This window comes from Flavihumibacter solisilvae, from assembly GCF_000814475.1.
Lineage (GTDB): Bacteria > Bacteroidota > Bacteroidia > Chitinophagales > Chitinophagaceae > Flavihumibacter > Flavihumibacter solisilvae.
Window position 1 is genome coordinate 402582 of sequence record NZ_JSVC01000001.1, and the last position, 48209, is coordinate 450790.

33 protein-coding genes (1 of these 33 only partly in view) are annotated in these 48209 nt (G+C 46.2%); 20 read left to right on the forward strand and 13 right to left on the reverse strand.

The window, feature by feature from the left end; translation table 11 throughout:
• The 3 genes in view from pgl to gndA are tightly spaced (at most 39 nt apart) and all read right to left on the reverse strand, a layout consistent with a single transcriptional unit that may run on beyond the window.
• On the reverse strand, positions 1-554 hold the 5' portion of the coding sequence (gene pgl / locus OI18_RS01765) for a 6-phosphogluconolactonase (protein ID WP_039136476.1). 187 nt of this gene lie to the left of the window's left edge; the window shows 554 of its 741 coding nt (coding positions 1-554); its start codon is at positions 552-554; the stop codon falls past the left edge of the window.
• 5 nt (positions 555-559) lie between these two features.
• On the reverse strand, positions 560-2080 hold the full coding sequence (gene zwf / locus OI18_RS01770) for a glucose-6-phosphate dehydrogenase (RefSeq protein ID WP_039136478.1): 1521 nt from the start codon (positions 2078-2080) through the stop codon (positions 560-562).
• Between the two features lie 39 nt (positions 2081-2119).
• Positions 2120-3541, reverse strand: a complete 1422-nt coding sequence (gene gndA / locus OI18_RS01775; protein WP_039136481.1) for an NADP-dependent phosphogluconate dehydrogenase — start codon at positions 3539-3541, stop codon at positions 2120-2122.
• A gap of 82 nt (positions 3542-3623) precedes the next feature.
• Between gndA and OI18_RS01780 the strand changes: the two genes are divergently transcribed.
• Positions 3624-4853, forward strand: coding sequence for a TCR/Tet family MFS transporter (locus tag OI18_RS01780; protein ID WP_039136484.1), 1230 nt, complete (start codon positions 3624-3626; stop codon positions 4851-4853).
• Positions 4854-5037: 184 nt separating this feature from the next.
• Positions 5038-5352: an RNA recognition motif domain-containing protein gene (locus tag OI18_RS01785; protein WP_039136487.1), complete on the forward strand. Its 315-nt coding sequence runs from the start codon at positions 5038-5040 to the stop codon at positions 5350-5352.
• 93 nt (positions 5353-5445) lie between these two features.
• Here the strand turns inward: OI18_RS01785 and OI18_RS01790 are convergent, their stop codons facing one another.
• A complete protein-coding gene (locus OI18_RS01790; protein ID WP_152616696.1) occupies positions 5446-7845 on the reverse strand; it encodes a hypothetical protein in 2400 nt (799 codons plus the stop codon).
• Between the two features lie 42 nt (positions 7846-7887).
• Complete coding sequence (locus OI18_RS01795) at positions 7888-10032, reverse strand: S9 family peptidase (RefSeq protein ID WP_039136492.1); 2145 nt, start codon at positions 10030-10032, stop codon at positions 7888-7890.
• 72 nt (positions 10033-10104) lie between these two features.
• On the opposite strand from OI18_RS01795, the gene OI18_RS01800 reads away from it, so the two are divergent.
• The gene (locus OI18_RS01800) at positions 10105-10449 is read left to right on the forward strand and encodes a carboxymuconolactone decarboxylase family protein (protein ID WP_039136494.1); all 345 of its coding nucleotides are present in this window, start codon (positions 10105-10107) and stop codon (positions 10447-10449) included.
• Here the strand turns inward: OI18_RS01800 and OI18_RS01805 are convergent.
• Both OI18_RS01805 and OI18_RS01810 read right to left on the reverse strand, forming a co-directional pair.
• Positions 10436-13555 carry a DUF5107 domain-containing protein gene (locus OI18_RS01805; RefSeq protein WP_205409965.1) on the reverse strand — a complete coding sequence of 1040 codons (3120 nt, stop codon included), beginning with the start codon at positions 13553-13555 and terminating at the stop codon, positions 10436-10438. The genes OI18_RS01800 and OI18_RS01805 overlap by 14 nt on opposite strands.
• The gene (locus OI18_RS01810; protein WP_039136495.1) at positions 13552-16551 is read right to left on the reverse strand and encodes a glycoside hydrolase domain-containing protein; all 3000 of its coding nucleotides are present in this window, start codon (positions 16549-16551) and stop codon (positions 13552-13554) included. Before OI18_RS01810 ends, OI18_RS01805 begins: the two co-directional genes overlap by 4 nt.
• Before the next feature lie 243 nt (positions 16552-16794).
• On the opposite strand from OI18_RS01810, the gene OI18_RS01815 reads away from it, so the two are divergent.
• From OI18_RS01815 to OI18_RS01830, 4 genes are all read left to right on the forward strand, one after another.
• Positions 16795-19800: a SusC/RagA family TonB-linked outer membrane protein gene (locus OI18_RS01815; protein ID WP_052272774.1), complete on the forward strand. Its 3006-nt coding sequence runs from the start codon at positions 16795-16797 to the stop codon at positions 19798-19800.
• Positions 19801-19819: 19 nt separating this feature from the next.
• Positions 19820-21337, forward strand: coding sequence for a RagB/SusD family nutrient uptake outer membrane protein (locus OI18_RS01820; protein ID WP_039136502.1), 1518 nt, complete (start codon positions 19820-19822; stop codon positions 21335-21337).
• A 75-nt stretch (positions 21338-21412) separates the two neighbouring features.
• Positions 21413-22840, forward strand: a complete 1428-nt coding sequence (locus OI18_RS01825) for an aryl-sulfate sulfotransferase (protein WP_039136505.1) — start codon at positions 21413-21415, stop codon at positions 22838-22840.
• 20 nt (positions 22841-22860) lie between these two features.
• Positions 22861-23859 carry a c-type cytochrome gene (locus OI18_RS01830; RefSeq protein ID WP_039136507.1) on the forward strand — a complete coding sequence of 333 codons (999 nt, stop codon included), beginning with the start codon at positions 22861-22863 and terminating at the stop codon, positions 23857-23859.
• Between the two features lie 28 nt (positions 23860-23887).
• On the opposite strand, the gene OI18_RS01835 is transcribed toward OI18_RS01830, so the two are convergent.
• Entirely contained in the window at positions 23888-24904 is a 1017-nt protein-coding gene (locus OI18_RS01835; protein ID WP_039136510.1) for a LacI family DNA-binding transcriptional regulator, read from the reverse strand.
• A gap of 239 nt (positions 24905-25143) precedes the next feature.
• Between OI18_RS01835 and OI18_RS01840 the strand changes: the two genes are divergently transcribed.
• Positions 25144-26181 (forward strand): 2-oxoacid:ferredoxin oxidoreductase subunit beta, encoded by a 1038-nt coding sequence (locus tag OI18_RS01840; protein ID WP_039136513.1) that lies wholly within the window; start codon positions 25144-25146, stop codon positions 26179-26181.
• Positions 26182-26804: 623 nt separating this feature from the next.
• Here OI18_RS01840 and OI18_RS01845 read toward each other — a convergent pair.
• Complete coding sequence (locus OI18_RS01845) at positions 26805-27674, reverse strand: cupin-like domain-containing protein (RefSeq protein ID WP_039136516.1); 870 nt, start codon at positions 27672-27674, stop codon at positions 26805-26807.
• 100 nt (positions 27675-27774) lie between these two features.
• Here OI18_RS01845 and OI18_RS01850 point away from each other — a divergent pair, with 100 nt between their 5' ends.
• Positions 27775-28389: an L-threonylcarbamoyladenylate synthase gene (locus OI18_RS01850; protein ID WP_039136519.1), complete on the forward strand. Its 615-nt coding sequence runs from the start codon at positions 27775-27777 to the stop codon at positions 28387-28389.
• Between the two features lie 8 nt (positions 28390-28397).
• A complete protein-coding gene (locus OI18_RS01855; protein ID WP_039136522.1) occupies positions 28398-28991 on the forward strand; it encodes a GNAT family N-acetyltransferase in 594 nt (197 codons plus the stop codon).
• Here the strand turns inward: OI18_RS01855 and OI18_RS01860 are convergent.
• Positions 28988-29560, reverse strand: a complete 573-nt coding sequence (locus tag OI18_RS01860) for a ribonuclease HII (protein WP_240312700.1) — start codon at positions 29558-29560, stop codon at positions 28988-28990. The two genes, OI18_RS01855 and OI18_RS01860, sit on opposite strands and share 4 nt — an antisense overlap.
• Positions 29561-29623: 63 nt before the next feature.
• On the opposite strand from OI18_RS01860, the gene trxA reads away from it, so the two are divergent.
• The 6 genes from trxA to OI18_RS01890 all read left to right on the forward strand — a co-directional run bounded on the left by trxA (position 29624) and on the right by OI18_RS01890 (position 35006).
• On the forward strand, positions 29624-29944 hold the full coding sequence (trxA, locus tag OI18_RS01865) for a thioredoxin (RefSeq protein WP_262493987.1): 321 nt from the start codon (positions 29624-29626) through the stop codon (positions 29942-29944).
• Positions 29945-29968: 24 nt separating this feature from the next.
• A complete protein-coding gene (locus tag OI18_RS01870; protein ID WP_039136531.1) occupies positions 29969-30796 on the forward strand; it encodes a universal stress protein in 828 nt (275 codons plus the stop codon).
• A 30-nt stretch (positions 30797-30826) separates the two neighbouring features.
• Positions 30827-31078 carry a cytochrome ubiquinol oxidase subunit I gene (locus OI18_RS24830; protein ID WP_262493988.1) on the forward strand — a complete coding sequence of 84 codons (252 nt, stop codon included), beginning with the start codon at positions 30827-30829 and terminating at the stop codon, positions 31076-31078.
• Entirely contained in the window at positions 31041-31403 is a 363-nt protein-coding gene (locus tag OI18_RS24835) for a cytochrome ubiquinol oxidase subunit I (RefSeq protein ID WP_039136537.1), read from the forward strand. Before OI18_RS24830 ends, OI18_RS24835 begins: the two co-directional genes overlap by 38 nt.
• A gap of 227 nt (positions 31404-31630) precedes the next feature.
• On the forward strand, positions 31631-32704 hold the full coding sequence (locus OI18_RS01885) for a COX15/CtaA family protein (RefSeq protein ID WP_039136541.1): 1074 nt from the start codon (positions 31631-31633) through the stop codon (positions 32702-32704).
• 43 nt (positions 32705-32747) lie between these two features.
• The gene (locus OI18_RS01890) at positions 32748-35006 is read left to right on the forward strand and encodes a patatin-like phospholipase family protein (RefSeq protein ID WP_039136543.1); all 2259 of its coding nucleotides are present in this window, start codon (positions 32748-32750) and stop codon (positions 35004-35006) included.
• A 16-nt stretch (positions 35007-35022) separates the two neighbouring features.
• On the opposite strand, the gene OI18_RS01895 is transcribed toward OI18_RS01890, so the two are convergent.
• The 3 genes from OI18_RS01895 to OI18_RS01905 form a co-directional block, all read right to left on the reverse strand.
• Positions 35023-35934 carry a diacylglycerol/lipid kinase family protein gene (locus OI18_RS01895; RefSeq protein ID WP_039136545.1) on the reverse strand — a complete coding sequence of 304 codons (912 nt, stop codon included), beginning with the start codon at positions 35932-35934 and terminating at the stop codon, positions 35023-35025.
• Between the two features lie 38 nt (positions 35935-35972).
• Entirely contained in the window at positions 35973-38330 is a 2358-nt protein-coding gene (locus OI18_RS01900) for a glycoside hydrolase family 127 protein (protein ID WP_039136547.1), read from the reverse strand.
• Positions 38331-38432: 102 nt separating this feature from the next.
• Positions 38433-39437 carry a 4-hydroxyproline epimerase gene (locus OI18_RS01905; RefSeq protein ID WP_240312701.1) on the reverse strand — a complete coding sequence of 335 codons (1005 nt, stop codon included), beginning with the start codon at positions 39435-39437 and terminating at the stop codon, positions 38433-38435.
• A gap of 162 nt (positions 39438-39599) precedes the next feature.
• Here OI18_RS01905 and OI18_RS01910 point away from each other — a divergent pair, with 162 nt between their 5' ends.
• From OI18_RS01910 to OI18_RS01925, 4 genes are read left to right on the forward strand one after another with little or no spacing between them, the layout of a single operon-like run.
• A complete protein-coding gene (locus tag OI18_RS01910) occupies positions 39600-42617 on the forward strand; it encodes a SusC/RagA family TonB-linked outer membrane protein (RefSeq protein WP_039136549.1) in 3018 nt (1005 codons plus the stop codon).
• Positions 42618-42643: 26 nt separating this feature from the next.
• A complete protein-coding gene (locus tag OI18_RS01915) occupies positions 42644-44038 on the forward strand; it encodes a SusD/RagB family nutrient-binding outer membrane lipoprotein (RefSeq protein WP_039136551.1) in 1395 nt (464 codons plus the stop codon).
• Positions 44039-44076: 38 nt separating this feature from the next.
• Positions 44077-45834, forward strand: coding sequence for a DUF885 family protein (locus OI18_RS01920; protein WP_039136553.1), 1758 nt, complete (start codon positions 44077-44079; stop codon positions 45832-45834).
• A gap of 10 nt (positions 45835-45844) precedes the next feature.
• Positions 45845-48121 (forward strand): S9 family peptidase, encoded by a 2277-nt coding sequence (locus OI18_RS01925; protein WP_052272775.1) that lies wholly within the window; start codon positions 45845-45847, stop codon positions 48119-48121.
• Positions 48122-48209 lie beyond the last annotated feature (88 nt).

Sequence of the window (48209 nt, forward strand, 5' to 3'; positions counted from 1 at the left end):
TTGGTCAGAGTAATCCTGAACATATCCTGTTGTTCCAGGAAGAATGAGGTGCACCATTTACGCGTTTCATGTACAACTTCGGTTCCTGGAAACAGTGAGAGTGTGTGTCCATCGTCTCCCATCCCCAGCAACAGCAGGTCAAAGCTGTTTTCACTCTTACCGAAATACCTGTGAAGAATTGAATCATACTGTAATGCAGATTCGCCTGGATCAGGTAAATCGGTTTTCATTATATGCACCTGCTCATCAGGAACACTGACATAATTGAGAAGCGTATCATAAGCCATACGGGCATTATTGCGCTCATCATCCAGCGGTACATATCGTTCGTCTCCCCAGAAAATGTGAAGCCGATCCCAATCGATCTGGTCTTTATACGGCGGATGACTAAGCAGGTAGTGAAGCCTCCTGGGTGTGCTGCCACCTGAAAGGGCGATAGTGAATCGTTCCTGCTTTTCCAGTGTTTTTACGATCCGTTCCGTAATAAATGCAGCCGCAGCCACTGCTACTGCTTCGGCATCGGGCTGGATATGTATTTCTGGTGTATTGGACATACAGTTTAATTTTCCTGGTGAGGTGCAGGCAGGGTCACCCAGTTCCTGCCGTCACGTGCAATAAGTGCTTCAGCGTCTTCCGGTCCCCAGGAACCCGGTGCGTAATTCGGGAAATCAACCGGTTCTCGTTGTTGCCAGGCTTCAAGGATCGGCATGATCACTTTCCATGCTGCCGCTACCTGGTCTTCCCGCATGAACAGGGTTGCATTCCCTTCCATTACGTCCAGCAAAAGTGTTTCATATGCCTCTGGCTCCTGTTCAATATAAGCATCTTTATAACTGAAGATCATATCAACAGGACTTAGTGCAACGCCTTGTCCAGGTCGTTTAGCCTGGAAACGAAGTCGTATGTCCATTTCCGGCGCGATGCTGATAGTCAGACGATTTGGTCGCCAGGTTTCCGCAGCCTCAGGAGGGAATGCAAAATTTGGAGCTGTTTTGAACTGGATGGTAATGATCGTTTCCTTATCACTCATTCTTTTACCTGTGCGAACATAAAATGGAACGTCCTGCCAGCGCCAGTTATCTATATAGAACTTAACGGCAGCAAACGTATCTACCGGTGATCCTTTGTCTACATTCTTTTCCTGCCTGTATCCGGCTACTTCCTTCGCTTTCATCCAACCCTGGCTGTATTGTCCACGCACTGCATTGTGGTGTACATCCTCTTTCCGCAGTTTACGGATAGCGTGCAGTACATCTACCTTTTTGTTCCGGATCTCATCGGCGTCAAAACTTACCGGGGCTTCCATGGCTATCATACAAAGCAACTGGAGTATGTGGTTCTGCACCATGTCGCGTAGCGCACCGGAGCTTTCATAAAAATCCCCCCTGCCTTCAACCCCGACAGTTTCAGCAGCTGTAATCTGGATGTGATCGATATAATTGCGGTTCCAAATTGGCTCAAACAATGCATTGGCGAACCGAAGGGCGAGAATGTTCTGAACTGTTTCTTTTCCCAGGTAATGATCGATCCGGTAAATCTGCTTTTCATCAAACATACTTGCGAGCAGCTTATTCAGCTCCAGTGCACTTTCGAGATTGTGCCCAAATGGTTTTTCCACTACAACCCGAGTGCATTTTGTGTCAGCGCAAATATTCAATGGGCCAAGTTTACTCACGATACCGGCAACGAGCTGGGGTGCCACCGCCAGGTAGAAAATAACATTGGGGTGTTCGCCGTACTCAGCCTCTTTCTGCTTGACAATTTCTGCAATCTTTTCATATTCTGCTTCATTCTCTGCATCCATCTGCAGGTAAGAAACATATTTTGAAAAAGTGTCCCAGCGGCCAGGCTGATCATCCTTCCTGCGGCTGAATTCGCCAATACCCTTATACAGATGCTGCCGGTAACTCACATTGTCATAAGGTCTCCGACCTATTCCGACAATGTCGAATTTTTCGGGCATCCAGTTATCTATAAAGAGATTATATAATGCAGGTGATAATTTCCGGTGATTCAGGTCCCCGCTTCCGCCAAAAATAAAAATCAGTGAAGATGGTGGTCTTTTATGGTTGGTTGACATAAGAAGTTTAACGTTTGAAGGTTTGATTGGGTTGAAAGATCAGACCCACTGCGTATGAAATTTCCCTGTTTTATCAATTCTTTCGTAGGTATGTGCGCCGAAATAATCCCGCTGTGCCTGCAGCAGGTTTAAGGGTAGCCTGCCTGTGGAATAAGCATCAAAATAGGTCAGTGCATTCATAAGTCCACCGGCCGGAAAGCCATTCGTTGCCGCAAGTGCTGCAACCTTCCGGAGAGATCCGATATTATCCTTAACCAGGGATGCGATGGTTTCATCGAGTAACAGGTTCGACGTTTGTGGATTATGCTTATAAGCGGAATAAAATGTTTCCAGCAGGGTAGACCTGATGATACATCCCCCTCTCCAGACTTTAACAGCATTGTGCAGCGGAATTTCCATTTCCAGTTCCTGTGATGCGGTGTACAGCATGGCCATGCCCTGAACATAACTGAGAATTATTGCCGTATATAGTGCCTTGCGCGTATCAGTGGTCAGCGAGTTAACTTCACTGGCAAACGGCGCCTGGCTGAATGACCTTGAGCCATAAAGATGCTCCGCCTTCTCCCGCTCCTGCTTCAATGCTGATAGATTTCGCATGGTAACAGCCATGTCTATGGTTGGAATCGCCACTCCCATATCCATTGCGATCTGGCTTGTCCACTTTCCTGTCCCTTTGGAGCCGGCTTTGTCAAGTATACTATCAACAAGGAATCCGTTGCCGATATCATCCTTCTGCCTGAAGATGTCAGCTGTAATTTCGATCAGGTAAGATTTCAGCTCTGCCTCATTCCATGAAGCAAATATTTTGTGAAGTTCGTCATTATTCAGGCCGCCGCCACGATGCAGCAGGTCATAGACCTCACAGATCAATTGCATGATCGCGTACTCGATACCATTATGTACCATCTTCACGAAATGCCCGGCAGCGCCCTTACCCATATAGTCTACACAGGGGTCGCCATTTACTTTCGCAGCAATTGATTCAAGAATCGGGCGAAGGTGTTCCCAGGCTGTCTTATCACCTCCGGGCATCATACTTGGACCTGTCCTGGCTCCTTCTTCGCCGCCGGAAACGCCGATGCCAATAAACTGGATTCCTTTCGGTTGCAGGTACTGGTACCTGCGGAGAGTATCTGTGTAATAAGTATTTCCGCCGTCAATAATGATGTCCCCTTTATCAATTAGTGGAAGCAGGCTTTCAATTACGTCGTCCACAGGCTTTCCTGCCGGAACGAGGATCATTATACGACGCGGTGTGGAAAGTTGATGTACCATTTCCTCAAGGGTATTCACACCCTTCACTGTAGTACCTGCAGTAGCCGCAGTTTCAAATGAGGAAGTTTTCTGTGGATCCTTATCAAATCCGATTGCCTTAAAGCCATGATCGGCAACGTTGAGTAGTAGGTTGCGACCCATTACGCCAAGGCCCACCATGCCAAAATCATACAGTTGATTGTCCATTGCAGTTGGTTGGGTAGGCGGCAAAGGTAGGAGAATTTAACAGAAGGGCTATTTTCGCACCTTAATTCAGCAAACACATTTTATGGCAGGCAACAGGAAGGCGGCGCTGGGATTCATCCTGGTTACTTTATTGATCGATGTTACAGGACTTGGTATAATCATCCCGGTCATTCCTGAATTGATTGCAGGACTCATCCATGGAAACAACAGTGAGGCTTCGAAATACGGAGGATGGCTGACTTTTGCCTATGCCATTATGCAATTCCTTTTTGCCCCGGTATTGGGCAACCTTAGCGACCGCTACGGAAGACGACCTGTATTATTACTGAGTTTGCTCGGATTCGGACTTGATTACCTGGTCGTGGGTTTTGCACCAACCATCTGGTGGCTGTTTGCCGGTCGGATCATAGCCGGAATATTCGGAGCCAGTTTTACCACAGCAACAGCATATATCGCCGACATCAGCACACCTGAGAACAGGGCTCAGAATTTCGGAATGATCGGTGCTGCCTTTGGGATGGGATTCATTATCGGCCCGGTACTCGGCGGGTTGCTGGGAAGCTTTGGAGCAAGGGTTCCGTTTTTTGCGGCTGCTGCATTAAGCCTTTTGAATGCCCTATATGGCTATTTCGTTCTTCCGGAGTCCCTGCCTGCAGAGAACAGGAGAAAATTTGAATGGAAAAGGGCAAATCCGCTTGGTTCATTCAGACATCTAAGAAAACATCCTGCTGTTTCCGGCCTGGTGGCTTCGCTGGTGCTGATTTATATCTCCGCACACGCAGTGCAGAGCACGTGGACCTTCTACAACATTGAAAAGTTTGGATGGAGTAAGCAACTGATCGGTTATTCGCTTGGGTTTGTAGGCCTGATGATCGCGCTGGTACAGGGAGGATTGATCCGCATTGTCATTCCAAGGTGGGGAAATGAAAAAAGTGTTTACACCGGGCTGTTATTTTACAGCGTAGGATTTTTATTATATGGCTTCGCTACAGCCAGCTGGATGATGTTTGCATTTACAGTGATTTACTGCATGGGCGGAATAACCGGCCCCGCGTTGCAGGGAATAATATCATCCGCAGTACCGCCAAATGAACAGGGTGAATTGCAGGGCGCTTTAACAAGCCTGATGAGTGCAACTTCCATAATCGGTCCCCCTGTCATGACCAATTTGTTCGCCGTGTTTACACGCCCAGGAGCTGCTGTGTATTTTCCCGGTGCGCCTTTCCTGATGGCAGCGTTATTGGTTATGCTGAGTTCGCTGCTTGCCTACAGATCGTTGAAGCACGCCCCGGGCTTCCTTCACAAACGATAACAGTTTTTTAAGGACGGAAATCTTCAAATTGTTTGCGACTGACTAATAAGGTTGTATATTTGCGCCGTTAACTGAGTTAATGATCCCGGCATTGGATCGAATTATACTGCTACGCATTTTCTGCTACTGATAATCTCCGCCCGTATCGTACCGCTCATTATTTATTATTTTTTTTATTTCTAGTATGAACATTTACGTTTCAAATCTGAGCTTCAATGTTGAAGACGAAGACCTGAGAGAATTTTTCACCGAGTATGGTGAAGTAACTTCTGCCCGTGTTATCATGGACAAATTCACAAACAAAAGCCGTGGATTCGGTTTTGTTGAAATGCCTGATGATGCAGCTGCCCAGAAAGCGATCGCTGAACTGGATGGTGGAATGGTAGAAGGTCGTGCAATCCGTGTATCAGTTGCCAAGCCTCGCGAAGAGCGCAGCAACAACGGTGGTGGTGGTGGAAACAACCGTCGTTCCTTCAGCAACAGCGGCAGCCGCTGGTAATTAAAGCTGATCCGATATTAAAAAGAGAGACCATCCTTCCGGATGGCCTCTCTTTTATTTTTGAACAATGAAATGTGGTTAACAGGCAATCTGTCAGTAAACCCTTTCCATCCTGGTAAGTTTCCCCTCTGCATTTATACCTTCAATTACTACCCTTATCTTCCTCGTGATGTCATTGTTGTAAAAGGTAAAGAACTGTCTTCGGTTATTCTTGTCTGTCATAATGAAAGGATTCCAGTAAAGCGTTGTACGCACATCTTCCTGATCATGGTCGGGTGATGGGGTAGAGTAATCCGGGGCGAAGAATTCCCTGTCAGGGGTATAACCCGGGATCTTTGCGAAATCCAGGCCTTTCACATTTTCATTTGATGAGCCACCTTTTTTGGTGTAAACAGCAATCGCACCACCGGCACCACCACCCGATGCCCCGAAGAAGGGCGGACGGAATACTTTGATCATGGCCACATCACTCATTGGGGTATTCTGGATCAACTGAACGTCGCTCTGCATTTCATTTACAAATAATGTTGGCGAGCCCCCTCTCCATGCAAGCTTTGCATTGGAGCCAAAAACACTAATCTGCAAGCCGGGCACTTTTCCCTGAAGGTAGGTAAGCACTGTCATCGCACCATTGGCAGTAGGATCTCCTTCTGTAATGAAGGTGTATCCATTTCCCCCGCGGAACATTCCGGATGAATATTCCTCATCCATCTTTTCCTCCCGGGATTTTTGCTTTGCTTTTACTACGACTCCTTCGAGTGTCTGTACCTTGCGCTGGCTCTCCTTCTGGTCAATATTCTTTTGTGCCGACTGAAGGTTTTTATCAAGTGTCGCCTGGTCCTGCAATGGGAATATCAATGGCGGTTGCTCATCCTTACTGAAATCCGGCCCTTTTTTCAGGAAGTTATTTTTCATATCGATAACTGCCTTACTGGTCAGCACCTTATTTTTATCATTGGTGAACTGGTAAAAGACCCTTGCGGTGTCATAATAGAATAGTCCGGGTAAAGTGAAGTGTCCATCACGCCCTACCGGGATAATCAGCGCCTGCTGTCCGCCATTTTTTAAAGACAGGATCCCGCTGAGTTCCCTGTCTATCAGTTCTGTCTTGGAAAGACCTGCTATGGTTCCTTCAAGAGTCAGGTAGTCTTCGGGTTGGTTTCTTATAACAGGGAAACGGCCGGCAAGAACGTCTTCCCACCTGAACCTCCGCCATCCATTTGTAAGCATGACAAGATCAAGGTGTTCTTTAACAGAATCGGCTTCGCTGGAAAAATAGTAACCGGGATCATGAACGTATCCTTTAATATCACTTGTCAGCAGTATTTGAGAGTATATATCGTTCTCGCCCCGGGTAACAGGATTTACACCTGCGTCAGTTATGGCTATAGACAGATTACAAATGATCGAATCCGGAACATCCATCTGGATTACATTCTTTGCCCTCTTCTCCGTGCCTTTCACCTGCACATTCAGGTCCGTTATGAAATAATAGTCCTGTTTGTTGATGAACATGATCCGCTCAGCCAGAGGTTGTTGCTGCTCGTTAAAAATAGTCATCTGCACAATGCCGGTGGGCAGGTTCTCAGTCGGTATTACCGCAGTTACAGTCGCTGATTTGGAAAGATTTACTTTGGCCATATAAACCAGTTGCTGTTGCATCTGCGCCACCACGTAATATAGTCCTGCCTGGTCAGCCGCATCCTCTCTGCGTTTCAGCCCATATTGGATTCCATCCGGGCGATGGATGGCATCGAGGATTATGCCTTTATCCCTGGGAGCTGGCAATTGCTTCTTTTGTTGCTTTCCATAATGGTCCTGCCAGACGGCAGTATATTGCTCACCCGGCTGAGGCTTTAACAGGAAAGTTCCCATCCCGTCATGCCTGCTTGAAAAAGAAAGAAGCTTATCACCTTTACTGTTCAGGATGTTTCCTGAAGTCTTGACAGGCAATCCGCGCGGATCTGTGGCCTTGAAAGCTATGGTTGATTCCAACCCTGTTATCATATCACCACCTTCAGGAAAAAAACTGATGATGTCGGGTTGAATTGTTGCCTGTTTTTTGTTGCCGGCCTTTTTGCCGGTTAGAATGGGGATTGACTGTACATACAAAAACGCAGAATCAAAGTTCAGCATCCAGCGGGTATAGGCACGCAGAAACAATACCGAATCCTGGAGCGTGGTAGGCAGTTCGAATGATGCGGCTGCTCCACTTACAACCACGGGAGTAACCTTTCGCTGCACAATTTCCCCCTTCTCATTAATCAGTTCCGTATATATGTTTTTGCTGATATTCGAAAGTGTGTATGCCGACAACAGGTAGGCTTTCAGCCAGATAGTTTCCCCTGCATTGTAGGCTGCCTTGTCAAGCTGCACATGTATTTTTTCCTGCGGGTACTGGCTATCGAGCTTCTGAAGAATCGAATCAAAGGACTGGGCCTGTGTTGTCACGGAACAGGCGACTGCCAACATGAATAAAAGAATCCTGAACATCCTGATCATTTTCAAATGTAAAAACTAATTTGCTTTCACTCGTCAGCGGAACCGCTCAAAGAATTCCCAGGTGCGAAGCATCTGGTCCATCCGCTGGCGGTTGTTGCCGGTTCGCGTAATCTCGTGTGTTGCACCCGGGTGACGGACATACTCCACAGGCCTGTCAAGAACTTTCAGGCTCTTGTAAAATTGTTCACTCTGGATCACGCCCGTACGCAGGTCATTTTCACCGTGAAAAATTATATATGGAGTTGTAATGTTGCTGACATAGCTGATTGGCGATTCGTGCTCAAGTGTCTGAAGTACATTTGATTCCCAGGGATATCCGCCAAAATAGTTAGGCACAAGACGCCAGGCATTTCCTTCGCCAAAAAATGTTCTGAGGTCATACACACCACGCTGGCTGCACGCTGCAGCAAATCTCTTGTCATGACCAAGTATATAACCCACCAGGTAACCGGCATAAGAGCCACCCGTAACAAACAGGTGAGAAGTGTCGGCCCATCCTTCCGCAATTGTTTTGTCAAGCGAAGTCAGAACATCACTCATGGGTCCGTTACCCCAATCTTTCACATTTGCTTTAAGGAACTCAGCACCATAGCCCCCGGAACCCCGGGGATTACTGTACACAACACCATATCCTTTGGCACACCAGTATTGAAATTCATGCCACATAGAGCTCTCGCCGGGCCCCCACATGGCAGCTGGACCACCATGGATCTGCAGAAGTAATGGGTATTTTCTGCCCTCAACAAAGCCCGCCGGTTTCATCACCCAATATTCAACCGTCAATCCCTTTTCGTTGACGAAGCTGTGCTTTTCAGGCGTTGAGAGGGCCCTGTTGCTTATCCATTCCGAATTGAATTTTGTCAGTGCCACTTCATTTTTTGCATTGGCATCTGCGAGGTAAAGTTCAAATGGATTTGAATATTTTGTTTTTGAATATGCCAGCCTGTTGCCTGCGACTGCGAGGGAGCCCACTCCTTCATCACTGGAACCGAGCGTACGGGCTTTTTTCGTTTTAAGTTCATATTGGAGAATGATTGCGCCGCCATTGCTCTGCGCAACGGCATAGAGAACATCGTCACCTTTCCAGGTAACACTGCCTTTGCTTCTGTCAATTGGAATGTCAAGAATGTCTTTTGCTGACCCTCCAACCGGCATGATGGCAAGGGTGGGAATGGAAACTGCTCCTGATGGACCATGCTGGAGGGCTATCCATTTACCTCCCGGTGATACAACAGCGCCGGAATAATTATAGTCGTCCCTCACCAGAAAGCTGCTTAAACCTGATCCATCAACGTTCACTTTGTAAAGTCCACGGGAAAGATTCCGGTCGGGATGCACGGTCTCATCAGCTTCTCCTTCCACCAGCAATTGTTCGTTATTTACAAACTGGGGATTTCCGAAAGAATTATATCCTTGCGTCAATTGTTTAGATACTGAACCGGGAGTTGCGTTAATCACAAAAACATGTGAGAAACTGAGTTCGCCATTTGTCGAAGCTTCTTCCTGGAACTGCAACCGGGTGATTACCTTGGCTTTTTTGTCGGTTTCATTCTGCCGCAGCCAGGCCCTTGCTTCCTCAACTGATCCGTCTGGGTCAGCTTTTGCTGCCGGTTCCACCAGGTAAGCAGCATTCCTGAATCCTGGTTTTTCGGTTGACCATTTCGGTAAGTTCCGACCGGGATTCAGAGTAGTGTCATTGGCAAATTCTTTCCAGGGAATGCTTGAAGTAAATGCGATCCGTTTGCCATCAGGACTCCATCTGGGTGACCCTGCGCCATAGCGGAAGCGCGTTAACTGAACGGCTTCACCGCCCTGGAGGGAGAGCAGGAAAAGTTGCTGCCTGCCATCTATCGAACGTACAAAGACCAGTTGCTGGCCATCCGGGCTTAAGGACGGTTGGGAAGAATTTTCACGGGAGGTTGTTAGCTGGCGTGGTTGGGATACACCGTCAGTTCTCACTGACCAGATCTGCGTATTATACTGGTATTCCCATTTCTTTTCGCCGTCCGGCTCAATACCGGTAAGCGTAAAATACACCGTTGAGCCGTCTGGAGAAAGCTGAACGCCTCCAGGCTGGCGAATCTTCAGCATATCAGTCAGTTTTACGGAAGACCTATTTGTTTGGGCAACGGAGGTCACTGCAGCCATCCACAAAGCCAGGAAAATTATCAGTCTCATTCAGTCGTGTTTGCTCTAAAGTACGAAGCGGTGTAGCAGTTGCCTAAATTTGCTCAGTTAAAATATTCTGATATGAGCAATTTAGTTAAGGAGTTTAATGATTACCGCGAGAAAATGAATGAGGTTATCCTGTCAAAAAACAACCTCGTCATGAAAAGGTTGTGGAATCTTGACACTAATACTTACGAAGAAGGCGCGTTGGATAAGAAGACCAAGGAGATGCTGGGACTTGTTGCAAGTATGGTCTTAAGGTGTGATGACTGTATTAAATACCACCTTGGCAAATGCCATGAACTTGGCATCACTACCGAAGAAATGTATGAAATATTTGCCGTTGCAAACATTGTCGGAGGTACAATTGTGGTACCCCACACCCGCAGGGCTGCTGAATATTGGGAAGCGCTTATGGGTTCATAAGCGCCTCCAATATACGTTGGTTGGGTTCTTTTTCAGATTCTGATAACGACATGAGATTCTGCTTAAAGAATACCGACCTCGCCCATGCGACCAGTTTATTTTCTGGAAAGGCGAGTAGTTGTTGCTGTAGCCATTCGCGGCCTTTGTCAGCTTCATTTAATTCATTATATGCCCACGCTGTTACCAGTGTGTTGGAAGCCTGGAAATTCCGTACTGTATTGTCAACGCGGGGATGGAAGCCGGTAATTTGCCTGAGTAGAGCGGCGTTTCCGGAGCTGTCGTGCATTTTATTCTTGCATTGGTAAGTAAGCCAGCTTTCAAGCCGCAGGTCTATTTCAGAATCATATGGCTTACCAGCTCCGAGGTTTTCAGGCCATTTTTTTGCTTCCTCAATGAATTGCAATGCCTTTTTATATTTTTTTGCCTGCATCTGTGCTATTGCCTGCATCAGCTTGGCCTCCCTGTAAAGCTCCCTTCCCTCTGTTGCTCCTTCAAAAGGAATGATCCGGAGTTTCGACAACACGGCATCAGTTTCACTGTACTTTCGGTTAATCAGCAATGTCTTGGCCCGGAGCATGCCCATTATATAGTTTTCAGGGTGTTCACGGCAAAATCCGGTTATTAATGACAATGCTTCTGCCCGCCTTCCCGTACTGTTATAATATTCAGTTAATAGTTTTGAATACCGCCAGTCTTTATCAAGTTTAGCGGCATGTTCCAGGTCTTCTCCATAAGACGTGTCATTCATTTGCTTTTTTAGTCCGCTCCTTACAATGTAAAACGGTGCAAAATCCGGCTCGTCTGAGCATGACTGTAACAGTTCCAGCGCTTCCTTCAGTCGGTTGCGATCTTTAAAAATTAAAGCGAGGTGATATTTTAACTGCCAGTGACTTTCTTTCTTCAACAACTTCTCCAGGACTTCGGCTGTTTCTGAACGGAAAGGAAAGGAAAGAAACGGCTGGAAAGCAGTTGCATGAAGTTTACTGTTATTCAAATATGCCTGCCAGTACTTTTTTTCAGGGGTATCAGGACTCATATCAAGCACTTTAGCAGCTTCAACATTACGACCTGCAGAATTATACCAGATTGCACATTCGAGAAAAGACTCGTGCGGCATCTCATTCCTGATAATTCCGGCGATATTCGCCTTGTTTTCCCCGGAGGGGTTTGCAAAGTATTTTTCAAACGCCGCCAGGTGATTCAGCGGGTCCATTTCCAGCACCTTTCCAACTGTTTCAAAAGCCTTCTTCATTTCACCTGCAACGCGGAAACTCAATGCCATTAATGATAATGCATTTACATTGTATCCATTGTTTAACATCGCGAGTTGCGCATACTGAATTGCTTTGGACTGATTTTCTTCTTTGATCCAGATACGGCTTAACTGTGTATAGGCGGCGCTTCGGTATTCCGGTGACAATGCCGCCAGCTCAAATCCATCTTTTGCATCGACATTATTTTTGAGCGCCTGGTTAACGAGTCCGTAAATGTAATTTGCTGCACCATCATGAGTATTTATAGCGAGCGCCTTCTTTGCCACTGCCAGTGCTTCCGTGTACCTGAAGTTCCTGTAATACAATTGTGCAAGCTGCACAAGGGCGGGAAAGTAATTCTTTTCCTTTTCCAGAGACTCAAGCAACCTGGACTCAGCCAGCCGGTAATTTTTTTGATCTCCCGCTTCCGTGGCCTGCAGGTATAATCCGTAGGCAGAATTCCAATCAAAATCAGCCGGCGCATCAACAGGCCTGCCCAATATATCGGCTTTCGGGTCAGTTTCAAACCGGAAATCCGACTGCTTGAATGTTACGAGCAGGTCATTGGTTGAATGGGTTTCTTTTATTGAATCAGCAAACGTCTGCATTGGCGACAGCCGAACGGCCTTTTGATATAAGACCTTGCCCGATGATGAGATTGTTAAAGTGTCGGCCAATGATTGAACCGCGCAGAACCTGATCTTGAGCCATCCGTCTTCATTATAGAGATTCAGCGCACCTGCCTGGTCGGCTTTTACCATACCTTTCGTCTGAAGTACGGGGTACCAGTATTCAATCCAGCTATCAGTTGCATAAGGTTGGAATCCCACATGCTTAAAGGGTGTCTGGCTGCTTTTTTCGCTGTTCTGGTTGAATAACCTTCCCGATTGAAGTTCTACATACTGGCCGTTTTTATCGGTCAGTAATTTTTCCCATATCATTCCCTGGTCTGATAAGCCCCAGATCCAGATCTTGGTACCGGCTTTGCCATCGCGCATTCCAAACCTGACTATACCCATTTGATCCTGGTGCCAGTATGCACCTGAGAATTCGGCATGCTTTCCAAATACATGGTATGATTTGTAGCCGCCGAAATTATTCTCTTCGTAGTAAGAGATTTTCTTGCCATTATTGTTGACGGGCCATTCCGCATACTCACCGTCATGACCGAGGTACCGGTTGCCTGGATAAATGAATTCAAGGTTGCCGCTGGCTTTTAGTCCCGCGTTCATCCAATGATAGTATGGTTGTTCAAGTGGCGATGAATTGTGCCAGAATACACGGGTCGTGAAATATGCCCTGTCACGAGGCAGGTTGATTTCCATTCTCCAGTAACTTCTGCTGAGTAATTCGAGTACGCCGATAAAACAACTGACGCTTCCATCTGCATTCGTCCTGGTTATATAATCGACTGGCGTCGCGCAATTCGGTGTGTGACCAATTATTCCGAAATTGGCTTCAAGGCCGCCGCTGGTCCAGGGTCCACGCATGGCGATATCCCTGAATTTCACCACCTCGTTATTATACAGGAATGGACGGTTTGTCGATTTCTCAATTGCAGTCCAGATCTTTCCACCAATTTCCGGTAGTATCCTTAGCTTAATAAAATCGTTCTCCAACTCTACAACCTTCCATTCTTTCTGAACTGGTTTTGTAGTAAACCCATCGTACCTGAAATAGGGATATAGAGCTCCTGAGACAGGTATTGGATTGGGGTCAGAATAAGGATATGTTGTGAATTTTTCATGTAATTCTTTCACAGTAGCTGGTCCGAACTGCGCAGCTGCTTTCCGGTTTGCGGCTGTCGCCAGAACCAGTAATATGGCAGTTCTCATTTTTCTGTACGAGATCATTGACCGTTCTCTTTAATGATTATTATCCAGCCCTTTGCCATTTCTACCGGAATCTGTTCATCCGCTCCGAATGTTTTTGCCGGCTGGAAGTTTTTGATGGCAGGAGCTTCAATGCGGGCCTTCGCCGGGTTTATTCCCAGCCTGGTCCAGTCAATCTGTAAAGTGATTGTTGTATCGGCGGAAGCCCAGCTTGCAAGTGAAATCATTGCCTGGCCCTTTTTCCTGTATACTGTGGCCAGTACCTGTGGATTGCTGGTCCTTACAGGGCAATTCTCACTCCAGTAGCCAATCATTTCTGAACCTTTCATCCCAAAAGCGTCCCATGCTTTCCAGATGTTCCTGGGATCAGCACTATCGCTCCATGGATAACGGTTAGTCATACCATACAGCATTCCCCTCCATGGATTGCCTCCACCTTCCAGCATTTCTCCCATCAGGCCAAAAGGGATGCCGCTGATTTCGGTCAGAAAGAAGTCGGGGCTGTTTTTCTGGTAATCGAAATATTCACCAAACCATAGCCTGTTTAAATAGGGAAAATGTTCGAGATAAAGGTTCCCGCTGTTGTTGAAACCATCACTCTTATTGAACTGATTTGCTGAATGAAGATCGATTATGCCCGAATGGTGATCCTGGGTCAGAGCACGTTTAATTCGCTTCATCGTTATGCGATCAAAGGCTACGTCATCGAGGTAAATACCATCTATACCAACATTGCGTACCAGCCAGTTCATTCCTTCAACATAGTAGTTGTGCCACCTGCTCATACCGCTGTTCACAATCGCAGCGTCTTTCAGTCCCGGAACGAACCATGCGGCAATATAGTCATCATGCACGTGCTCCTGTAGCCAGCTGAAACCGCCTCCTTTACCAGGCGAATAAATTTCGTGACCAAGACTGCGAAGGGGAAAGGTTTCATAAGCTTTGTTCGACAACTCGCGAACGGTATTGTAAATCTTCACTTTTAATCCCGCAGAATGGGCAGAATCAATGAACGACTTCATCTTTTTGTGTTCGATGAAAGGATAGTTAATCCAGGGATTGATGGCATTGGCGTGATGTATATTCACTACCGTTGCGCCACTTGCCTTAATAGTATCTACCGGGCTTGCCTTATGATAAAACCTGTTTTCCCACTGGAAGTCTGTGTCGATTGTATGAAAAGGAGTAATTAATAATGTGAAATTATAGTACAGTGTGTCGCCTTTTTTCATTTGACGTGCACCGCTGTAATTATTAACCAGTGCAGTGTTCCCGGTTTCACGGATAGTTACCCCGCCTTTGTTCTCATTACCCCATGACGTGGGAAGGTTTAAAGGCTTCAGCAGGTAAAAATTCGTATTAAGCGGGCGTACATATTTTTCGTCACGTAATGAATATTGTAACCCGGCATTCACACTGCCTATCCATGCGCCATCCTGATTTTTTGTTGCCACTTCCCATTTCCAGTCATATGAAACTGGCCGGTTTCCACCTTTCTGGCCAAGTCCCATCATGTATCTTGATGCACTTCGTTGGAATGGTATCACCATATTGATATCGCTCAGGTGCACATCCTTTAATGCAGTAATCTTTACAGTATATTGAAGAAACCCGTCAAATTCAAGTGAGCCGTTAACATGCATCTGGATAGCATCACCGGAAGAGAGTGCATTCCATTGTACAGTACCTTCTTCTTTCCTGGTGAAGGTAATGCCGCCGGGAGAAAGTCGATAAGGGTTACCATCATCCGCATTTACCAGTGAAAAGGCAATCGGGGAAGAAAGCAGCTCGTTGGCGGTTTTGGTATAGCCTGTCATTTCCTGGTTGAAGAAAGTTTGAATCCCTGCAGGAAGTCCATCATTATTCAATTTCACTTTCCTGCCAAGAAGCGTAATATTAGTGTTTTCAATTTCGAGTGGAATGTATGGGGCGATGACTTTATTTTCCTGGTATAAAGTGGAGTTCAGCCAGTGAAGCCTTGTTTGTTTCCAGGGCTCGTCAATAGCGCCATCTGGCACAACCTGGCTGTCCACGCCGATTGAAATTCTGACCTTAAGTGGTGCAGTGTTCCTTGCCTTTATTTCAGCAAAGCCAGTGTATTTGCCCGGTTTTAATTCCCGGGGAATGGTAACCAGGCACCACAAGGCCTGCACCTGTCCGGCGTTGACAGTGATGGATTTTACGAACTTCTGTGTCTTGTAATCTGTGCCTGAAGTATTGATGCATGAAAATGCGCTGGCAGGTATTACTAAACCTGATGCTGATTTGAGTGACGAGAATGACACTGTAACATCCTCCAGTTGACGAAGGGCATACAAACCAAGCTGAAAACTATAGAATTCACCCCGGAATGCTTTTCCTTCGAAACCTGCTGCAGTTCCTTTTTTTATCCATCTGGAAGGCAGACGATCATTCATCCTGATTGGATACATTCTGTCCTCGGGGAAAACGATCATATCCTTCCTGCTGTAGTTAGCCAGCAGGGTTTTCACTTCTGATGGTGAAGCCACAACTTCCATTGGGAAGAAGCTATTGAACGCGTCGATTGATTGTATCTCAGTCGCCTTGGCAGAAAGCGGAGTGTTTGTTTTTATCTTATTCAGCCATATTTCTGATGCTGTAACCTCCGGTTTAAGATAAACGCCTTTCGGGTAATTGGAGCGGCCTTCATTTTTTGAAGGCATATAATACATGTAATACGTTCCCGACCCCGATACAGGTTCAAAGAGAATATCGCAACTGAAGGCGTCTATTTTTTCGGTTTTGACGTTATGAACTTTTTTATGCGTTTTGCCATCCTCAATGATTATCCTTTTCAACTCAGGATGGTCATCAGGCCTGCGCCAGGGAATAACAGCCCTTGCTATTTCTTCTGATCCGGAATATGTGATAACGACACGGTGATTGCCAAGGGAATCTGCATCCCACGAATTTTTGCCATCTGTGTATTTCAGTTCCTGGGCATTAACAGCCAGACTTGAAAATGCAACCACAGCCAGATGAAATAATTTTCTCATGTAAAGTGTTATGAAGGCTCTAAATCTAAGAACATACCTCAAGCCAATCTCCTGCAATCGTTTGAGTAAATCCGGTGCGAAAATTTGAGCAAACGTTTGCATTTGATCCGCAATCGTTTGCATGATGGGAATACGTTATCCGAACACCTCAGCCCGGAAACAATGAGCTGGAAAATCCTCTACTTTCAAGTCCGGTTAACAAATAGTTAACTATTGATACAACAACCAAATTGTAATTGCAACATGAAAAAATTGTATTCACTGATGGTTTTTCTTGCCTGTTTGTCGCTGCCAATGGCGCTCAGCGCTCAGCAGGAGGGAAGGGAGATCTCGGGACTGATCACCGATTCAAAAGGTGCAGGGATTCCGAATGTGACCGTTAAGGTAAAAGGAACTTCAGGCGGTGTTACCACGGATAAGGATGGGCGTTATACCATCAAGGTTCCCGGTAACAAGGCAATACTTCAGTTTTCATCTGTAGGATTCGTTGAACAGGAAGTAACAGCTGGCGGACAGTCGGTGGTTTCCCTTTCACTGGAAGCTTCCGCCCGGAAGCTGGATGAAGTGGTAGTGGTTGGTTATGGCACCCAACGCAAAAAGGATCTGACAGGATCTGTCAGTTCCATTTCACGTGATGAGATGAACCTTGGCGGTGTGACTTCAAATATGGCACAGGCGATCCAGGGCCGCGCCGCAGGGGTACAGGTTTCCCAGACAAACTCTGCACCGGGCGGTGAAACCATTATCCGTATCCGCGGTGGTAACTCGATCAAGTCAACCAACGAGCCTTTATATATAGTGGATGGATTTATTTCTTCAACAGGGAAGGATATCAACCCTAATGATATTGAAGACATCCAGATCCTCAAAGATGCATCGGCTACTGCTATTTATGGAGCTCGTGGTGCAAACGGTGTTGTAATGATTACAACCCGTCGCGGTAAAAGCGGCAAGCCCCTTATCCAGTATGATGGGTACTATGGTGCGCAGAACATCTCGCGCAAGCCGAAGCTGATGAACGGTCTGGAATACATGACTGTAACAAATGCGAAAGCTGCTGAACTCGGAAATCCGCCGGAATACACCCCTGCAGAGCTGGCCAGTGGAATCAGTACTGACTGGTTTAAGGAAGGAACACAGACTGCGAATGTCCAGAACCATGACCTCAGTGTCAGCGGTGGAAGTGAGGATTCTCACATTTCGCTGTCGGGGAACTATTTCAAGCAGGATGGCGCACTGAAGGAAACAGATTACAGCCGTTATTCAGGCCGGTTGAATATGGACAAGACTTTTGCCGGTAAATTCAAAATCGGAGCCAACATTTATGGTGCACGGTCTTTCTCCAACTATAAAACGTATGATGGAAATATTGTGCCTTCAAACGTGCTATATGGCCTTCTTTTCACCTCACCGGCAATTCCTGTATACAATGCAGATGGTACCTATGCAACCAGGAAGGGAAAAGACAACCCGATTGCATGGCTGCTTGAACCAACCAATCACAGGTATGTAAACAAACTTACAGCAGGAGTATTTGCAGAATACGAGATCATGAAGGGTCTTTCTGCCCGCGTAAATGCAGGCACGGAGTACTACACAACCAAGGAAGGTTATTATCTGCCTACCACGCTGTTGTCTGGTGCAAAAGTAAAAGGACAGGCAAGTGTAAATGATCTTGCAAATATCAGGAACCTTATTGAAGCTTTCCTGACATATAAAAAGAAGTTCGGTGCTCACTATGTTAACGTCCTCGCGGGAATGTCACGTCAGAAAGACGTAAATGACCGCCACTATACCCAGGTGCAGAAATTCAGTACTGACAAATATCTTTACTATAACCTGGAAGCTGCGACTGAAAGACTTTCATCTGTAAGTTCGCGCATAGAAACAATGCTTGCTTCATTTTACGGTCGTGTAAATTATTCATTCAACGAAAAGTATCTCGCGACTTTCACACTGAGGGCAGATGGATCATCCCGTTTCGGTCCAAGCAACCGCTATGGTTACTTCCCCTCCGGATCTCTGGCGTGGAATATGTCTGACGAATCTTTTGTACAGGATCTGAACGTATTCTCGAACCTTAAACTCCGTGCAGGTTATGGCATTACTGGTAACGACCGTATCGGCGATTATATCTATATGTCAACTTTTGGTCCGACAGGGGTATCACTTTCAGAAACCAGTGCTTTGTATGGAGGTATTGTTCCAACCAGGGCTGCAAATCCTGACCTGAAATGGGAAAGTACAGCACAGCTGAATATTGGATTGGATATGGGCTTCCTGGATAACCGCCTGTCCGCTACAGTTGACTTTTACCGGAAGAAAACAAATGACCTGATTTTTGATATTCCCATTGGGCAATGGTGGGGCTTTACCACGCAGACCGGGAATATGGGTGCGATCGAGAACCATGGTATAGAACTTGCCATCAGCTCTGAAAATATCCGTAGAGGTAAATTGAAGTGGAACACCAGCTTCAACATTGCTTACAATAAGCAGAAAGCAGTTGACCTGGGTGACCGCCCTTATATTATCACTCAGACTGCAAACCCTGATGGTTCTGTACCAACAGCTGATTTCACAAAACTTGAAGTTGGGCGTGAACTCAGTATGCTTTACGGATATGTGTATGAAGGTGTTATTAAGCAGGGTGAGAAATATGATGCACAGCCATTGTCTGTAGCCGGAGATCCTAAATACAAAGACCTTAACAACGACGGCGCGATCACTTCCGCAGACCGTACCTATATCGGCCATGCCAACCCGCATTATGTATTCGGACTTGGAAACGATTTCAGCTACAACGGGATTGAGTTGAGTATCTTCTTCCAGGGTGCTGTCGACTTCGACCTTTATAATATGAACCGACTGCTGATGGAGACTTATACAGGTAAGGATGCATTGAACCGCTGGACTCCTGACAACCAGAATACCGATATTCCGCGTAATGGCTATTTCACTTCTAAATATGGCGGTTATATCAATTCACGTTTTGTCGAAGATGCGTCTTATCTGCGTTGTAAATTGATCAGCCTGGGGTATAATCTTCCTATGGAGAAAATAACCAGTAAGATTAAAAACATCAAGATCTACACTACAGTACAAAACCTGTTCACCGTAACTGGCTATTCGGGAACAGATCCTGAAGTAAATACGCGTGGTGGAGACGCTAACCTCGCAGCCGGTCTCGATTTCAATGCTTACCCTCCATACCGCACATTAACGGTTGGGGCTAAAATTAATTTCTAATAAGTTAATAGAGAACGATATGAAACTTATCAACATAATCTTACCTGCATTCCTGTTAACTGCAGTATCGTGTGAGAAGTGGGTGGAGCCTAAGGTGTACAGCTCTCTGACAGATGCGAACGCCTTCCAGACAAAAGATGATGCAATTGCCGCAGTGAATGCCATCTATTCAAGGCTTAAGCAGCCAAGCGGAAGAAGTGATTCCTGGATGTACTATGCAGGATTCCAGATGACTATTACCGATTTTACCACGGATATTGGTCACTCAAGCGCTGCCGGTGACATCAAGTTGTTGTCTTCCAGCCAGTGGTCTACAAACAATAAGTACCTGAACTTTGCCTGGGAGCACCAATACAAGCTGATTTCCGATGCCAACACTGCATTGCTCAATATTCGCAAAATTGGTGTTCTGAGTGAAGCAGAACTTGCACAATTCACTTCCGAGATCAAGTTTCTTCGCGCACTCGCATATATTGATCTTACAGATGAATTCGGGCCTGTTATCCTGATGACGGAAGAAAACACCGCTAATCCCGATTACAGCTCCAAGCCAACTCCGGCTTCCCTTGAGGAGATCAACAATTTCATCATCAGCGACCTGGAATCAGCAGCGGCGAGTCTGCCTCTGAATTATGTCAGCCATTCCATATACCCGACCAATGATGTCGGCAGGGTTACAAAAGGTGCAGCATTATCACTGCTCTGTAAACTCTATATGCGTGAGCACCAATGGCAGAAAGTGGTGGAAATCACACAGCAGATCAAGGACCTCAATCAGTATGAACTGTTTCCGACATACGAGGGACTGTTTGCTGAAAGCAACAAATGGTGTAAAGAGAATATCTTCAGCTCACTGGCTGACGCACTGAACGATGCTACCGAGCTCATGAACCACTTCGGCCCGATGGTTCACCCGGTTGTTGCTGATCGTTGGCAGTATTACGCGGTGTCATGGTACTTCTGGAACAGCTATGAGCCAAATGACAAACGCCGCGAACTTTATTTCTATGAGTATGACGGATCGGATGGACTGCATTATCAGCAGCCTATTCCGGGCCAGGATAATCCTCCCGCGGGAGTATATTTCCTGCCGGACGTGGCCACAAAAAAATACGCAGACCCAGCCGGCTCAAAAACCTATTATGACGGTCATGGTATTCCCATCCTAAGATATGCAGATATCATTTTATGCAGGGCGGAAGCGCTGAATGAATTGAACGGACCAAATGCAGAAAGCATTGACCTGATCAACCAGGTTAAAGGAAGGGCCCAGGCGACTTTGCTGGGTGCACCGGCCACATTTTCAAAAGAAAGCCTTCGTGATGCCATTGTGCAGGAAAGGGGCTGGGAGTTCTTTTTCGAATGTAAGCGCAGGCAGGACCTGATCCGCACAGGTAAATACCAGGAGATTACCAATAAATACCTGGAAGCAATCGACGAACTGCCATCCATTGACATTAACAAACACAGATATTTCCCGTATCCACAAACCCAGGTGGACCTTAATCCAAACCTGGACAATACCGGAAGGCTGTAAGTCCGGTCAGTTAGAGAGTTACCCTGGTGCGATGACGTGCCGGGGTAACTTTCATTTATTTTTGGAATTATGCAAATGGAACCTACATACACGAGGAAATTAAGATTACTGGTAACCGTTATTGTTACCTTAGTCACCGGCGGTATAACGGGGTGTAGTAATGAATGTTCCAATAAAGTTACCGGCATCAACCTCAGCTCACCGGGCAACAATCCCATCCGGGTAAGGGCAGAGGTTAATACAATATCTCCAGTAGAAATTGCCATCGAATACTGGCCTTCCGACGCACCGGATTCCATTTATACGACATCGTTTGACAGCAGCGGCACCTCGCACTATCCAGTCCTCACCAACCTTCAGCCTAAACGCACTTACAAATACCGGGTTATCAGCCGCAGTAACGACTGCACTTCACGAACCAAAGAGTACGACTTTACTACATCTGCAATGCCTCTTTGGCTGGAAGATCTTTCGCGGGTGATCTGTCCTGATACTTCGGTTTTGCCAATCGAATTCCGTAAGGGATACGTGATGGTTTACAGGCGTGAAACACCGGGATTGATTTCTATTCTTGATGCCGAAGGGAAAACGCGCTGGTACCACCAGGTGAATGGGACTGGCTTCAAGGTTGCCCATTTTACCCAGGCTGGGAACATCCTGGCAATACTGGGAACAGAAGATTATCAGACAAGCTATGGTAACGAGATTCTTGAGCTGTCACTTACAGGCGATACATTATTACATCTGAAAAAAGGAGAAAGTGATTTTCTGCAGACCATTCACCATGAAATATTTTCTGATCCTAAAGATCATATTGTAGTAATCAGTTCCGAGGAGAAAATAATGAACCTGTCTTCGAAAGGCGGAGGAAAAGCTGATACGGTTAAAAGTGATGGCATCCGGGTATTTGACCGGAAGGGGCGACTGGTATGGAATTGGTCGGTTTTTGATGTTCTGGATCCACTTACTGACAAAAATATTGCGAAAGATAAATCTGACTGGATGCATGCAAACAGCCTATGCCAGGACAAGGATGGAAATTACCTTCTTTCTTTTTACAATAATGGCCAGATCTGGAAAATAGACGCTTCCACCGGGAAGCTACTGTGGAAATTTGGCAAAGGGGGAGACTTTGAATTGCCTGCCAACGCAGCATTTGATAATAGTCACGCAATTCATATTACTAGTAATGGCAACCTGATGCTGTTTGATAACGGAACCACGAAGAAGCTTTCACGCACACTTGAATTCAGTCTTGATGAAAAGTTGTATAAGGCAAAACTCGTGAATGAAATATTACTTCCCGTCGACGTGTATAGTGAACGGATGGGCAGTGCTTATTACGTAAATGATACCTCGGTATTGCATACTGCATCGAAACGGAATACTGTTGTGTTGACAAATATGAAAGGAAGGTTTCTCTGGGCGCTGAGAACAGGTACGACACCATATCGTGCAGAGTTTCTTACGGCGAGCCAGCTGTCGCCTTATATCTCAGACTGAAAAATTAAACTGGAAACAAAATGAAAATTGCGAATGTTGTGATGGCTGCAATAGGTGTAACCGGAGCCCTGCTAACGGGCATGGTGTCCTGTCAATCGGTAGCAGAAGAGAAGGCACCTCCTGCTAAAACGGCTCCTGAGGAGGAATTTGTTTTCGTTGATACTACCGCAATTCCCGAAGGCAAATACGGCGACGCTGTAAGATATGGGCGCGAGTTGATGCTGAATACAGCATACTATATCGGACCCGAAGGAAAGAATGGAAAATACCTTGGTAACAAAATGAACTGCACGAACTGTCACCAGGATGCAGGCACAAAACCATTTTCGTTTAACCTTATTGCCACCCATTCCAATTATCCTCAATACCGTGCAAGGGAAGGAAAAGTGCTGACACTGGCAGAAAGGGTGAATAACTGTGTGATGAGGCCGCATAACGGTAAACCTCTACCGCTCGACGGTCGGGAAATGGCCGCATTCCTCTCTTATTTCAGGTGGATCAACAGCTTTGCTCCCAAAGGGCATTTCGCCGGTGAAAAAAGCCTTTCTGTTGAGCTTCCGGACGTGGCTGCAGATCCGAAAAAGGGTGATGCTTTATATGCTTCGCATTGCGCCCGCTGCCACGGTAATAACGGGGAAGGACAAATGCGTTTCGACAATGTAACCTACACATACCCCCCTTTATGGGGCTCATCTGCCTACCAGCCGGGATCCAGCATGCACCGGGTAATTATGCAGGCGAAATGGCTCAAGGCTAATATGCCCTTCGATAAGGCCACCCACGATAAGCCCTTCCTTACAGACCAGGAAGCCCTGGATATTGCGGCTTTCGTGAACAATGATGAAATCCATACGCGACCTGGCGTTACCAAATACGATTATCCAAACAAGGAAGAAAAAGCTATTGATTATGATAAAGCGCCTTTTGCCGATACATTTTCGGTAGCCCAGCACAAATTCGGGCCCTTTAAGCCAATTATTGAAGACTGGAAGCAAAAGGGATTGAAACCCAGCTACTAAGTGTCGGTTACTGAATCTGTACCACTGGTCAGCGTTTGTGAACTATAAGCTCACCCCTGATCAGCACATTTTCATGCACAGGGTCATTGTCGCCTTCATGATTGATTAGGTTAAGCAGGATTTCTGCAGCTTTTGCGCCTTGCTTACCTGGATATTGCTCTATTGAAGCCATTGGTGGACTTTCCAGGTAGTTTGTTATCGGCAGGTTGGCATAGCTGACAAAGAAGATGTCTTTATTGTTTTTCAGCTTGTGGGACCGGGCGTATTGAATCGCATCCAGGGCAACGTAGTCATTAATAGCAAGTATAGCCGTTGGAGGTTGTCGCAGTGTTAGCAGGGATTCCATAGCACTGGCGGTTCCTTCTTTTGTTAAGTCAGAATAGGCAACAAGGGAAAGATCTATCTTCAGCCGCTTCTTCTTCATCACGTTCATATAAGTGTCCGTGCGCTCCCTGGAAGACTTCATCTCCTTCGGTCCGTTTATGATCCCGATTCTCCTGTGTCCTTTTTCCATCAGGTAGGAAATTGCCTCGTGTGTGCCCTGAGGCATGTCAAATGCAACTTTACTGTATTCGCCGGAAGCCGGTACCCTATCGAAGAAAACAACGGGGATCTGGTATTTCTGCAGGCTCGTAAAATGTTCCAGGTTCTTGGTATGCTTTGATAATGAAACGATTATACCATCGACCCGCTGGTTTTTCATAGCAGTTATAATTGCCTTCTCCCTTTCGACATCGTCGTGGGACTGCCCAATCAGCACATTATACTTGTTTTGATTGGCAACATCTTCAATACCGCTGATGGCTCCGGCAAAAAAGTCTTCGATGAGATAAGGCAGAACAACGCCGATAGTGAACGTTTTGCGTTGCTTGAAGAAAATTGCTGTTTGGTTCGGTTCGTAACCCAGCTCGTTTGCAAGCTGTTGTACCCTGGTTTTGGTCCTTAACCCAATACTCGGATGGTCGTGTAAAGCCCTGGAAACTGTAGAAACGGAGATATTGAGCCGATTGGCAATTTCTTTTATCGTTGGTAATTTCTTTTGCATCGTCCCGGGGAAGTCAGTGTTAAAAATAAAGATTTAATACATGGAAAGCAGGTAACTGGCATACTGTAGTCATTCTACAGGAAAGAAAGGTGAATTTAAAAGAAGTATTTGAGGAATTTAACGGGTTGACAGGTTAATACACAAAACCAGCTACCAGGTACTCGAAACCAGCTGGTAAGTACACGAAATAAGAGATTAATCTCAGGTAATCGTACCTTTGCACACACATTTTCGTGAATATGAGTACCATTGAAGCAACGTCCGTTCCGTCACTTACGGCGAAGGACTTTACAACCGACCAGGAAGTGCGCTGGTGTCCTGGGTGCGGCGACTATTCCATTCTTGCCCAGGTGCAGAAAATAATGCCGGGCTTGGGTATACCCCGGGAGAATATCGTAGTTGTATCCGGAATCGGCTGCAGCAGCCGTTTTCCCTATTATATGAATACTTATGGCATGCATTCCATCCATGGACGTGCAACTGCCATTGCCAGTGGTTTGAAGGCGACCCGTCCTGAATTGAGTATCTGGATCGTTACAGGTGATGGTGATGGCCTGAGTATCGGTGGAAATCACACCATCCATCTGCTGCGACGCAATTTTGATGTGAATGTACTTTTGTTCAATAACCAGATCTATGGTTTGACAAAGGGTCAGTATTCCCCCACATCCGAAGAAAACAAGGTTACAAAGAGCACACCGTTTGGCTCTATTGATCATCCTTTCAATCCCCTTGCTCTTGCAATGGGGGCTGATGCAAGTTTCATTGCGCGTAGTATGGACCGTGACCCTAAACACCTGCAGGATATGCTTGTTAGAAGTCACGCACATAAAGGAGCGTCTTTCCTCGAAATTTACCAGAACTGTAATATTTTCAACGATGGCGCTTTCGAAATATTTACAGAAAAGTCCTCAAAGCCGGAACAGGCGCTGTTTTTGGAACAGGGCAAACCCCTTTTATTCGGTGCAGCAAAAGACAAAGGCATTAAGCTCGATGGTCTTCGTCCGGTCATCGCCGATCTGAATGCAGGTGCAAGTGCAGATGACTGCTGGATCCATGACGAGCGTGACTTTTATAAGGCACAAATTCTTGTTAGAATGTTCGATGATCCTACTGTTCAGGGCCATATGCCTCGTCCCTTCGGTATATTTTATGAAACTGAACGGGCATGCTATGAAGATGTTATGGCCATGCAGATCGAAGAAACAATAGCAACAAAAGGCAAAGGCAATCTCGACAAGCTTCTGCGTGGAAACGAAATCTGGACGATAAACTAGGAGGACTCACTAACGAATTTCGACAAGTGAATAAGTGAATAGGTCAATAAGTGGATGGCTCATTTATTGACCTATTGTTTTAATTCACTATGCACAATACACGATTTTCACCTGGGTCACATGTTGCTTACGTGATACCTTATCTACCTGTTGCCTTATGCACTTGTTGACCTGATTCCTATTGTTAATTTTATTGGCGGTTGTGATAGTTTACTGTTTGCTTTATTCACTTATCGCAAATTGTCAGCCCGTCTCCAAATAAAAAGCCAGCGATGGAAATCGCCGGCCTGTGCTTACCTCTGAAACCACAAAAAGAAAGAGGTCGTATATTGGTTTTCACTAATCGAAAATTTCTAAAGATTCCACACCGGGTGGATCAGTAAAGTGATTTTAAAATTCTTCAAAGGGAGTGTACGAACAGGTCAGCTTTTACATGGGTATTGGAGACGTCGGAATGTCAGGATCAGAAATGCCGTTGGATTTTGGCCGGATTCTCTGAGATGTATCAGTGATTGATGCTTAAAATTAAAGCCTGAAAGGCTATTCTGCAACAATTATTTAAAAAAAATAAATGTTTTTTTGTACCCATAAATTGTCGGAAAATACCCGAAAATGAACAGGTTTTAATGTCCCGCTGCCTCAAATGTTTTATCTTTTTTGTAATTATACCACCAGGCGGGTACTGTTTTCTTCATCAGTGTATCAATATTCCGCATTCCTAAAAGGTTCCATACGCCCTGTAATTTCCCCCCGACAGAACTTTGCAGCGCACGCAGGCTCATGGCAAATCCGCTGTCTATGTACTCCATATGATGCCAGTAACCCGCGGGCATAAAGAGTGTGTCACCGTGCCCAAGTGTTACGTCGAATCCCTGGGCTTTTCTGAGGGCAGGATATTGATTGAAATCGAGCTTGCTGTGGTGAGGGTCGTAATACTTCTCAAAGTTCACGAAACTGAGTACTTCCCAGGGCTTGCGGTACAGATTGTGTTGTTCGTCGAACGGAAATAGCAATACCCTTTTCCGCCCGGCAAATTGCGTATGCAGGATATGCGACATATCGATGTCGAAATGCATGTGCGTAACTGAACCTGCTCCACCAACAAACAGCATAGGAAATTTTTTCACGAATCCCTTCATAAGGTGATCCGGCCACGTAAAATCACTCGCCAGCCGGGGTGCATGCGTAAAAAGGTTGAAGAGAAATATCCTGAGCCCGACCGGACCTTTTCTCACAAGATCGAGATAGTCGCCAAATTGCATGTAATCATCTGCCTTGTTTATCGGCGTATGTGCATCGCTTTTTGTGTTGTTGTAAACCCCAACCTCAACTGAACCCAGTGCCTGTTTGAAAAAATCCCAATTCCATTTATTGTATGCAGGCCAGTCGTGCGACAAACGTTTAATAACAACCGGTCGCATTGGTTCATAATACTCCAGCCTGAAAGTTTCTGCTGATAATTGATCTCTGACATCAACCGGCTTCAACTGCATGGTCTGAAAATTTAACGGGCAAAACTAGTATGAATTTAATGTTAAATACGACTCGATAATTGTTAAAGATACAAGCAATCTATTCTTCTTATCTTAGAACATGATTATTCACGTTCATCCGGAAAATCCCCAGCCACGGGCTATCAACACTATTGTGGATACATTGCAAAGGGGAGGAGTGATCATTTATCCCACTGATACAATCTATGGTATCGGTTGCGACATCTTTCAACATAAGGCAATTGAAAAAATCTGCAGGATCAAAAACGCAGAACCAACAAAAACCCATCTTTCCTTCATTTGCTATGATCTCAGTGACCTTAGCAAGTATACGAAAAGTATTTCCACACCTCTATACCGGATGTTGAGGCAGTATCTTCCCGGTCCGTATACTTTTATTCTCCCCGCCAGTAAAGAGGTACCGAAGATGCTTAAAAGCAAAAAAGATACAATAGGGTTACGCGTACCGGATAACAACATAGCCAGGACGATTGTACGTGAATTGGGAAGGCCAATCCTGAGTGCTTCTTTGCCGGGGGAAATGGTTGAAGAATATACAGATCCTGAAATGATCCATGGGAACTTCAACAAACTGGTGGATATTGTGGTTGATGGGGGAATCGGTGCCTGGACACCGTCAACCGTTGTGGATTGCACCCAGGATCCGCCTGTAGTTATACGCCAGGGTGCGGGGGAATGGGAAACCTATGCATAAAATGAATTATGTCTTTTGAACGATTTTTTCCTGCCGATCTCCAGTTGAAAAGCAACCGGGTACTGATGCGTAACCTTCGTCCCTCGGATCTCGAAGGACTGTGGGCTATCTCACAGGAGCCATCATTGTGGACCTGGTTCACCCGTGAACTCAATTATCGCGACCAGCTTGAAGCATTTGTCGCAGAAGCATTCACCCAGCAACAACAACAGATCAGGTATCCTTTTACTGTTATTGACCTGGTAACCGGCTCTATTGCAGGCAGCACCAGCTTCGGAAATATATCCTTTCCGGATAAGCGGGTAGAGATCGGATGGACCTGGTTTGGAAATGATTTCCGCGGTACAGGCATAAACCTTCATTGCAAATATCTCATGCTTGACTATGCGTTCGGGAAATTGGGCTTTGAACGTGTGGAAATAAAAACCGATGCACTTAACGAACGGTCACGGGCGGCTATTCGTAAACTCGGAATGAAGGAGGAGGGGATATTAAGAAGTCATATGTCCATGCCCTATGGAAGGAGAAGGGATTCAGTATACTACAGTATGCTTCTATCCGAGTGGCAGAACGCAAGGGAACGACTGTTAACCCTGCTTTAGTCCGCTAATTCCGGGTCCTCTTCGTAGATTTTGAAGCTTTTGCGGTGGTATCGACTCAGGCCGTACTGACCAATAGCCTCCCGGTGTGCCGCGGTCCCGTATCCTTTATTCTGGTTCCAGCAGTAATGCGGGTATTTTTCGTGGAGGGATTTCATGTAATCATCCCGGTGAGTCTTGGCGAGAATACTGGCTGCAGCAATGGAAGTGTAGGATGCATCCCCTTTAATGATACAGTGGTGCGGGATCCCTCGGTAGGTTTTAAACCTGTTCCCGTCGACCAGGAGCAGACTGGGTAAAGGTGCCAGTTGTTTTACTGCCAGGTGCATCGCTTTCCATGAAGCCTGCAGGATGTTGATTTTGTCAATAATCCGCTCACTCACAGATGCAACTGCCCATGCAACGGCATTCTGCTCAATTACCGTCCTGAGCATGTACCGGTCTTCTTCCTTTACCTGTTTGGAGTCATTAAGAAGCGGATGGTTGAAATCACGAGGTAGAATAACCGCAGCAGCAAATACAGGACCTGCATAACACCCGCGTCCGGCTTCATCGCAGCCGGCTTCTGTCAATATTTCTTGGAAACTGGTAAGCAGCATTTTTGCATGCCAAAAGTAGACGATTCTTTATTGTAAATTTATAATGTTGAAAAATTCAGTATGGCTACATTTAATGAAGTAATCCAGTCTGAGAAGCCGGTACTGGTTGATTTCTCCGCAGAATGGTGCGGTCCATGTAAAATGATGCCGCCGATTCTGAAAGAATTGAAAGACAAATTCGGCGACGCAGTAACCATCATCAAAGTTGATGTGGACAAAAATCCGCAGGCGGCACAGCAATACAATATCCAGGGTGTCCCTACCCTGATAGTATTTCAGAAAGGAGAAGTCAAATGGAGACAGAGTGGAGTGGTTCCGGCAAAGCAACTGGAACAGGTGCTGGGAATGTATCGCTAAAAATTGACCATCCAATAAATCACCATGGCAAACATCCTGGTTCCCTTTGACTTTTCAGTAAATGCTACTACTGCGTTGGACCAGGCATGCCTGGTTGCCGTTAAAAAGCGGCTGTCCATAGAGGTATTACATATTGTCAATTTCAAAACTGCGTCAGAATACCCTGCCGATTGGGGAGTTGATCCCCATAGCCCGGATCTCCATATGATCAGGAAAAAGCTCAATGAGCATGTCGATGAACGAAAGCGCACCTGTAGCGCAGTGGAGGTACCGATTGAAATCAGCGTGAAAGAAAGCGTAATGGTTAACGGAGGAATCATTAATCATATGTTGCATAAGAAGTCCGATCTCATCATGATGGGAACACATGGCACTACCAATGCAATCGAAAGATTCTGGGGAACGAATTCGTCTACCATGATCAATCATTCGCTGTTTCCGGTTATGGTGGTTCCACCGCAGTGGAAGCCGGCAACCTTCAACGAAATGATTGCCGCAGTGGCATTGAAAGAAATTTCTGAATGCCTGCCGCAGGTTACAAAATGGACAGAATGGCTGCATGTCGCCCCTACTCTGGTAACGATGAGCTCCGTTCCGGAGGTGGACAAGCCATTACTGGAGGAGGCTGTTAAAGGATATGAAGGTGTGAAGGCAGTTATGGTGGATAAGAAAAACGATATGCCGCTCTGGAAAAACCTTGTGGCGTTTACTGAAAATCGTAATGACACGCTGCTGGTGATGTTCGTACATGAAAGAACGGTTCTTGAAAAACTGTTTGATTACAGTATTACTTCGAAGGTGGCTGAAAGAATACACATTCCTTTGCTTGCACTCCCTGCCAAACACAAGTAGAACGAAATATGGATCTAGCCGCCACTGAGTATCGGACTCGGCCTCTGTATGGTACTTATGGAAGGTATGTACCTCCGCACCAGGAACCAGTTTTTTGAAGAAATGACACGGTTTTTCACCCGCATTTTTGCGCTCATCTTTGGAGTCGGTGTCGGCGAAGGGCTGAATGCGAGGGCAGAAATCACGGATTTCTGGGCAATGATATTTAATCCGTCTTCCATCGAACGTAAACTTCAGTTCTGGATTGGCGCATTTCTCTATCGCCGCCAGGTATATCCATAAGAAAAAATACCTTGTATTTACCAGGGCCGCCTTCCCGATCGGATTTTTTGTTGCATTCTTTTCCTCGTATGCACAGCTATATATCGGACACCTGAGCGCAAACGTAGTCGCCGAACATCAGACTGCCAAACTTGCGGCGCTTGAAGGTCATTTTCCTGCCAGCGGAAAAGCTGACAGGCACCTTTTTGGATGGGTTGATAAGGAAAAGCTGGAGGTTAAAGGTCTGGCAATACCGGGAGGACTGTGCTTCCTGGTTAATTATAAGTTCTCGGAGCCAATAAAGGGCTTAATGCATTTCCTGAATCTGACAGGCCCGAAAACCTGAACCTCACAGAACGTATTTAAGAAAACAGTACCCTCCACCATTGATCCGGCATACAACCTCACCGTTTCAAATTCTGCCATCAACGCGAATAGCCTGGGATTCATGCTGACTTTCGCTGCCACCGGGATTCCCCTGGTTGCCGCCTACACTAGTTTTGTGTTCTGGGCTTTCAAAGGGAAGGTAAAGCTTGACGAAATGAGCTCCTGATAAAATAACTTTGCAACCCTATGAACTATGTATACCAAGATCGCGGAAAAAAGGCGGTTGCTATCTGGCTGATGATTGGGGTGGGTATGATTATTGTGCAGGTATTGCTGGGAGGGATCACACGGTTGACAGGATCAGGATTGTCAATTACCGAGTGGGATGTAGTAACGGGAACGCTTCCGCCATTGAATGAACAGCAATGGCTGACGGAGTTTCAGAAGTACCGGCAAACTCCACAGTTCAGGTTGCTGAATACTGATTTTACACTGCGTGATTTCAAATTTATTTTCTTTTGGGAGTGGTTCCACCGCGTGTGGGCCCGGCTGATCGGGATTGTGTTTGTGATCGGCTTCATTTTCCTGGTTGCAAGGAAATACCTGAGAAAGGAAATGATCAATCCCCTGCTGATTTTGTTCTTATTAGGAGCATTACAGGGTGCGGTAGGCTGGATAATGGTAGCAAGCGGGCTTACCGGTGATGCCGTGTATGTAAAGCCAACCAGGCTGGCATTACATTTCATCCTTGCTCTGGGATTGTTATGTTATACTTACTGGTTTGCACTTCGTTTACTGGTTCCTGCTTCGGAGAGGATTGTTGCACCGGAGGTGAAAAGACTAACATCAATCATCCTGGTAATCCTTGGAATCCAGCTGATATACGGCGGACTAATGGCTGGTCATAAAGCGGCAACCGTTGCTCCAACCTGGCCTACGATTAATGGCATGTGGGTGCCCGACAACCTCTGGAAAGATCGTCCGGTGTTACTGAACCTGATTGATAACACGATCACCGTTCATTTCATTCACCGGAACCTTGCATACCTGGTCACCATTCTGATCATTATCCTGTATGCTAAGATCCGTAGGGTGCAGGTACCACCCATGATAAAACGATGGCAAAGGCTTCCCCTGATCCTGGTAGTGATACAGGTAATGCTGGGTATTTTTTCAATATTGACCAGTCCGGGTATTATTCCAAACCATTGGGGTAATTTTGAATGGATGGCCCAGCTTCACCAACTTGTTGCGATGTTCCTTTTGCTGTCAATAGTTCAATTGTTATATCTTTTCAGTGGGGGCAGGCAGCAGGCATAATTTGAACCTTGTCTTCACGTTATAGGTATACAGACAGGATGTTATGAAGCAGAAACTGAAATCCATATTTTATTCGTTCCCGATACAGCTCATACTGCTTCACTTTAAGAAGTTTCAGATATTGCTGGTATTCTGGCTTGTGCTTTTCGGTGCCGTAAATGGAAGTTTTATGGCGGCATTCGGAGTAGACTCACTGTACCTGTCACCAGAATATCTTGGACAGGTAAACGCTGTCAGCGCTGGTATCGTGGGTGTTGCGATTGGCATTTTCATCATGAGCTGGAACATCACCACTTTTATCCTTTTCAGCCGCCATTTCCGGTTCCTCGCCACAGCTACCAGGCCGTTCCTGAAATATTGCATCAATAATGCAATCATTCCGCTGGTTTTCCTCGCCTTTTACTTTTTCCGAGCTGTTGATTTCGATATCAACAAAGAATTGATGACGGCAGGGGATGTATTGATGTTATCGGGAGGTTTTCTCGCAGGCCTGGTTCTGATCATACTGATATCATTCGGCTATTTCTTCGGCGCTGATGTACGCATTTCCAGGAATATGATCAGCCTGGATCCTTCACCCATGGCCATGCACCGCGGAGTAAAACCATATATCGTTTTGAATAGTGGGGGAAGCAGGCTGATCAAGGTGACCAATTACCTCAGCGGAAGGGGAAAAGTCAAGGCTGTAAGGGATGTTTCACATTACAGCAAGGATTTCCTCGAACACATTTTTAACCGTCATCATTTTGCAGCCGTTTTATCCATTTTTATTGCATTCGTATTTCTTATGGCAATCGGGTTTTTGCTGGATCGGGAAGTTTTCCAGTTGCCTGCCGCTGCAAGCATCACGCTTTTCTTTTCCATCCTGGTTGCAGTTGTGGGGGCTTTTTCCTATTTCCTCCAAAGTTGGAGTGTTCCTTTTGCTGTCGTGCTTGTAGTAGTACTTAACCTGCTGTACAGGCACGGAATTATCGACCCGACAAACAAGGCATACGGACTTGACTACGGAAAATCGATCAGTCGAGCCGACTATACTCCCGAAAACCTGAACCGACTCAGCGCACCTGAAAAAGTTGCTGCTGATAAAAAGGTAATGCTGGAAGTGCTGGAGAACTGGAAGGCAAGGCAGGATGCGGGAAAACCCTTCCTGTATATTATCTCCGTTAGTGGCGGCGGCACCCGAAGCGCCACGTTCACCATGGGGGTAATGCAGAAACTGGATAGTATTAGCGGTGGCCAGCTGATGCGAAAGACCTTTATGATCACCGGCGCTTCAGGCGGAATGCTTGGGGCAGCATATTTCCGAGCCCTGTCGCACCGGAAGGACGAAGGAAGGCCCGTTAACCTGCAGGATCCGGTATATATTGATGATATTTCCCAGGACCTTCTGAATCCCACTTTCTCCTCATTTGTAGCCCGGGACCTGGCAGCGCCTGCACAAAAATTCAGGGTGGGCGAATATGAATATGTGAAGGATCGTGCATACTCCTTTGAACAGCAGCTTAATAAAAACACCAGGTTATTGCTTGACAAAGAGTTAAGTCAACTCGCAGATGACGAACGCAGTGCGAAGATCCCGGCAATGGTCTTCAATTCAGTCATTACCCGCGATGGCAGGAAAATGCTGATAAGTACGCTTCCTGTAAGCTACCTAATGAGACCCGCGGGAGATACATCGATGCAGAATGGCCGTGATCCCGACGCAATCGATTTTGCTGCCTTGTTTGAGAAGCAGAACCCTATGAACCTTCGTCTGCTCACTGCACTGCGCATGAATGCCACATTTCCGTATGTCCTGCCGAATGTCTGGTTGCCTACAGAACCAAAGATCGATGTAATGGACGCAGGACTCCGTGATAATTTTGGCCTCGAAACCGCCTTACGGTTTACACATGTTTTCCGTGAATGGATAACCAACAATACATCCGGCGTTGTGCTGGTGCAGATAAGGGATCGCCAGGGTGGTGGATGGGAATATCCATTTGAATCGAAAGCCATTTCGGAAGTGGTGACTAAACCAATGTTATTGCTGCAATACAATTGGTATAAAATGCAACAATACAACCAGCAGGATCAGCTGAGCTTTGCTTCTGATATTATGAATGGAAAGCTGAGTAAGCTCACTTTTCAGTATGTTCCCGATAAACTGGATTCCAAAGCTGCACTCAATTTTCACCTGACCAAGAGGGAGAAAATGGATATCATCAAAACATTGGACAACTCACTGAACCGTCAGGCCTTTCTGCAATTCGGAAAGATTATATTGCCTGATACTGTCAGGCAAACACTCTCAGTTCGTTAATCTTCGCAGATCAAGCTTACTGTGGCCGGATCAACCGGAAGCTTTTAGGAATGACTTTTATATTGAAGAGTTCCGCTGTTTCCTTCGGTTCTCCATCAATGTGCAATGGGGCCAGGTCCTTGTTTTTTAATTGAAGCTTCGCAGCCTGGAAATACTGGATGGTGTCCTTTGATTTTTTCGATGTACCGGTAAGTGCTCCACCACTTATCTGCTGGATCAACGCAAATGGTAAAATGGCCTTGCTCATTTTAGGAACCACAACTATGTCTAGCAGCCCGTCATCCAGGCTGGCTTTCGGAGCAATCGTAAATTGATTTCCGAATTGATTGCTGTTGGCAATGCTGATGAAAAATGATTCCGTGTTAATCAGGTGGTTGTCAACCTGCATTTCAAAATGGTATGTACCGGTTGATAGAAAGTTCTTAAATGTTTGCTGTGTATAAGTGAGCAGTCCTCTCGATGGCTGGTTGGCAAAATCATGCGCAACTTTCGCATCAAATCCCACCCCGCAAAGCATGCATGCAAATTGATCGTTTACCATGAATGCATCTGTATAGGCACCTTTGCCAGTGAAAACCAGGTCAACGGCCCTGGAAAAAGTCTTTGGTATTTTTGCAGAAAATGCCAGCCCGTTACCTGATCCCATTGGGATAATACCGAAGTTAACATCATTCTTTCTCAGGCTTCCGATTACCTGGTTCACGGTTCCGTCGCCTCCGCAGATGATTACATCCGTATATCCTTCCTCTTCAATTTTCTGCTGTACAAATTTGTAATTTCCACTAGCGACTGTAGGCAACACTATGGCAGGCACACCAAACGTAAGTGCGGCATCCAGCAGTTTCTTCTGCAGTCCAGATTTTTGGGCGGTGCCGGATATCGGGTTAACCAGGAAAATATATTTTCGGCCGGAAGCGGAAATGCGCATTTAAAGTCAGCTATTGTAAGCGCAAATCTAGTGCTTTCTTATTGGCTTCTTACCGTCCTTACGCCAAAGACACGACCTGCGGTTTTTCCGTAATTAGATTCAACCCGCACCGTGATTTTATTCTTGTTGCGGATGAGGTCCGCGGGAATGGAGTATTCCCTTTCATAAAATTTTCCTGTTGCTGCGCCGGTGAGTTCTTCGGTTTTCACTTTCACCCCTTCAACAAGGATGTCAAATTTCCGGTCTTTATCGTCACCAAGGTAGGTAAGCATAAGGTTATTCCGGGTTTCCTGGTTTACACCGATCTCGAAAGAAAAGAAGCCACCAGCCCTCACTTCCCTGCCATTTACACCAAGTGCGTCACTTACATAACTTTTTTCGCTTGCTTTCAGGTTATGATCGCGTTCCGGCTGCATTTCACCAATGCGGAAATTGTCTATTGTGCGTTCACTGATTTCTTTTTTGCGCTTCTTTTCGGCTTCATATTCCTCCTGCCGCGCAGCCCATTCTGCATTAGTAAAATAATCCCAGTATACGCTGTAATACTCATTATAAACCTGGTAAAAAGGTGTCAGCTGAACATTCTTTGGTTTTGCCACACCATGTATTTCAAATTCAAGCGGCTTTGCTGCCACGGGCCTGATCCAGTTGTTCACCTGCTTGTCATCTGTCAGTAATACCGGTGTGCCAAAAACAGGATCCGGCATTTCACTGCCCAATTTCCCCGCGAGCACCAGCGGCCCATACAGTACTGCAATCCTGTTCGGATTGTCAGGCATACTTTCTGTACGTAATTCGCGTTCGAACGTAATAACTATACGATCATTGTTTTTCCATTTTTTGTTCAGCACCAGGAATCCATCACGATCTGCAGTAACCATTTCGGTTTGCCCGTTAACAGAAACTCTTGTTTCAGTTGCCCAGTAGGGACGCCGTATTTTAACGGAATAATTGGCCGAAGTTTTTTGAGAAATGAGCAGGTGGGTTGTATTACCGGAAGGGAAGTCTGTCTCCTGTACAATGCGGGCATTCCGGCTTTTCCAATTCAGTGTGGATGGGATAAAAAGGTTGACGAAAAGACTTCCATCTGTTCCTTCGTAATAAATTCCTTCTCCATACTTACTATGATTTTCCATGCCACTTCCTACGCAACACGTGAAAGTATTCAGTGAATCGGAGAATTGTTTTTTAGTGCCCATTCGCAGCGGAACGAAATAGCACATCATTCCTGTTTCAGGATTCTGCGATGCCAGGATATGGTTATATAATGCGCGTTCATAATAATCACCTAATTCGGAATTCGGTGCCTGGGTAAACAACTGCCGGGTAAGCTTCAGCATATTGTAGGTATTGCAGGTTTCACTCGTGTTGTCACTAAGCCGGTCGCTGAGTTTGTCGGCCGCGCCGCAATATTCATAGTTGCTGTTTCCCCCGATTACATAACTGTGGTGGTGTACCATTGTCTTCCAGAAGAACGAAGCAATTGTCTGGTCGCTTTTATTACCGGTGTAAGTGTATTGTGTCGCACTGCCTATCGCTTTTGGCACGTTGGTATTGCTGTGTTTCCCGGGCATGGGGTCAATCTGCTGTGAAAGCGGCTTCATAACAAAGTCATCATAAAATTTGTATGACCTTTCAAGATGTTTTTTGTCACCCGTTATGGCATAGAGTGTTGCAAGCGCATCGTTCATTCCGCCGTATTCACATCGCAGCATTTTCTGTAACTGGGTTTCAGTAAGATTCTTCAGTGTGTTGCCGGTCCAGTCGCTGATTCCGTCAGCAATGACAAGTGCTTCCCTGTTTCCCGTATAGAGATAGGCGTCAATTAACCCTGCCATTAACTTATGGACTACATACCACGGCGCCCAAAGACCGTTGAGATCAAAACCGCCGGATCGGATGTCTCCAATGGATACTTTATACCAGGCGCTGTCTTCCCCCGGCATTGCACCCACAAACCCGGTCTTTCTTGCTACCTGGCAACGCCTGATCTCACTAACGATGTAGTTCACTCGCTTCTTATATTCCTCGTCACCCGTAGAGGCATACATCATACTGATGGCCGACAGGTAGTGTCCAAGTGTATGGCCCGAAAGACCTTCAGTTTCCCAGCCGCCATATACTTCAGATTTTACAGGGAGGCCCGCATTTACATAAAATCGGTGAAGCAACCGGTTGGGCTCCAGAAAAAGGAGGTAGCCTGCATCCTTGTCCATTGCATTTTTGAACGGGCTGCCAGGAGCTACCTGAACATCTTTCAGGTCGAATCCATATGCCTTAACTGCAACAGCCGGCTTAATTGCAAACCGTGTATCACCTTTAACCGGTACATACGATTGTGCTTCCGCCAAGCTGCCAATCACCATTGCCGACAAAAGAACCAGGTACTTTTTCATTTTATTTAATTAGCATGCGACCAAAGTCGGATTAATAATGATACAGGTTAATTTACCCGTCGGGAACCACCCGTCGGGAGCCACCCGTCGGGTGAAATAGGGTCAAATCACCTGAAATCCATACGCATACGGATCGTCGTCAGGATCAATGGAGATAGTATTATAACCGTAGATCCGTGCCCACCCTTCAATACCGGGACGAATAGCAGGCATCCCCGCTACCGTGGTTTCTTCTTCGATCGTACCGGTAAAGGTTGAGCCGATAATACTTTCATGAATGAACTTATCACCCTTTTTTAGCAGGCCTTTTGCATACCACTGCGCCATGCGCGCAGAAGTACCGGTGCCGCACGGACTCCGGTCTATTGCCTTATCGCCGTAAAAGACCGCATTCCTTGCAGTGGATCCGGGATCGATCACAGAACCAGTCCACAAAATATGCGAACAGCCTTTGATCGTCTCATTTTCCGGGTGAACGAAACTGTATTGATCGTTGATGCGGTTACGTAACTCTCTAGCCCACGCAATCAGGTTGTCAGCTGGATATTGTTCCAGCCCACCGAAATTCTTTTGTACATCCACAATGGCGTAAAAGTTACCCCCGTAGGAAACGTCGATTGTCAACTCGCCAAGGCCCGGACAGTCAACTGTAAGCGCTGTGGCAGCCAGGTAAGCCGGAACATTGGTGAGTTTTACAGATTTCACTTTTTTGCCTTCCTGCTTATATTCAATAAGGACAAGTCCGGCTGGTGCTTCCATTCGGATGCGGCCCGGAACTTTGGGTGTTATTAATCCTTCTTCCAATGCGATGGTTATAGTGCCGATTGTTCCGTGTCCACACATCGGCAGGCATCCACTTGTTTCAATGAACAGGACAGCAACATCATTGGCAGGGTCGTGCGGCGGATAGAGGATCGATCCGCTCATCATATCATGCCCCCTTGGCTCAAACATGAGTCCTTTCCTGATCCAGTCAAATTCACGCAGGAAGTGTTGCCTTTTTTCACTCATGTTACTTCCATGCAGAACCGGCCCGCCACCGGCTACCAGTCGCACAGGATTTCCGCAGGTATGGGCATCGATACAGAAGAATGTCTTTTTCATCATACTGTGTCGAAGTTAGCTCTCCGTTAGTATTCCCGATCACTGTCGATTAGTGATTTATTTGCAGATTTTAACAGGTTAAATTCTGGTAACCATCAGCTAAATCACATAAATCCGCCTGCAGGCAGTCGTAGTAAGTTTGGAAATACCGAAACCAAACTGCTTATGATGTCCACTGCAAAAACATTGCTGACACTGGCCGCAGCAATCTTCACCAATATTCTTTATAGCCAGACCACGGTCCTGCGTGGCAAAATCCAGGACCAGAAAGGTGTGCCGATTTCAGGTGCAACAATAAAAGTCAGGAATGTGAATGGCGGGTCGTCGACCAATAACGACGGAAGCTTTTCACTCAGCTATCCGCAATCCGGCACCCTCGTTATCAGCGCTGTTGGCTTCCGCGACCAGGAAATCAATCTCAACGGGCAAACGGAAATCAGCATTACTCTTTCTCAAACAAGCGCTCAACTGGAAGAAGTGGTGGTTACAGCCTTAGGCGTAAAGCGCGAGAAAAGAAACCTTACCTACAGTACACAGGAAGTAAAGGGTGATGAATTGCTCAAAACAAAGGAACCAAACGTCGTGAATGCACTCGCCGGAAAAGTGGCAGGAATGCAGATCACAAGTTCATCTGGTACTCCGGGCGCTTCATCCCGCATTGTCATCCGGGGCAATACATCAATATATGGCGACAACCAGGCATTGATCGTTGTAGATGGTATTCCCATTAACAATGATGAAACCGGCAACCTGAATTCCGGTCCCGGCACAAACCGCCTGTCAGATATCGATCCCGGAACTATCGAAACGATCAACGTTCTGAAAGGTGCTGCGGCAACCGCACTCTACGGCTCATCAGGCGCAAGGGGAGTAGTAATGATCACGACAAAAAACGGGCATCTTAACCGCAAACCATCACTCACTTTCAGTTCGGATCTGTCATTTGAAAAGCCACTGTTACCGGAGATCCAAACTAAATATGCCCAGGGAGACCGAGGTGTATTTTTTAATGGTGAAGATCAGAAAACCTCCGCAGTATGGGGACCACTCATGGACACACTGATGATAAATGGCGCAAAAGCACCTAAGTACGACCAGATGGATCTGTTCTTCCGCACTGGTGTTACTTCCAATAATTCAATTAGCGTAAGTGGCGGCGGCGCAGCATCCAGCTACTTTATGTCCTACTCCTATTTTGATCAGAAAGGAACAGTGCCCAATAGCGACTATAAAAGGCACAGCGTTTTCACTAAATTCTCTAATCGCCTCACCGACAAACTGAATGCAACCGTGCAGGTGACATATTCCGGGTCTAAGAGTAACCGCCCACCAGAAGGTTATGTGCTGGAAGCTCCGGTTTGGACAATTTTTACTGCGCCGGTATCCTGGAATCCTTTGCCCTACCTCAATGAAGACGGCACACAACGCGTCTTTCGCTTCTCACGAAATAACCCTTACTGGGTACTTGACCATATTAACAACAGTGCAACTGTTAATCGCGTAATTCCTGTTCTGACTTTCAACTACACACCGACTAACTGGCTTACAATCACTGAGCGATTCGGGGCAGACGTTTATTCGGAACAGTCCAAGTATGTTGAAGCACCGAGCTCCACTCTGGCAACCAATGGCCGCATTATTGACCGCAATTATAATTTCCGGCAGTTCAACAATGATATCATTATCCACGCACACAAAGATTTCGGGAAATTCAATACCAACCTGTTGCTGGGAAACAACATTCTTTCAACGTATTCCCAAACTTACCAGGGCAATGGTTTAGGAACATCTATTGAAAATTTTACCAACATCAGTAACGCTTCAACCATCACTTTTACTGAAGGAAATTACCTGAGCAGGAAAGTCGGGTTTTATGCGCAGGCAAATATCGATTATAACAGGTTCGTAACTCTTTCCCTCACCGGTCGTTACGATGGTAGTTCTGTGTTGTCGCAGGATAACGCATTCTATCCTTATGGCTCTGCTGCGGCAGCCTTTGTGCTTTCCGAGTTTTTCCCGGAACGCACGCGGTCATGGGTGGATATGGCGAAAATAAGGGCATCTTATGCAACTGTTGGAAATGACCAGGTCGGCGCCTACTCCTTGCTGACACCTTATAGTCCGGCAACTGTGGGCACCATCAACTTTCCCTTCCAGGGACAATCAGGGTTCCTGCTGAGCCAAACCCTCGGAAATCCAACGTTGAAAAACGAAAGACTTAATGAACTCGAATTCGGATTTGAAGGCCGTTTCTTTCACAACCGTCTCGGCATAGAGTTGTCTTATTTCAATAAGGAAACAATCGACGGCATTATTCCCGGCATCGTCGTTAGTGCTGCTTCAGGTTATACGAGCACCACACTTAATTCAGCCAAGCTCGAAAACAAGGGCATTGAACTGCTAATCAATGCAACACCTGTCCGAACTGCATCCCTGAGCTGGGACATTGCCTTTAACTACAGCAGGATCCGCAATAAGGTGATTTCACTTAATGATGCTGGCGATATAAAGCAACTTGGCAACGGTTTCACCCAGGTGATAGTTGGTGAACCATACGGAGTAAAATTTGGTGGCCGCTATGCCCGTACTGAAGATGGTCAGCTGCTGATCGGCGATGACGGACTTCCGTTCCGCGATGCGGTTGATGGCATAGTCGGGAACATCACGCCCGACTGGATGGCCGGTCTTAACAATACAATCCGTTACAAACAATTCAGCTTCAGCTTCTTTTTTGACATGAAGAAGGGAGGCGATATTGAAAACAACGTCGATGGTTACGGATACTTCTATGGCACACCTAAAGCAACTGAGGATAGGGGAGAAAGGATAGTGCCGGGCGTAAAAGCGTCAGATGGCAAACCTAACGACATATCGGTACAGGGGCAAGATTACTGGAGGAGATTGAACGGCATACTGGAGTCTGTGATCCAGGATGGAACCTATCTCAAATTGAGAACAGTCTCGTTGAGTTATGACCTCAGTAAAAGGATTCTTGAAGGAACCGCCGTAAAAGGCCTGAGCTTCTCCGTTACAGGCAGGAACCTGTGGATTCACGCACCTCACTTTACCGGCGGTGATCCGGAAGTAAGTTCTTTCGGGTCGTCAAACGGTTCACAGGGATTGTATTCCTTTTCCACCCCGACCTCAAGGTCAGTGGCATTTTCACTCAGGCTGACATTTTAAACTGGTAATCTGAAAATTGAACGATCATGAAAAATATCATATTCACTATACTTTGCGGCATTGTATTAACCTCAGGAGCGTGCAAGAAATTCATTGATAAGAATGATGATCCCAACCGGCCAATCAACGTACAGGAGCCACTTATACTTTCCCCCGTTGAGTTGGCTATTTCACATTCACTTAATGCTGGTTATGCTGCGATACTTACTCAGCATTATACCCAGTCAGTTGCATTGAACCAGCCTGTTCCGAATGAAGGCACCTACCTGCTGGTAAACTCACAGATGGATGGTGACTGGTCCAATGCGTATGCAACAATCCTGAACAATCTGAAGGTGATGATTGAAAAGGCGGAAACAAAAAACAATACAGCCTATTCAGGAGTTGGTAAGATCCTGTTCGCATATACTCTGGGCACTGCCACAGATCTTTGGGGCGACATTCCTTTGCTGCAGGCGCTTAAAGGCGCCACTGATTTTACCCCTGCGTATGACAAGCAGGAAGACATATATGCTTCGATACAGGATTACCTGGACAAAGGCATCGCTGACCTTGACAAGGAAAGCGAACTTTATCCCGGTTCTGACGATTTCTTTTATGAAGGAGACCTATCTAAATGGGAAAAGCTCGCCTATACTCTCAAAGCCAGGTACTACATGCACCTTACAAAAGCTCCGGGCAATACTGCTACAGAACTGGCTGGCAAAGCGCTTGCTGCTTTACAGAATGGAATGACAGCAAATGACGATGATCTGAAATTTAAATATCCGGGAAGCGCAGGAAATGAAAACCAATGGTACCTCACTTTCCTTCCGGGGTCAACCCTGGTCCTCTCTTCCAACACGGTTGACTCGTTCAAATCGCGGAATGACCCGCGCATGCCTGTTATTGTCGCTCCTGCGAAAGCCACCGGTCTTTATACCGGCCGCCATATCGGGGACGTTAATCTCGGTAGCCTGGAAGACTATTCAATCCCCGCAGAGTTTTATGGCGGTGCAGACGCTGCCCACTATATCGTTAATTATACAGAAGCCCTGTTCCTGAAAGCGGAAGCCACACTGATCCAGTCCGGAGCTGCTGCAGCAGAACCAATTTACCAGGAGGCAATACTTGCACATATGGACAAGCTTGGACTGAATACTTCATCTGCCGGAGTGAACACCTATATGCTCTTAAGGGGAACGCTCACCGAAGCAAATGCCCTGCAGAGAATCATGGAAGAAAAATCAGTAGCTAATTTTCTCAACATGGAGAACTGGGTTGATTGGCGCAGGACAGGATTTCCAAAGCTTGAAAAAGTGCCAAATGCCTCGGGCGATATTCCCAGGCGAATGTTATATCCGCAATCTGAGCTGATTTCCAACCCTCAATCCCAGCAATCTGCAAAACTGACAGATCGTCTTTGGTGGGATGCACAATAGGTTCAAAACTTTACCAGGAAACTGATCAATAAAAAAATATGGTTAAGAAGATAATTGTTACCGGTATATTTTATTGCTGGATTTCATTCCTTCCGGATGTTGCGCTGGCACAGGCATCTGAAGAAAAGGAAGTCGCCCTCCAGGCATCGGAGCTGACGAATGCCATCATCCAGTATCGTGCGGATAAAGGCTCACTGGACAGATTTTATTATTTGAAGACATCACCTGAACGGATCAGCAGGATCTCGGACCTGGACAAACAATATCTCAAAAGGATCGAACAGTACAACTATAGCAGGCTTAGCAATGAAGGAAAAGTGGACTACACTTTATTCAAACGTAATCTCACCAACGACCTGCGAATTCTGGAGTTGGACAGGCAGCGATCTTCAGCGGCAAAAAGCTATCTCCCCTTCGCGGATGATGTGTATGCTTTTGAGAAGCAACGCAGGCGTGGTGCAACAATTCACGCTGGCCAGTATGCGGCAAAAATGAATGAATGGACATCAGCAACCCGGGAGCTTATTAAAAAGCTCGACGCGGATAAAAATCTCGATTTAACCGGGGCCCTTGCTGCCGAACAACTTGCTGCAGACGTCCGCGAAGGCCTGAAAAACATCCACGAATTTTATAATGGTTACGATCCGCAATACACGTATTGGATGGACGCTTCTTATAAGGGAGTGGACAGCCTGCTGAAAGTATACGCCATGCAACTTCCGGTTCAAGGCCGTAAAAATGCTGCATCGGCTGACGATGGCAGTGGCATCATTGGCAAGCCAATAGGAAGGGATGAACTGATCAGTCAACTCAGCCAGGAATTTATCCCATATACACCGGAAGAGCTGGTGGCGATCGCTGAAAAGGAATTTGCCTGGTGCGATAAGGAACTGCTCAAGGCTACCGGTGAGATGGGTTACGGCACCGACTGGAAAAAGGCAATGGAAAAAGTAAAGAACACTTACGTTCCGGAAGGAAAACAACCGGAAATGATCCTGGATCTTTACAACCAGAGTATTGATTTCATAAAAAAGAAAGACCTGATCTCAATCCCGCCCATTGCCGAGGAAACCTGGCGAATGATTATGATGACGCCGCAACGCCAGCTGGTAAATCCATTCTTTACAGGCGGAGAAGTTATCAGTATATCCTATCCCACAAATACTATGGTGCATTCGGATAAAATGATGAGCATGCGCGGAAACAACCCGCATTTCTCCCGCGCGACAGTTCACCATGAACTTATTGCGGGTCACCACCTGCAGGGATTCATGAACCAGCGTTTCCGCAATTATCGGAACTTCAATACCCCTTTTTGGGTTGAGGGATGGGCGCTTTACTGGGAACTGATATTGTGGGACCTCGGGTTTCCCCGCGGCCCTGAAGACAAGATTGGTATGCTGTTCTGGCGGATGCACCGCTGCGCCAGGATTATCTTTTCACTTAACTATCACCTGGGAAAATGGACGCCGCAGCAATGTATCGACTTCCTTGTTGACAGGGTAGGTCACGAGCGCGCCAACGCAGAAGGAGAGGTACGCAGGTCTTTCGTCGGCGGGTACAGTCCACTTTACCAGGTCGCTTATATGATCGGTGGATTGCAGTTTTATGCGCTGAAGAAAGAACTCGTCGACAAGGGCAAGCTGACATATAAACAATATCACGACGCTGTTTTGCAGGAAAACCAGTTACCGGTTGAAATGATCCGTGCATTGCTGATCAATAAGCCACCGGCAAAGGACTTTACCAGCACCTGGCGTTTTTACCCGTTGGATCACCAGGCTTCGAATCCTTAAAATATTTATCATGATTTTCAGAACCGGCACAGTGGCAATAATGTCACTTGCCTTTTCCATTAATTCCTTTTCACAGCAATATCCTTCATACCATCCCACTGCGGCTGAAATCGTAATGCGTTATGAAAAAGCGAAGATCACGGACAGCCTGGCAAAACAGTCGGTTTTCCGGACCTCAGTACAACCGGTGTGGGATAAAAAAGGCGGATTATTCTGGTTCCAGAATCTGCTCGCTGACAGCGTTATGGAATTTATTGCAATTGATGCAGTAAAAAAAACGAGACAGGAACCTTTTTCAACAAACAGGTTCACAGAAGCGCTGAATAAGACAACCGGGAAAATGTATCAGCCATCGCGACTTCCGATCCGGATTACTTTCCTGGATACAGAACAGAAGGTGTTCGGGTTTACGCTTGGCCCGGACCGCTATACCTGCGACCTTAATGACTACAGCATTCAGAAAAAGCAAAAAGATCCTGCCGGCTTCAGGTTCTCCAATGGAAACGGTTGGACAAGGCGTAGCCGCTGGATGGATTATAGTACGGACAGCACGTCACCCGACAAAAACTGGAAGGCGGTAATAAAAAATAACAACATAACGATTGTCGCTTCTGATGGCAGCAAAGAGCAACAGCTGACTAATGATGGTATCCCTGAACTGCACTGGGGATCTGTTGCGTGGTCACCTGACAGCAAATATATTGTTGCTTACAGGATAAAGCCCTACCAGGATTCACTGATTTATTATGTTACCAAAGCTGTTCCCGGCACCAGCCGTGGTCAAATGCACTCAATGCCTTACAAGCAACCTGGTGACCCATTCACAACGTATGAAATGTTTGTGTATAGTATTGCTGATGGAAAGCAGGTCAAAGTCCGTACCGACATTATTGACTTCTTCGGTGCGCCATATGTGCATTTCCGTAAAAATGATCCACGTTACTTCCTTTTCGAAAAAGTTGACCGCGGCCACCAGCGTTTCAGGATCATGGAAGCTGATGCACTGACAGGCACAACGCGAACTGTATACGACGAGCAGGCGACGACGTTTATTTATGAATCAAGGATTTATACGGAGTACCTGCCGGAGACGAATGAAGTACTGCTTACTTCCGAAAGGGATGGCTGGCGTCACATTTACCTGCTGGATGCCATGTCTGGAAAAATCCGTAACCAGGTGACTCGCGGCAACTGGGTAGTAAAAGAAATTGACAGCATCGATAGCCGAAAACGGGAAATCTGGTTTCGTGCAGCCGGTATAAACCCTGGTGAGGATCCCTATAATGTTCACCACTATCGCATCCGGTTTGATGGTAAGAACCTTGTAGCACTTAATCCTGAACCGGGTAATCACTCAGTCAGCTATTCGCCAGACGGGAAATACATGGTGAATACATGGTCACAGGTTAATATCGCGCCGATTACAGTTCTCCGGAGTGTTGAAACCGGCAAGCCACTGATGAACATCCAGCATGCAGATACCAGCAGGTTGCTCGTTCTTAAGATGTCTCTTCCTATGCCCTTCAGGGCAAAGGGCCGTGATGGTATAACAGATATCTGGGGAGTCGTTTGCCGCCCTTCGGATTTTGATTCCGCAAAAAAATATCCGGTTATTGAGAATATTTATGCTGGCCCCCAGGACGCTTTTGTTCCCAAGAATTATCTCCCCTATGGTGAAATGCAAAGCATTGCCGAACTTGGTTTCATAGTTGTTCAGATCGATGGAATGGGAACTGCAAACCGGTCAAAAGCATTTCATGATGTAGCCTGGAAAAACATTGCTGATGCCGGCTTCCCCGATCGTAAAGCCTGGATCCGGTCACTGGCTGCACAATATCCCTGGGTAGATACGTCAAAGGTGGGGTTATACGGTACTTCAGCTGGCGGACAAAACGCAATGGGCGGCCTGCTTTTTCATCCTGACTTTTACAAAGCCGCAGTGTCATCATGCGGGTGCCACGACAACCGCGTTGACAAGCAATGGTGGAATGAGCAATGGATGGGCTATCCTGTTGGTAAGCACTATGATGAACAATCAAACATTACAAATGCTTACCGGTTAAAAGGCGACTTGTTACTGATCGTAGGGGATGAAGACTCCAATGTTCCGCCGGAATCGACATATCGCGTTGTTGATGCATTGATCAAATGCAATAAGCAATTCGACTTCCTCTCAATTCCAGGAATGGGTCACAGCGATGGTGGTAACTACGGCAGGATGCGCAAACGTGACTTCTTTGTAAAGTCTCTCCTCGGCGTTGACCCCCCAAAACGAAACGCGCTTTAGTTCCCGCATTCATTTTAAAGTTAATATTTGCTAACACAAAATTAAAATGTGTAAAAGGCCTGGAAAATTCAGCGTTTAACTTTAAGTG

What these genes read in the sequence shown, in the direction of transcription:
- zwf (WP_039136478.1), bottom strand. Translation starts at nt 2,080, where the DNA reads ATGTCAACCAACCATAAAAGACCACCATCTTCACTGATTTTTATTTTT.
- gndA (WP_039136481.1), bottom strand. Translation starts at nt 3,541, where the DNA reads ATGGACAATCAACTGTATGATTTTGGCATGGTGGGCCTTGGCGTAATG.
- OI18_RS01780 (WP_039136484.1), top strand. Translation starts at nt 3,624, where the DNA reads ATGGCAGGCAACAGGAAGGCGGCGCTGGGATTCATCCTGGTTACTTTA.
- OI18_RS01785 (WP_039136487.1), top strand. Translation starts at nt 5,038, where the DNA reads ATGAACATTTACGTTTCAAATCTGAGCTTCAATGTTGAAGACGAAGAC.
- OI18_RS01790 (WP_152616696.1), bottom strand. Translation starts at nt 7,845, where the DNA reads ATGTTCAGGATTCTTTTATTCATGTTGGCAGTCGCCTGTTCCGTGACA.
- OI18_RS01795 (WP_039136492.1), bottom strand. Translation starts at nt 10,032, where the DNA reads ATGAGACTGATAATTTTCCTGGCTTTGTGGATGGCTGCAGTGACCTCC.
- OI18_RS01800 (WP_039136494.1), top strand. Translation starts at nt 10,105, where the DNA reads ATGAGCAATTTAGTTAAGGAGTTTAATGATTACCGCGAGAAAATGAAT.
- OI18_RS01805 (WP_205409965.1), bottom strand. Translation starts at nt 13,555, where the DNA reads ATGATCTCGTACAGAAAAATGAGAACTGCCATATTACTGGTTCTGGCG.
- OI18_RS01810 (WP_039136495.1), bottom strand. Translation starts at nt 16,551, where the DNA reads ATGAGAAAATTATTTCATCTGGCTGTGGTTGCATTTTCAAGTCTGGCT.
- OI18_RS01815 (WP_052272774.1), top strand. Translation starts at nt 16,795, where the DNA reads ATGAAAAAATTGTATTCACTGATGGTTTTTCTTGCCTGTTTGTCGCTG.
- OI18_RS01820 (WP_039136502.1), top strand. Translation starts at nt 19,820, where the DNA reads ATGAAACTTATCAACATAATCTTACCTGCATTCCTGTTAACTGCAGTA.
- OI18_RS01825 (WP_039136505.1), top strand. Translation starts at nt 21,413, where the DNA reads ATGGAACCTACATACACGAGGAAATTAAGATTACTGGTAACCGTTATT.
- OI18_RS01830 (WP_039136507.1), top strand. Translation starts at nt 22,861, where the DNA reads ATGAAAATTGCGAATGTTGTGATGGCTGCAATAGGTGTAACCGGAGCC.
- OI18_RS01835 (WP_039136510.1), bottom strand. Translation starts at nt 24,904, where the DNA reads ATGCAAAAGAAATTACCAACGATAAAAGAAATTGCCAATCGGCTCAAT.
- OI18_RS01840 (WP_039136513.1), top strand. Translation starts at nt 25,144, where the DNA reads ATGAGTACCATTGAAGCAACGTCCGTTCCGTCACTTACGGCGAAGGAC.
- OI18_RS01845 (WP_039136516.1), bottom strand. Translation starts at nt 27,674, where the DNA reads ATGCAGTTGAAGCCGGTTGATGTCAGAGATCAATTATCAGCAGAAACT.
- OI18_RS01850 (WP_039136519.1), top strand. Translation starts at nt 27,775, where the DNA reads ATGATTATTCACGTTCATCCGGAAAATCCCCAGCCACGGGCTATCAAC.
- OI18_RS01855 (WP_039136522.1), top strand. Translation starts at nt 28,398, where the DNA reads ATGTCTTTTGAACGATTTTTTCCTGCCGATCTCCAGTTGAAAAGCAAC.
- OI18_RS01870 (WP_039136531.1), top strand. Translation starts at nt 29,969, where the DNA reads ATGGCAAACATCCTGGTTCCCTTTGACTTTTCAGTAAATGCTACTACT.
- OI18_RS01885 (WP_039136541.1), top strand. Translation starts at nt 31,631, where the DNA reads ATGAACTATGTATACCAAGATCGCGGAAAAAAGGCGGTTGCTATCTGG.
- OI18_RS01890 (WP_039136543.1), top strand. Translation starts at nt 32,748, where the DNA reads ATGAAGCAGAAACTGAAATCCATATTTTATTCGTTCCCGATACAGCTC.
- OI18_RS01895 (WP_039136545.1), bottom strand. Translation starts at nt 35,934, where the DNA reads ATGCGCATTTCCGCTTCCGGCCGAAAATATATTTTCCTGGTTAACCCG.
- OI18_RS01900 (WP_039136547.1), bottom strand. Translation starts at nt 38,330, where the DNA reads ATGAAAAAGTACCTGGTTCTTTTGTCGGCAATGGTGATTGGCAGCTTG.
- OI18_RS01905 (WP_240312701.1), bottom strand. Translation starts at nt 39,437, where the DNA reads ATGATGAAAAAGACATTCTTCTGTATCGATGCCCATACCTGCGGAAAT.
- OI18_RS01910 (WP_039136549.1), top strand. Translation starts at nt 39,600, where the DNA reads ATGATGTCCACTGCAAAAACATTGCTGACACTGGCCGCAGCAATCTTC.
- OI18_RS01915 (WP_039136551.1), top strand. Translation starts at nt 42,644, where the DNA reads ATGAAAAATATCATATTCACTATACTTTGCGGCATTGTATTAACCTCA.
- OI18_RS01920 (WP_039136553.1), top strand. Translation starts at nt 44,077, where the DNA reads ATGGTTAAGAAGATAATTGTTACCGGTATATTTTATTGCTGGATTTCA.
- OI18_RS01925 (WP_052272775.1), top strand. Translation starts at nt 45,845, where the DNA reads ATGATTTTCAGAACCGGCACAGTGGCAATAATGTCACTTGCCTTTTCC.